Below are 56,911 nucleotides of genomic sequence, written 5' to 3' on the forward strand. Positions count from 1 at the left end.
CAGGAGCGCGAAACCGAGCAGGAGCCGGCGGGCCACCTTATTGCTCACAGCGAATCTTGTTGTCCTGCTCATCCTTGTTCGTCGCCTCTTGGGTGGCGTCCGGATCCGACGGGTCGTCGGCCATGGCCTTCTTGCACCCCATGAAGTGCGGGCCACGCGCCAGGAACAGCTTGATGTAGTTGCTGTCGCCGTAGGTCATCTCGTCACGGAACGGAGCCGTGTCGAAACAGTCCGGGCGGTCGTGGTCGAGCAGGCCCCGCATCGCATGCAGGCCGCTGCTGGCCGGGCCGTCATAGCCTGTCAGACCGTTGCAGTCCCCCTTCTGCTGGGGATCGATACCGTAGTTTCGCGCGACGACATAGGTGCCGAAGAAGTTCGGCAGGATGCTCCCCAGGAAGTCGAGCACGCCGCCGACGGCTCCATCCAGGGCCTTCGTCAGGCCGAGGAACACCATCCGCTCCACCTGGGCATGCATGCCGTGAGGGTCGCTTCCCCCGCGGTGGTTGCCTGCCCGCCGGTCCCGGACGATGGCGTCGCCGCCGTCCGGCATGTGCCAGCCGTTGGCGTACATCGAAAACTTCGAGCGCATGGGGAGGCTCGACAGGTCATGGCCCCCGGTGGTGTCCGACTTGAAGAAGCCTCCAGGACCGGAGTTCTCGTCGAGGTAGCTGCGGGGGATGATGACGTTGTCGAAGTTCATCGTGACTTCGGACTCCACCCACCCCTTGTTGTTGAAGCCCCAGCCGTTCAGCACCGCGCCAGCGCCGCGGTTGAGCATGCTGATGACTCCGCTGCCCAGGCTGCCGCCCTCGCCCGTGCTGCCGGGATTGCCCAGCATCCCGGACTCGAGGAAGGGAATCTCCTTGTTGGTGATGGTTCCCTGCACCGAGCTGTAGCGCGCGATGAACGATCCCGCGGGCCCGTTGGGCTCCACCGAGTCCATGTCCTTGAAGCGCTCGATGAGCTCCTTGTGCGCCTCCTGCCGCGCATCCTCGAATGCGGCATCGTGGTCGGCCTTGGCGAAGTCGGAGAGCGTGTAGCTGGTCATCTCCCAGACGGCGTAGTGGGCCATCTCCTGGAGCTTCAGCTTCGCCCGGACCAACTCCGTCAGGTACATGCTGAACATCAGGATCATGACGAGGAGCGGCACGGAGAGAGCGAACTCCACCGTGGCGGCTCCGCGTCGGAAACTCTTTCGAGACATGAGAGTTTTCATCGCGGTCCTCAGTGCGTCATGACCTTCGGGGCAAAGCCCTGGAGCGCGCCAGGCAGCGCGTCCAGCATGGACCCGACCACCGGGAGCTGATTGCGGCCCTGGTACACGGACGCCAGGCGCGGGCGCCAGTACGGGTTGAAGAAGTTGGGCTGCTCGGTCCAGTTGCCCGGCCGGTGGTAGTAGCTCTGGCCACGGGAGATGACGTTGAGGCCCTCGGTGAGGCTGAGGAACTTCTTGCGGTTGTTCAGCATCTCCAGGCCCTCTGAGTCCGGCGTGAAGGTGAACTTCACCTTGCCCTCGTCGTTCAACAGCGCGGGAGCGTTCGTACCCGTGCCATCCGTGTTGGCCTTGTTCACGACGTCTTCCGGCGACTTGTTCAGCGCCACCCACGCGGAGGGCTGGTTGAAGTCCATCGTGCGCTTGGCCAGCTCACCCTTGTTTGCGTTCGCAGTCGGGTTGCAGGTGTTTCCAGCATACTGACCGGGCTCGAAGTGCATGAACGGCGTGACGCCACCCCAGGGGTGGTTGCCGTCCTGGGCCGGACGCACGTTCGCGGTGTAGACGTCCACCTCGAACCAGCAGACCACCAGTTTGAGCACGCAGACCTTCTCGGTGTGGATGCCCACCTCCCGCTCGACGCCTCTGGGTGCCGAGTGGTTGCGCCACTGCTCGGTGTTCCGCGGGTAGTGCACTCGCCAGTGGACGCCGCCCTTGACGCTGCCGGTGTCCTTGTCGTTCAGCGCCCAGACACTGGGCTTCGTCATCTCCTTGTAGGGGAGCTTGGTGCGCGAGTTGTCGCCCTTCCCCTTCCGGTTGTCGCCAAAGCAGCGCGTATACGGGTCCGAGTTGTTGCACGACAGGGGGTTGTCCGCCTTGCCCACGCCCACGTCGACCTCCGCGGGCCCCAGCTTCAGCCAGTACAGGTCGTCGGCGCCCATGTTGTCGCCCTGCGCCGTCATGCCCCAGGGGTTCAGGTTGTCGTTCCAATCCCGGATGTAGTTGCGCGAGTTGATGGTGTTCCGCGCGGTGGGGAACGTCGCGGACAACATGCGCGTCTGCCCCATCTTCTGGAACTCCATGATGCCCGGAGCATTCACACCGTTGTTCAACATGTCGCGCAGGAAACCGAGCGCATTCGGCAGCGGCAGGACGTCGCCGATCCGGCGCGAAGTGATGAAGCGCTCGGGGCAGGAGCCGCCCTCGCGGTCACACGAGTAACGGGTCGCGTTGGTGATGCCGCCCATGGACCGCTTGGCGCGGGCGATTTCGTCATTGCGCGCGTACTTCGTCACGTCCAGCGCGCCGAAGGGGTTCTTCCACGTGCCCGGGTTCAGCGGCTTGCCGCCGGAGTGCTCGTTGTGCGCCTGACTGAAGAGGCACTCACTGTAGAAGCCCGTCGCCAGTTGGCTGGCCATCGAGTTGAGGTTCTTGTCGTTCGAGTCCAGCACGCCCTGCGCGGTCTGCACCACGTGCGTGGAGGCGGACATCATCACCGCCTGGGACATGAAATACATGGCCCCGTTGAGCACCCGATGCGCCGGAATCATGTACTTCCCCAACCATCTATCGGGGTTGGCCGCCTTCAGGACTTGCTGGAACGGCTTGAGGAAGATGTTCTTGTACGCCGTGATGATCTTGTTGATCGCCTTGATGACCTGCCCCACGTACGGGACCACCTCGAGGATGGGACAGAGGACGATCCAAAGTTTCTTCCGCTTGCCGGCACATGGGTTGAGCGTCTTCATGAACCCGAAGAGGTCCGTGAAGAACGCCTCGGCCGAGTAGATGAGCGAGATGAGCGAGTGCCACATCATCGCCGACACGTATTGTGAGACCTGCGTGCGGTTGGCGTACGCGTAGAAGTTGAACGCGCGCGCCTCCATGGCGGCCATGGAGTAGGCGGCGGCGTCGGCGGTGTTCTGCAGGCGCACGCGCTCATGCACGGTGTGGCCGATGTTCACGGTGGTCAGCACCGCGATGGACATCACCAACACCATCAATGCGGCCAGGACGAGGGCCTGGCCCTCCTGGCGCTGGAAGCTCTTTCGGAGGATTCGAGTGAACATGGTGCGTGAGTCCTCTTACATGCCCCAGTCGGGGTTGAGGTGCATGATCCACTTGCGGTGGAAGTTGGACTGCATGCGCATGGTGTACGTCGCCGACAGGGGCATGAAGTAGCGCTTGCCCACGAGGCTGGAGACGAGCGGGATGCTGCCAGTGGCCAGCCCCCAGAGCACCCACATCTCGGCGGGGTACAGGGAGTTGTAGCCCTGCTCATGGTCAATCCCCTTGGCCATCGCTGCCAGCGGCGTGAGGTTGCCGCCATCCGACATCATGTTGGACTTGGGAACGAGGGTGGCCCGGTCAATGGCTCCTCGCAGCGCCACCTGCGCGTTGGACGCGTACCATGCGGTGAAGATGATCCAGTTCGCGAACGGGACCTTCATCTCGTAGAAGTAGCGCAGGCGGATGGTGAGCCGCGTCGCCTTGCGGTACACGAGCTCGGAGTCATCCGGCTCCGGCAGGTTGAAGAACTTGCGGATGTTGTTCTCCAGCGACGGCACCTCTGGGAAGCTGTCCGAGCCGTCGAAGTCGAGCTCCTGCCAGTTGAAGCCGGTGCGCAGCTTCCAGATGGTGTTGATGGGCGTGAAGTACGCCGGGTTGATGGTGTCCACCCGGATGAGGCCGAACAGGTTCGAGCCGTTCACCGTCCGAGGCACCACGCCGCCGCCGAAGTTCAGCGTGCGCATCGCGGAGTCGTAGATCTGATGGATGGCGAAGGTCTTCGCCAGGTTGCCGATGTCATCGGTCCGGCCCAACGTGGGCAGCAACGCGACGATGGCCGCGTCATGCATGCGCTCGTTGTTGCCGTTCCACACGATGCCGGCACGCGCCGCTTGATACGCGGCGTACTCGGTCATCAGCTTGGCGTGCTGAATCAACGTGAGCTGGATGATTCCCAGCGTCATGAACACAGCGAGCGGCATGATCATCGCCGCTTCGACCATGGCCTGCCCGGATTGCCGGCCAGCCGCCCCCCGCGGCCGCGAGTCCTGTTCCATTCCCATGGTGCCATTATCTCGATCAGCGCCCCTGAGACGCATCGGTCAAATGGCCAGCTTCAACCGTCCCGCTCTCCCATTTATTGAAAAATCGCGGGCGGTTACGGCGCCGGCTGGGAATCACTCGTCGGTGTTTCAACCGATTCAGCCTCATGGCTCAATCGGCGACGCGCCGCCTGGGCCGCGCTGGAACCAGGAGCTTCCGTCAAAACCTGATTACACGCCGCCAGCCCCTCGCGTCGACGCCCCAGGGCCAGCTCCGCGTCACACAGCCGGTTGAGCAGTCCCGCACGCTCGGTCCCAGACGCCCCGGCGGCCAGGGCGAGTCTCAACAGCCTCGCCTCCTGGCTCCTGTCCCCTGCCCGGTTCGCGGACTGGGCCTGACGGGAGAGTTCCGCCACGGAGGAACCCGACGCCGAGTCCTCGGCCTCGGAGCGCTCCACCGCCGCGGGGGTGACCGGAGCGGGGCGCGGCATCGGGGCTTCGGGGACGGCATCCGCCTTCCTCGTCGCCTTCATCGGGGACTTCGCACGGGAGGCTGAAGCGCGATCCAGCGCCTGTTGCTCTCGCGCATCGGACGGCTGCTGGGCCACGCCTCCACGGCTCTCGTTGGCGGAGGATGGCGCGGGGGCGCTGACCACGGTGCCCTGGGCCAGCGGCTCGGTGACGGCCTCCAGGGCGGGAGCCCCCGGGCCTTCGTCCCATGCGCCGTCCTTGGCCAGGTCATCCGCACTGGGCTTGTTCGCCTCCTTCTTCGCGTACGGGCCCCCCAGCCGCAGCCCATCCCTGGGAGGGCTGCTGGATGCAACGGCCTGAGCCGGAGCGGCTTCCGCCAGGGCCTCCTCATCGAGGTTCGACACCTCTCGCTGGGACTTCTCGGCGGGGGCGGCCTTCGAGCGGCTCTGCTTGCCCCCGAACGACTCCGCGCCCTTGACCTTCGCCTTCAGCTCATCGGCACGGCCTCGGCCCCCCACGTCGCCTCCGCTACCCGCCAGCGCCCAGCCTTCCGCGCGCTGAACCTCCGCGCTTCGCGTCTTCGCCGCGTCCTTGGGGGCATACTCGGCATCATCGTCACGCATCTCCGGAGGAGGTGGCGGAGCCTCCGCGGCGGCGGCCGGAGCCGGCGCGGCGGAGGGCTCGGCGCTTCGTGCCGAAGCGGACGGTACGGGTGCGGCCTTCTTGCTCGGCATCACTTCGGCTGCCGCGAGATTGGCCTGGGTCAGCTCCGGGGACTGCGCGGAGAACGTGAGGATTCCCAGCGTGCTCACCGAGGCGAGCCCGACAACGGGAAGCAGCCAGCGGCGCCAGCGCGACGGCTTGGGCGCGGGCCCCGCGCTGGCCCTGCGCGCGGACTGCTGCGCATACGCCAGCAGCGACTCCAGCCCCGCGTCGGGCGCGCTCTCCTCGGAGAGATGGCCCATGGTGACTCGCACGCCACGAATGTCGTCCAGTGCCTGGGTGCAGCGGGCGCATCCCTGAAGGTGCGACTCCACCACCTGGGCATCCGGGGCGGGCAGCTCGCCATAGGCGAAGTCGAGGAGCCGGTCCTCGTGCGCATGGAGGTTCTGCGGCTTCATCCCACCACCGTCCTTCCGTCCTCGGCGAGATCGCCATCCACGCCCAGCTCCGCCAGTCGGCGACGCAAGCCGTCGAGCGCGTAGCGCATCCGGCTCTTCACCGTGTTCTCCGAGACGCCCGTCACGTCGGCGATTTCCTTGAACGGGATGCCGCTGTACTCGCGGAGGATGAACACCTCACGCTGTTCTTCTGGCAGGGAGGCCAGGGCGCGCTCCAGCAGCGGACGCAGCCGGGCGTTGTACGCGCCCCGCTCCGGACTGGCGCCGGAGTCCGGCAGCGCATCCGCCAGCGCGCGGCCTTCCTCGCCGTCCACGCCACTCACCGGAGACTCCAGGGACGCGGCCTGGCGGTAGCTCTCTTTGCGCGCGCTGTCCACACAGAGGTTCCTCGCGATGGTGTAGACCCAGGTCGTGAACCGGGCCTTCGCCTGATATTCGCCGGCGCTGCGTACCACCTTCAGCCATGTCTCCTGCAGCACGTCCTCCGCCCGTGCCCGTTGCCCGACGAAGCGAAGGATGAAGTTGAACACCGGTGTCCGGTGCCTTCGCACCAACGCCTCGAACGCGCGAGCGTCCCCCGCCTGGAAGGCGAGCATCAATCGCTCGTCTGAGGTCTCCGGTCCCAACACTCCCCCATCGCTCGTGGAGCCACGTTCACTCCGGCCCACCCTCAACCCGTGCCCTCTTAACGGGCGACGGGCCACCAGGGTCTAATCCGGACGTGGCTTCCGGTAAGTGGCGAGAATGACAGGGAGCGCGACGGCTGTCACGAGTGCGGCCTGCGCCAGCAGCACCCCCGGCAAGGGGCGCTGGACGTGGACGTACAGCGACCGGCCGAGCGCCATCCCCAGAAGGACGCCCGTCGCCGTCCGCACCGCGTTGGAACCGGAGGCCGGGCGGAAGCGCCCCACCGCCCAGTCCACCAGCGCCGGCAGCGTGAGCAGCAGCACGGCGGGAACATCCCAGGGCCAACCCAGCGGGGCGCGCGCGATGAACAGCCCCACCAGCGTGGCCATCAGCACCGGATAGGTCCCCAGGCACCGCGCGCAGACGCGAAGCCCGCCGAGCCGGTACGTGCGGTTGTACTCATCCGGATGATGGTGACTGAGCCAGAACACCGTCGGCACCTCCGGACCGCAGGGCGGTCGAGGACTGGTGGGACTCCCCTTCCGCCAGGAAGCACGCGGCGGAATGCCCGGAGCCCAGCGGATACAGCGGGGGCGACTCGCGTCGACACCGCTCCATCGCGTGAGGGCACCTCGGGTGGAACGTGCAGCCCGGAGGCGGCGCGAGCGGCGAGGGCGGCTCTCCGGGCACCAGCAGCCGGGTGCGTGCCCGCTCAGGGTCCGGCACCGGCACCGACGCGAGCAGCGCCTGCGTGTACGGATGGCGCGGTCGCCGATACAGCGAGTCCGAGGACGCCAGTTCCACGATGCGCCCCAGGTACATCACCGCCACGCGAGTGGAGACGTGCTCGACGATGTTCAGGTCGTGCGCGATGAACACATAGGTGAGGCCGCGCTCGCGCTGCAGGTCCACCAACAGATTCACGATCTGCGCCTGGATGGAGACGTCCAACGCGCTGATGGGCTCGTCGGCCACCACCAGGTCCGGGCGCAGGGCGATGGCCCGGGCGATGCCGAGCCGCTGACGCTGCCCTCCGGAGAACTCGTGCGGGTAGCGCCCCAATGCCTCGCGCGGCAGGCCCATCGCATCCAGCAACGCGGCGACCTCGCGCTCACGCTCCCCTGGCCCTCGGGCGAGACCATGGATGTCGAACGGCTCGCCCAGGATATCCCGCACCGTCATGCGCGGGTTGAGCGAGGCATACGGGTCCTGGAAGACGAGCTGCATGCGTCGCCGCAGCGGCCGGAGGCGATGCTGGGACAGCCCCGTGAGGTCCTGTCCGTCGAAGTGGATGGAGCCCGCGGTGGGCGTCACCAGGCGAAGCAACGCGCGCCCCAGGGTGCTCTTCCCGCAGCCGCTCTCCCCCACCAACCCCAACGTCTCCCCCCGGAAGACGTCGAACGTCACGCCGTCCACCGCCTTCACCGCGCCGCGCGAGCGACCCAGCCAGCCCCCTCGCACGGGGAAGTGGACCTCGACGTCCTTCGCCTGGAGGAGCGGCTCGGTGCTCATGGCGCGGGCACCGGATGATGGCAGGCCACAAGCTGCCCGCCCCGCTTGAGTTCGAGCACGGGCGTCACGCGAGCGCATGCCTCCTGGGCCCGCTCGCACCGCTCGCGGAACGCACAGCCCGACGGCAACCGCCCCAGGGCGGGCACCATGCCGGGGATGGCGCGCAGGCGGCGCCGAGGCCCGGCTCGTCCCTCCTCCACCTCGCCCCCCAGCGCCGGAAGCGAGCGCAACAGGCCCGCCGTGTAGGGATGGGCGGGCCGGGCGAACAGCTCGCGTACCGGAGCGTGCTCCACCACCTTCCCCGCGTACATCACCACCACCGTGTCGCAGCTCTCCGCGACCACGCCCAGATCATGGGTGATGAGCATCACCGCCATGCCGCGCTCGGCCTGCAGGCGCTTGAGCAGGTCGAGGATCTGCGCCTGGATGGTGACGTCCAACGCGGTGGTGGGCTCGTCCGCGATGAGCAGCGACGGGTCACACGCCAGCGCCATGGCGAGCATCACCCGCTGCCGCATTCCGCCCGACAGCTGATGAGGCCAGGCGTCCACGCGCTCACCCGGCGCGGGGATGCCCACCTGGCGCAGCATCTCCACCGCGCGCTCCCGAGCCTGCGAGCGCGAGGCCCCCAGGTGGAGCCGCACGCCTTCGGAGATCTGCTCCCCCACGGTGAAGACGGGGTTGAGCGAGGTCATCGGCTCCTGGAACACCATGGCCGCATGGCGTCCGCGCACGCGCCGCAGCTCCTCGTCGGAGAGCGTCAGCAAGTCCCTGCCCTGGAAGAACACCTCGCCCGCCGCCACTCGCACGGGAGGTCGGGGCGCCAGCCGCAGCAGGGACAGCGCGGTGAGGCTCTTGCCACAGCCGCTCTCCCCCACCACGCCCAGGGTTCCGCCGGGAGGCACCGCGAAGGACACACCGTCCACCGCGCGCACCGTCCCCTCGTCCCGCGACAGCTCCACGGCGAGCCCTCGGACGTCCAGGAGGGGCCCGTCCCCCGAGGGCGACGCGCCGGGCGTCACTTCTTCGCCAGCTCCTCCAGGAACTCCACCTCCTGGATGATCTCCTTGCGGATGAGCAGGCGGATGAGGCTGGCCACCATGCGCGCGGGCTTCACCTTCTCCGTGTCCAGCACCGCCTCGTCGCCCCGGGACATGCGCTCCAGGTCGTCGAGGATGGCCAGATCATCATCGGAGAAGTCAGGCGTCGGCGTGAGCGCCAGCGCGGGCTGCGAACCCTTCGCGGCCCCACCGAACATCACCACCGGCACCCGGGGCTTCTCCTCTTCGTCCGCCTCGAAGATGGGCGGAGGAGGAGGCGGTGGCCGAGCGGCCGGCTTCACGCCCAGCAGATCATCCAGCGCATCTCCCCCGGCCCCCGGCCGCAGGGCTTCCGCGGGCGGGGGGGGCGGCGTCCCGGGCCGACGGGCCGAGGGAGCCGCGGCGGCGGCGGGGGGTCTCGCTGCGGGGGGCTTCGGTGTCTCCGGCATCTCCCACTCCAGTGGCGTCCCCGCGGTGACGGGAGGAGGGCCGGAGCCATCCTCTTCGTACAGCGGCTCCGCCTCGACGATGTCCAGCGGCTCTCCCCGCGCCCGGGCCAGCGCGGCGTCCAGGTCGTCCGACGCGACGACGAAGACCCGCACCTGCTTGCGGAGCTGGAAGCGCAGCTCGTCCACCAACGTCAAATCCCCCGGGTCCTCCACGGCGACGTGGATGCGCTCGCTGCGCCCCTCCACTTCCATGCGGAAGAGCAGCACGCGATGCTCCGCCTGGAAGTCCAGGGACACCAGCGAGGCCACCGCCGAGGGAATCTCCTCGGGCAGCTCCACGAACGGCAGCCCGTGCTGCACCGCCAGCGCCCGAGCCACATGCAGCGGCGCGCACAGCCCCTGCGCCACCAGCGTCTCGCCCAGCCGCAGGTTCCCCGGAGCGCCTCGACGCCCGAGCGCCACCCGCACCTGCTCCTCCGTCACCACCCCCGCCTCGACGAGCAGCTCACCAATCTTCTTGCGCATAAGGCCGGGCTACCGCTTGACCTTCGCGAGGTACTCGTCGCGGGAGAACACACCCTTCTCGATGAGCAGCTCCACCATGGCCTTGAGGGCCGCGACTTCCTTGCGCTGTACCTCTTCCACGCTGCGCAACAGGTCGGCCGGGCTGCCAGTGCCCGCCGTGCTGCGAGGGGCCTCTGGCACCGGCGGCGCGGGACGCGCGACTGGGGGCGCGGGCTTGGGCGCGGAGATGACCGCGGCGGCGGCCGGATCCAGGTCCTTCAGGTTCTTCACCACCGTGCGGCCCTGGGCGTCCACCACCTTGAAGTTGGTGTCCGCGTCCTCCAGCTCCATGTTCTCTTCGTACATGCGGGCGAAGGCCCGAGCGATGGAGGTACGCCCCGCCACGTTGGGGATGATGCGGCACTTCGTCACGGCCCGAAGCTCGTCCAGCATCCGCATGTTGAGCGGATCCGACATCGCCACCACGAGCGTCTTGCCCTCGTCCCGCAGCTGCAACGGCAGCACGGAGAAGTCGCGGGCGGTCTGCGGCGGAATCTTGGCCTTCACATGCGGGGGAACCATCTGGACCGCGTCCAGGTTCACCGCCGGCATGCCGAGCTGCTTGGACAGCGCCCGCACCAGGATGTCCTCGGAGACGAGGCTCATCCGGACCAGGATTTCGCCGAGCTTGCCGCCCCACTTCGCCTGTTCGGCGAGCGCGGCCTTGAGCTGGCTCTCCTGGAGCACATTCGCCTTGATCAGCAGTTCTCCGAGCTTGATCTGTGCCATGTCGTGGGCGCCACTCTACCCGACTCCAGCCGCTGCGCTTCTTCTTCCGTGCCTGCCCGGTCAGGAACCCGGCACCGGGGGCGCCGGCGACTCGGGGGCACCGGCCGGCAGCTCCCGCCCCGAGTCATCCACCTCCACGACCTTGGCCCCCTCCGGGGGCGTCAGCTCGTAGAGCGTGAGGTCCGGCCGGCCATTGAGTTTGATCTGCTGGTAGCGAAGCTGGAGCTTCGTCCCCGCCTGCTTCGCGATGAGCTCCACCTTGCCCGGGAAGATGAGGTTTCCCCGCTCGAGGAAGTCGTCGAAGGCCAGGTCATAGCCGGGGACGCCATGCACCTGGCTCTTCACCACGCGCAGATACTTTGGGTGAACCTGGAGCACCTGGCGGGCCGTCCCCCGATGGAGGGTGAGCACGTAGACGCCCTCCTTCGTGTCCAGCTCCAGCGTCATGCGCTCCGGAGGGATGAGGGGTACCTGGCCCAGCATGATGGCCACCAGTTCCTCGCCCGGCAGGACCACGGGCAGGAAGCGCGACACATTCTGCGGGCTCGCCGGCCCCTGGTAGTACGTGTGCGTCTCCGTCTGGTACAGGCCGAAGCGCGTCCCGTCCGCGACGAGGGAGGCGAGGGGCCGGTTGAAGAAATCGAACGTCTCCAGGTGCAGGAGGGCCGGGCGGGTGACGGAAAGGAACATCCCAATGGTGCCACTCTGCTGGGGAGACTCGACACGCAGCTTTGCGTCTCCCTCGAGGGAGACGACGTTGTCCTGGTTCTGCCGGACACGCTGATAGACGACCTCGGCGTCGGTGAGTTGCCCCTCCGGCCCGAACTCGATGCGCTTGGGGCAGGCCGAACAGAGCACTGCCAGGAAGATTGCGGCGGCTGCGCGGTTCATATCTCCTAGTCTGGGCCATGGCGCCCTGCCGGGTCACCCACCAATGAGCCTGAACGACATCCTGCATTACCTCCGCCTCGGCGGAGTCACCCTGGCCCTGCTGCTGCTGGCCTCCGTCGGCGCGCTCGTCGTGGCCGTCGAGCGCATCATCGCCCTCTGGGGGGTGAGCGAGCGCTCCCGCCTCCTGGGCGAGGCGGTCAGCAAGCACCTGCTTCGTGGCGACGTGCCAGCGGCCCGCACCGCCGCCGAGCGCTCCGACTCCGTCGCCGCCGACATCTTCCTCGCGGGGTTCGACCGGTGGGAGCGCACCCGCGGCTCAGGCGGCGCGGGCGTGGAGGCCGCCGTGGAGCGCGAGCGCGCCCAGGTGGGCCTCAAGCTGCGCCGCAACCTCTGGATTCTGGCCACCATCGGCTCGATTACGCCCTTCGTGGGCCTGTTCGGCACCGTGGCCGGCATCATGCGCTCGTTCAAGGACCTGGGCCTGGACGTGGAGGCCGGCGGCACCGGCGGCACCGGCGCGGTGATGACGGGCATCTCCGAGGCCCTGGTCGCCACGGCGGTGGGCATCCTCGTCGCCGTGCAGGCCATGGTCTTCTACAACTACTTCCAGGCCCGCCTGTCGCGCGTGCTGGTGGAGCTGCGGCTGATGGGCGACGAGTTCGCGGAGCTGCTCAAGGAGCGCGCCTCGGGCCTTCCTCCCGAGCCCGCGCCCCGCGTCGATTCACAGCAGCCCCCCACCTCTCCGGCGCGCGTCGACACGCAGCCCGCCTAGTCCCAGGGAACCGAGCGCCATGGCCATGGGCAAGACACCGGGGTCCGGTGACGAAGGCGAAGAAGGTGTCTTCGCCGAAATCAACATCACCCCGCTCACCGACATCTTCCTCGTGCTGCTCATCATCTTCATGGTGACCAGCTCCGTCATCGTCCAGCAGGGGCCCGGAGGAGGCGCCAAGTCGGGCCTCAAGGTGAACCTGCCCAAGGGCGGCGCCGCGGACGTCACCGCGCGCACCACGGACATGTCCGTCGCGGTGCTCGCCGACGGCCGCTTCGTGCTCGCCGGAAACGTCGTCAGCCAGGACGAACTCCAGAAGGCCTTCGACGCCGCCAAGGTGAAGGACCCGGACACCGTCGTCATCGTCCAGGCCGATGAGGGCGTCCCGCACGGCACCGTCGTCCAGGTGATGGAGCTGGCGAAGAAGGCGGGCCTGGGTCAGCTCGCCATCGGCGTGCGCGAGGGCGAGTAGCACCCTTCCCGTCACACGGCCGCCGCTGAAACACGAAGGCCACCTCGGGAGCGAATCCCCAGGTGGCCTCGGTGTTTCTGGAGGGCACCCCTCTGTCAGGGCGCCCCGTCAGACGATGTCGCGACTCAGACGGACGCGAACGCGGCGTCGGTGATCTCCATCGGGGAGGTGTCCTCGAGGGCGATGAGGCGCGCGGCCTGCTCCACGTTGGGCAGCACATTGCGCGCGTAGTACAGGGCGCTGTACTTCTTGCCCTCGTAGAACGCGCGGTCCGGGTGGTCCGCCGACAGCGCGCCCTGCGCCTTGTCCGCGATGAGCGCCGCGTCCAGGAGCAGCCAGCCCACGGCGACCTCGGACATCATGTTGAGGAAGCGGTTGGCGGACAGCGGAATCAGCGGGAACTTGCCGCCGTCCTGCGACCAGCTGAACACCGTCATCGCGCTGGACATGAGGGCCTCCTGGGCGCTCGCCAGCAGCTTCACGGCCTCGCCGTAGACGGCGTGCTCGCGGTGCGCTTCCACGAAGGCGCCCACGTCACCCATGAACTGCTGGAAGTGCATGCCACCGGCCTGCCCCAGCTTGCGGCCCACCAGGTCCATGGCCTGGATGTGGTTGGTGCCCTCGTAGATGGAGAAGATCTTCGAGTCGCGCGTGTACTGCTCCACCGGGTAGTCCTGGATGTAGCCGGCGCCGCCGTACACCTGGATGGCCTGCGCGCAGAGACGGAAGGACTGGTCGGAGCCGTAGGACTTCACCAGCGGGGTGAGCAGCTCCACCTGGCCCTTGTGGTAGGTGGCCGCCTCGTCGTCCTTACCCGCCAGTTGCCGCGCCTTGTCCAGGTGCATGGCCAGCTTGATGATGAGCGCGCGGATGCCCTCCACGTGGGACTTGATGTCCAGCAGCATGCGGCGGACGTCCGGGTGCTCGATGATGGCGGCGCGCGGCGCGGTGGGGTCCTTCCACTTGGTGAAGTGGGAGCCCTGCTTGCGGTCCTTCGCGTAGTCCACCGCGTTGTAGTAGGCGGCCGACGCCAGCGCGACGCCCTGGATGCCGACGGCGATGCGCGCGCCGTTCATCATCTTGAACATCTGGCTCATGCCGACGTGCTCGACGGTGCCGACGAGCTCGCCCAGACAGCCGTCGCTCTCACCGAAGTTCAGCACACAGGTCGCCGAGCCGTTGATGCCCATCTTGTGCTCGATGGAGCCCACGGACACGTCGTTGGCCTGGCCGGAGCTGCCGTCCTTGTTGATGCGCAGCTTGGGGACGATGAACAGCGACAGGCCCTTGGTGCCGGGCGACGCGCCGTCGATGCGCGCCAGCACCAGGTGGATGACGTTCTGGGCCATGTCGTGGTCACCGCCGGAGATGAAGATCTTCGTCCCGCGGATGTTGTACGTGCCGTCGGCGTTGCGCCGGGCGGTGGACTTCGCCGCGCCCACGTCGGAGCCGGCGTGCGGCTCGGTGAGGCACATGGTGCCGCCCCACGTGCCGTTGAGCATGCGCTCCACGAAGAGGTGCTGCTGCTCCTTCGTCCCGCACTCGGCGATGACTTCCGCCGCGCCGAACGACAGGCCCGGGTACATGTTGAAGGCCGTGTTGGCGCCCGATAGCAGCTCCTCCACCGTCACCTGCAGCATCATCGGCGCGCCCTGGCCACCGTGCTCCGGGCTCACCGCCACCGTCTTGAAGCCCTGCTCGTAGAGTTTCTTCCACGCGTCCTTGAAGCCCGTGGGCGTGAGCACCGAGCCGTTCTCCACCCGACAGCCCTCACGGTCTCCCACGGAGTTGAGGGGCCCGAGCACCTCGCGCGCGAAGCGGTACGTCTCCGACAACACCGCCTTGGCCTCATCCGGACCCCAGGCGTCGTACGGGGCCTGACCGGCCACCTGGCCGAAGCCGAACTGCTCGAACAAAGCGAAGAAAATCTCTCGAAGGTCGGTCTTGTAGGTGTTGATGCCGGCGGACATGGCCACTCCTGCGTGACGGCTCGCTGCCCGCCTTCGGTGGGAAGGCCTCGGGTCAGCGGCGCGAATGAGACACAGGAAGTGTGGCGGCGACTGATTTTTGAGTCAACCCTGAATGACACCCTGCGTTGAGGGGCAGCCCAGGCCGCCCCTCACCGCAGGCCATGAAACCGCTACTTCTTCGCCTTCTTGGGCGAGGGAAGCGTCGCCGTCTTGGCAGCGGGCTTCTCCCGGGGGACGGTCTTCTTGGACGAGGCGCCAGTGCGGCGCTCGTCCGACTCGTCGGCCTCCTCGTCGACGGCCGAGGCCTCGCTCGAGCCTCCGCCCGTGGACGTGGTGGGGGTGGCGGCCAGGCTCTCCCGGGGCACTTCGATGACGATGGGGGACTGGCCGGAGCGCTGCCGGTTCTCGTCCTCCAGGGAGTAGAAGAGCTGAATCTGCGCGCCGCCCTTCATCACCAGCTCACCGCGCTGGTTCTCCGCCCACAGGTCGATGTCCACGAAGTAACGGCCCGCGGTGCCGTGGCGGTTGCTCACCCGGCCCTTGCAGACGACGGTGTCACCCGGCCACACCATCTTGATGAAGCGCACGTTGTAGCGCCGCATCTGCCCGCCCCGGGCCCAATCGCTGATGAGCTGGCCGAGCATGCCCATCACCAGCATGCCTGGGGCATACACGCTCGGCATGCCCACGCTCTTGGCGTAGAGCTCGTCGACGTGCACGGGGTTGTAGTCGCCAGAGGCGCCGGCGTACCGGGACAGCTGGACACGGTCCACCGGGGCCTTGGCCAGCGCCGGCAGCTCGTCTCCGACGCGGATGGACTCGAAGTAGAGCTTGCGCGCGGGCATCACGGGGTCTCCTTGGAGGCGCGGACCACCAACGTCCGGCGGGCTCGGAACACCAGGTTGCCTTCCTCGTCGCGGCCTTCATCCTCGATGACCGCGATGTCCATCTTGCCGGACATGCCCTGTCGTTCGGAGACGTCCGCGACGCGGGTGGAGACGTAGATGCGGTCCCCGGCGAAGATGGGCCGCTCGTAGTCAAAGCCCTGTTCGGCGTGCAGCAGGCTCTTGATGCCCACGCCGAGTAGCTCCCTCAAGTCCGCGGCCGAATGGAAGGACGCGGGAAACGTGGGAGGCGCGATGATGGTGGGATATCCGGAGGCCCGAGCGTACTCCTCGTCGTAGTAGATCGGGTTGTAGTCTCCGATGGCCTCCGCGAAGCGGCGGATGGCACCCTTCTCCACTTCGTTGAGCGTCGGCGGCGAGGCACGGCCGATCGCATTCTTGTCCAGCATTATCCCTCTCCTGACTCTAACGTCCGGCCGGAAGCTCGAGCACCGTGAGGAGCCCTGCTTCGGCGGCCGTCAAGCGTGGCGCGGCATTCACCAGCGCATTCGCGGTGGCCCGGTCGCCTGCCACTCCCCCCGGGATTTCCAACACCAAACGAGGATCCGCATCGATTTCAATGCGGTCCTTCGGGTCGTCAGCCCCCACGGCGATGGTCAGCTCCAGTCGAACCCGCTCCTGCCCGTCCTCCAACCCGACCACCGACTGGAACATGCCCGCCACCCGTCCCTTCTTCACGGCGAACGCACCGCCCGAGATGTCTTCCTCGGCGAACACGGGGGCTACCTCTTCTTCGTAGTCATCACAATCCAACCCCAGGCCCAGTGCCGCGAGTGCCGCCGACTCCACCAGCCCCACGTGGCCGAGCTGCTCACCATCCACCAACTCGAAGAACTCTTCCTCGGTCAGACCCGCGCCGACCTTGCGCTGCAGGGCCTCCCGGCGGGTGCGAGCGTCCACCACCCGCGTCACCGTCGCGCGCCGCACCGGGCCGCACACCTGCCCCGCCGTGGCCACCAGTCTGTCCAGAACGAAACCCGGGTTGACACCCGCTCCGACGATGGAGACCTCGGCGCGCTGAGCGGCGCGGTCCAGCTTGTCCGCCAGCTCCGGGTACTTCAGGTACGGGAAGGCGAGCTCCTCACAGGTGCTCGCGATGGGCAGGCCCAGCTTCAGCGCCGCCAGCAATTGGTCCATCACCGCCGGCAGTCGGGAGCCCGTGGCATGCAACAGCACCGCGCCCTTCCGGCGGCCCACGGCCTTCTCCAGCGAGTCCATCACCTTGACGCGCGGCGCGGGCCCTCCCAGCACGTCGCCCAACGGACGACCGACCAGGGAGGAGTGGGTATCCACGGCCCCAATCAATTCCACTTCCGGGCAGGACAGGGCAGCTCTGGCAATCCCCTGCCCGATGAATCCCAGCCCCATCACCACCACCGGCACCGGCCCTGCTGGGGCTCTAGCCATCGGAGATTGCTCCAGGATTCCAAGGGGTTAGCGTTGAAACGCAGCCTTGCCGCGCACCATAAATCACACCTTGGCGAGCAGGCAAGCATGACTTGGTTCTACCACTCTTGCACAAAGGAAGAACCTCCAAGGATTTCCGGGGCTTGCAGGCGCAAAACCTGCGGGGGGGCCCTGTTTGGGCGCACGGCAAGGCGTGTATAACGAAAGACAGGCCCGCGACCTCCCGGAGACCTCCAACATGGACCGCATCCTCGTGGTGGATGACGACGTGCTCATCCTCGCCGCGCTCTCCCGGATCCTCCAGACGGAAGGCTATGACGTCGTCACCTACAGCGACCCGGCCCTGGCCGCTCGCGAGGTGGGCTTCAGCGTCGTGCTGACGGACTTCATGATGCCGTACCTCAACGGCATCGAACTGCTGGGCGTGCTCCGGGAGAAGAATCCGAAGGCCGTGCGGTTGATGCTGACGGCGGCGGCGGACTTCCGCACCGCGTCCGAGGCCGTCAATCGGGGCGAGGTGTTCCGGCTGCTCGGCAAGCCCTGGTCGCTCAGCGAGCTGACGAGCAGCGTGCGGCAGGCCGTGGAGCACTACCGGCTGGTGGAGGCCAACGAGCGGCTGACGCGCGAGGTGGCGGACAAGAACGCGGAGCTGGTCGCCATCAACCAGGACCTGGAGCGTCGGGTGGTGGAGCGCACCACGGGCCTCCTGGATGGTCTCATCAGCGCGCTGGACTACCGCGACACGGAGACGCAGTGGCACTCGCGTCGCGTGGCGCTCTACTCGCGCCGGCTGGCGGAGGAGGTGGGGCTGGCGGGGGCCGCGCTGGACGTGGTGGAGCAGGGAGCGCTGCTGCACGACATCGGCAAGATTGGCGTGCGCGACTCCATCCTGCTCAAGCCCGGACCGCTGACGCCGGACGAATGGGTGGAGATGCGCAAGCACCCGGAGTTCGGCTACCGGATGATGGGCAAGATGCCCTACCTGCACGAGGCGGCGCTCATCGTCCTCCAGCACCAGGAGCGCTGGGACGGCAAGGGCTACCCCCAGCAGCTCGCCGGCGAGGACATCTGCATCGGCGCGCGCATCTTCTGCATCGCCGACACCGTGGACGCGATTACGTCGGACCGCCCCTATCGCAAGGGCCGGCCCATGAGCGTGGCCCGGGACGAGATTCGCCGCTGCTCGGGCACGCAGTTCGACCCGAACCTCGCGGACGCCTTCCTGCGCATCCCGGAGACGGAGTGGCAGCGCATCCGCAACCAGGTGGAGGCGCTGGAGGAAGAAGAGAGCCAGCGCTGGCGAAGCCACCCGCTGGGCCCCCAGGCACCGCTGACGCGCGCCAGCGGCGCCTGAAGCCACCTCACGGGGTGAGCGTCACCGCGCTGACCTCGCGGATGACGTCGCCTTCCAGCAGCGCATCCACCACGTCCAGACCCGACACCACCTCACCGAAGGCCGTGTAGCGGCCATCCAGGTGCGGCTGCGGCGCGTGCGTGAAGAAGAACTGGCTGCCTCCGGTGTCCTTGCCTGACAGCGCCATGCCGAGCACCCCGCGCAGATACGGCCGCCGGGTCATCTCGCAGCGGATGGAGTGGCCCGGGCCGCCCTCCCCGTCCCCACGCGGGTCTCCACCCTGCGCGACGAAGTCCGGCACCACGCGGTGGAAGGTGATGCCGTTGAAGTAGCCCTTGCGCGCCAGGGCAAACAGGTTGCCGGAGGTGAGCGGCGCCTCGTCCGCGTCGAGCCGCACGGTGATGTCGCCCTTGTCCGTGCGCAACACGAGCGCGGCGTCCCTGGGCGCGGGCTCCGGGCGGAAGGCGTAGGGAGGAAGCTCCACGCGCTCGGAGCGCACGGGCTGGCCGGTGAGCTGGGTGAGGGCCTCGGCGGCCACGCGGCGCACGTTGGCGTGCGGCAGCGTCAACCACTGCTTCATGCGCGCCTCGGTGCCCGGAATCTGGAGCGCGACGAGCGCACCGCCCACGGGGTCCGCGAGGTCCGGCTCGGAGGGCACGCGGTCGGCCAGCGCCTCCAGGTCCGGATGGGCCCCTGGAGCCTTCAGCTTGCCCAGCGTCGCGGCCGCGGCGCCCGCCACCACCAGGTCCTCGCTCCGCAGAAGCGAGCCCACCGCCGTCGCCGTCCGGAGCACCGGGCGCTCCGCGAGGACCTCCATCGCCGTGAGCCGCACGCGCGCCGACGGGTGGCGCAGGTAGCCCACCGCGAAGTCGGCGGGCGTCTTCTTCGGGGAGAGCGCGGCCTCACGCAGGCCCAGGGCCAGTCGGCGCTCGTCGGACACCCGGCCGAAGCCACAGTTCATCGTGTCCGCCACCATGCCGCGCTGACGGTCCAACGCCGCCGCCAGCCGGCAGTCGAGCCAGCCCAGGTCCGCGCGAGCCACCTCCGACGCCGCGCCTCGCTCCGCGTCCGCCAGCGCCAGCCGGAGCGACACGAGCAACGGCGCGCCGAACTCCGGCAGCCCCTGCTGCGCCAGGGCCAGCAGCGGGTGACCGTCCGCGGAACGCGCCAGCGACTCCACGCGCGGCGCCGCGCCCGTGGGCATCGGCGTCTCCATGCCCCGCGCCACGCGCTTCGCCCGGGGCGTCAGGGCCTCCAGGGCCTCCAGCGGCGCGCACGGCCCACCACACGTGGCCGCGAGCTTCGCGAGCGAACGCGCCGCCTCCGAGGCCACGCGAGGCACCGTGTCGTCCAGCAACCGGCCCAGCACCACCGCGTCCTCCGGGCCGCCCACATCGCCGAAGGCCTTCACACACAGGCCGCGCACGTCCGCGTCCTCGTCCGACAGACACGCGCGCAGCGTCGGCAGGCTCTCCGCGCGCTTCGCCGTGGCCAGGAGATACGCGCCGCCATACCGGGCCGCCACCGGCCGCCCCGCCGCCATCAACGCCTGCGCGGGAGCCAGGGGCACGTCCTTCACCACCGCGGCACCTCCACGTCGCGCCGCCACGCCCAGCGACAGCGCCGCCCGCCCGGCCGTCTCGACGTCGTCGCCCTGGAGCCGCTGGACGAGGCGCGCCAGCGTGTCCGTCGTCGCCAGACGCCCCAGCGAATCGAGCTGGGCGGCACGCACCGCCGCGTCGCGCTCCTCCGCCTCGGCCACCAGCAACGGCGTCGCCAGGCTCGCCCGCTCGGCCTCCGTGAGCGGCTCCCAGGAGAGCGCCAGCTCGCCCACCGCGAAGGCAGCCTCACCTCGCACCAGGGCTTCGGAGTCCTTCAGTCCGGCGACGACGGCGCCCAGCGTGGCCACATCCTGGATGCGGGCCAACGCGCGCAGGGCCCGCGCCCGCACGCGAGGATCCGGAGCGCCCGTGACGAGCGCCACCAGCTGTCCGTCGCCCAGTGAGCGCCGGTCTTCCCAATCCCGGATTCGAGCCATCACCTCCGCGTCGGGCGGGTCCACATCAGGGCCCGGCACGGAGCGGACACACCCGGAGACGAGGACGAGGAGGGCCAGACAGACGCTTGGGAGTCGGACGGGGCTCGGGCGGCTCATGCGCTGGGGCCTAGGCCAATTCCCCGCGAAAATCCAGGGGTTAGGCCGCATGCCGTTTGACACACCCGGTCCCGGGCTCCGAAGATGGGTGTTCGCATCTCTCAGCAGGAGCGCTGGTCCTGAACTGCCCTGGCTGCGGCTCGAAGGTAGCCGCGAACGCATCCATCTGTTCTGTTTGCGATTACATCATCGACACCTCGTTCCTCTCCGCGGAGCCGCCTTCCGACAACGACGAGGAATCCACGGGCGCGAGTGAAGACCCTCGCCCCGCCCCGAAGCCCGCGCCCGCCAGGCCCCGACCGGCCAAGTCCGGTGCCAGGCCCCCGGCGCCGGCCAGCGGGGACGCCACCAACGTCAAGAGCGTGCAGGACATCGCTCGCGGTGCACCTCAGCGTCCCAGCCGTCCCGCGCCCGCGAAGAGCGCCGCGCCGAACACGGCTCCGCGACGCGCCGCCCCTGCCCCCGCACCCGCGCCGGCCTCGTCTGGAGCGGACCCGTGGGCGAGAGGGGGCCGGGACGACGACGAGAACAACGGCAGCGCCATCGTCGACCCCGACGAGCTGATGCAGGACGCCAGGGATTTGATGGGCGCGATGGGCGCCGGCGACAAGATCGCCTTCTATGGCGCCGGGCTGGTCGTCCTCTCGTGCTTCACGCCGTGGAAGGAGACGGCGGCGGACGGTGACGCCCTGGGGCTGATGAGCACGGGCTTCGGCGCGTTCCTGCTCGCGCTGATGGTGATGGTGGCCATCGGCGTCCGGGTGCGCAGCGCGTTCCCCAACCTCAATCCCGTGGTGCCGTGGATGGCGCAGCTGTTCACCACGTTCCTGTGCCTCATCTGGTGCATCGTCTTCATCAAGGTGTCCTCGGACACGACGCTCGTGCCCACGCCCATCGGCAACGCGGAGATGATGAACTCTTCGCCCAGCTTCGGCGTCTTCATTGGCCTCTTGGGCTCGGTGGCCGCGCTCATCGGCGCGTTCCTCGGACTCAAGAGCAAGAACGACTGACGACACGGCGCGCGCGCCACGAAAGTGGTGCCGCGCGACTCGACGGCGGTCTACCGTTCCCCGCCACCATGTCCGACGCCACTCCCCTCGCCCGCCTCACCGCCGCGCTCGCCGGCACCGTCTTCGGCCAGCCTCGCGTGCTCGCCGACCTGGTGACCGCCTTCCTGGCGCGAGGCCACGTCCTGCTGGAGGGCGTGCCCGGCGTGGCGAAGACGCTCACCGCGCGCAGCATGGCCGGAGCGCTGGGGCTGCTCTTCACCCGCATCCAGTTCACGCCGGACCTGATGCCGGCGGACATCCTCGGCACCAACATCTTCCAGCCGCAGGACAACGCCTTCCGCCTGGTGAAGGGCCCCATCTTCACGGAGGTGCTCGTCGCGGACGAAATCAACCGCACCCCGCCCAAGGCCCAGGCCGCGCTGCTGGAGGCCATGGAGGAACGCCAGGTCACCATCGACGGCGTCACCCATCCACTGCCGCCCCACTTCTTCGTCGTCGCCACGCAGAACCCGCTGGAGCTGGAGGGCACCTATCCTCTTCCCGAGGCCCAGCTCGACCGCTTCCTGATGCGCATTCGCGTGGGCTATCCGGACTCCGACTCCGAGACGACCATGCTGCGCGCCTTCCACCAGCGCGAGGGACGGCCGCCCTCCGTGGACCGCGTGCTGGACGCGCCCACGCTCGCGGAACTGCAGGCCCGCGCGGCCCGCGTCACCTGCGACGAGTCCATCCTCCAGTACGTGGTCGCCGTGGTGCGGGACACGCGCGCGAATCCCCGCGTGCGCCTGGGAGCGAGCCCCCGCGCCGCACAGGCGCTCCTCGCCGCGTCCAAGGCCCGCGCGGCGCTGATGGGCAATGACTTCGTCACCCCCGACGACGTGAAGGGCGCGGCGGGCAGCGTGCTCAACCACCGCCTGCTCCTCAAGGCCGAGGCCGAGGTGGAAGGCGTCACCGCGGACGACGTGTTGAAGCAGACACTCGAGCGGGTCCGGGTCCCTCGGTGAGCCTGGGCCGTCCCGTCCCCACCGGCCTCGCTGTCGCACTGCTCGCGGTGGGGCTCGTCCCGGCCGCGCTGACGGTGGCCAGCCCCGTGTTCGGCTGGCTGGCGCTGGCCCTGGACGTGGCAGTGCTCGCGCTGTGCACCGTGGACTTCCTCCGCGCGCCCCGCGGCGACGACGTGAAGGTGTCACGCGAGGTGGAGCCCATCCTCTCCTCGGGCACTCGCAACGCCGTGCACCTCGACTTCGAGCGACTCGACGCGGGCACTACACCGCTGCGCCTGGAGGTCCGCGATGAGCCTCCCGACGTCGTCGCCAGCACCGGCCACCGCCAGTCCCTCCAGGTGCCAGCCCGGAGCGCCACGCCACACGCGCGCTCACGGCTGACGTACTTCGTCACCCCTCCTTCCCGAGGGGATGCGCGCTTCGGAGACCTCCACCTGCGGCTGCTCGGCCCGCTGGGGCTGTGCGCCCGACAGGTGCGGCTGCCCGCGACGCGGACGGTGAAAATCTATCCGGACCTCACCGCGCTCTCGAGCGAGGCCCTCGCCCTGGCCCGCTCCTCGGACGCGCCCTCGGAACGGACCCTGCGCCGCCGCTCGGCCGAGGGGCGCGAGTTCGAATCCCTGCGCGAGTACCGCCCCGGCGACGACTACCGGCACATCGACTGGAAGGCGTCCGCGCGCCACGCCAACACCCTGGTGCGCACGTGGCAGCCGGAGCGGCACCAGCCCATGCTGCTCTTGCTCGACTGCGGGCGGCACATGGCGGGCAAGGTGCACGGCCGGCGCAAGCTGGACCACGCGGTGGACGCGGCGCTCCGACTGGCGCGGGTGGGCCTGGACGCGGGCGACGTGGTGGGCGTCATGGCCTTCGCCAGCGACGTGCTCACCTTCCTCCCACCGCGCAAGGGCCACGAGCACCTGCGCCTCATCACCGAGTCGCTCTACCGCGCCGAGGCCGCGCTGGAAGAGAGCGACTACGGGCGCGCGTACGACTTCGCGTTCGCCCGGCAGACGCGGCGCACCCTCGTCGTCCTCTTCACGGACCTGGTGGACCCGGACGCGTCCGCGGGGCTGCTCACCCGCACGCTGGCCTTGCGCCCCCGACACCTCCCCGTCGTCGCCTCGCTGCTGGACGAGGACGTGCGCGACGCGGCCACCGACGTGCCCGTGGAAGCCCAGGACGCGTACTCGCGACAGGCCGCCACGCGGCTGGAGTCGGAGTTCCGCCGCACCGCCAGCACCCTGCGCGACGCGGGGGCCCTCGTGGTCCGCGCACCGGCCCAGGGTTTCGGCGCGGCCGCGCTCAACGTGTACCTGGACGTCAAGTCTCGCGGCCTGTTGTAGGCCTCGCGAAGATGTCCAGCGGAAAGTTCGCGCGACACTCATTTATCGAGTACGCGCGCGTCGCTCGCGAAGAAGCATGCCAATCGCGCGGAGGCCTAGAATTCGGCCTCGGAGACGACCCCCTTTACAGCGGAGCCTCCGTCAACAAAATGGCCCGTCTCTCTCGCCCGCTGTGTCGGTGGGCGCCCCGAAACAACACGGATGGAGACAGTCTTGGCGGAGGTCGCAAGGGGTTTGAGGTTGGAGGTGGAGGCAGACGCGGCGGCCATCGCCGCCCGCGCGGAGGCCACGGAGCCGCCCGCCCGGACGACGCTGACCCCCTTCCACGAGCGCCTGCTGGCGGAAGAGCTGCTGGCGCGCAGTGGTGATACGCAACAACGGTTGGCGGGAGCCCTGTCCGAGGCGAAGGTCGACCTCAACCCGCATCAGGTCGAAGGCGCCATGTTCGCGCTCGACTCGCTTTCGCGCGGCGGCTGCATGCTGGGCGACGAGGTGGGCCTGGGGAAGACCATTGAAGCGGGGCTCGTCATCGCCCAGCTCATGGCCGAGGGGAAGACGCGCATCCTCATCCTCGCGCCGGCCACGCTGCGCGCGCAGTGGAACAGCGAGCTGCGAGAGAAGTTCGACCTGGACAGCGTGCTCGTGGACGGCCGCACCGTGCGCGCCACCGGTAACTGCTTCGACCAGCCCTTCCCCGTCATCTGCTCGCACCCGTTCGCGGCCAACAAGGCGCACCTGACGTCGGAAATCGCGTGGGACCTCGTCGTCATCGACGAAGCCCACCGCCTGCGCAACGCGCACCGCGCCAACAACAAGATGGGCCAGGCGCTCAAGGCGTCCCTGGGCGGCAAGCCCAAGCTGCTGCTCACCGCCACCCCGCTCCAGAACGACTTGATGGAGCTGTTCGGCCTGATGTCGCTGCTGGACGAGCAGATTCTGGGCCCCGAGCACGCCTTCCGCAGCCGCTACCGCGTGGACGAGGGCGGCGGCATGTCCGAGGCCGCCGCGGGCGAGCTGAAGGAGCGGCTGGCCCCCGTGGTGCAACGCACGCTGCGCCGGCAGGTGCGCGAGTACGTGCGCTACACCAACCGCCGCTCCATCGTGGAGGACTTCACGCCCTCGCCCGAGGAGCATGACCTCTACGAGAAGGTCAGCGAGTACCTCCAGCGCTCGGAGGCCGCGGCGATTGAACCCGGCAAGAAGACGCTGCTGACGCTGTGCTACCGCAAGCTCCTGGCGTCCTCCACGTACGCCATCGCCCCGACGCTGCGGCGGCTTTCGGACAACCTGGAGAAGCGACTCGCGGCGGCGAAGCTGGGCCAGCAGGCGCTCGCGATGTTCGAGCCCGAGGAGGCCAAGCAGTTCGTCGAGGAGGGCGAGGAGTGGTCCGACGACCCGGCCAAGGCGCCCAACGTGCGCGCGCTGGAGCAGGAGGTCTGGGAGCTTCGGCAGTACGCGGACCTGGCGGACTCCATCAAGGTCAACGCCAAGGGCGAGGCCCTCAAGCGGGGCCTGGACCGCACCTTCACGGTGATGCGCGCGCACGGCTGGCCGGAGAAGGCGCTCATCTTCACCGAGTCCAAGCGCACGCAGCAGTACCTCTTCAACCTCCTGTCGGAGCACGGGTACCGGGGGAAGATTTCGCTGCTGTCCGGTGACGCGGGGACGCCGGAAGACCGGCGCGCGCTGGTGGACGACTTCCGCAACAAGACGCAGATCCTCATCTGCACCGAGGCCGGCGCCGAGGGCCTCAACCTCCAGTTCTGCAACCTGGTGGTGAACTACGATTTGCCCTGGAACCCGCAGCGCGTGGAGCAGCGCATTGGCCGCTGCCACCGGTATGGCCAGCAGCGCGACGTGCTGGTCATCAACTTCCTCAACCGGATGAACGCGGCGGACGCGCGACTGTTCGAGCTGCTGGAGAAGAAGCTCAACCTCTTCGACGGCGTCTTCGGCGCGTCGGACGAAATCCTGGGCGCACTGGAGAGCGGCGTGGACTTCGAGCGCCGCGTGCTCGACATCTACCAGGGCTGCCGCAAGGTGGAGGACATCAACGCGGCCTTCGACAAGCTGCGCTCGGAGATGGAAGGGCGCATCAGCCAGCGCATGACGGAGATGCGCTCGGTGGTGCTGGAGCGCTTCGACGGCGATGTCCGCCGCCGCCTGCGCGGCCAGGGTGAGCAGACGAAGGAGGCCCTCGCGAAGCGGCAGCAGGAGGCGCGCGCCCTCACCAGCTCGGTGCTTGGCAGCCGCACCTCGGGACGGCTGGAGATCGCCAAGGCCGCCTACGCCGTCAAGGAGCGCAAGCAGGACGCCGTCAGCTACCTCCAGCTCGACGCCGCGGGCCTGCCCTCTCGGCTGGCGCGACTGGCTGGCAGCGAGGGCTGGTGGTTCGCGTACAAGTTCGAGACGACGGGCCTCAAGCCCGAGGAGAAGCTCGTCCACCTGGTGCTGGTGAAGGACCGCGAGGGCAACTTCCGCGCCCTGCCCCTCCAGGATGGCGCGCACTTCGTGAAGCTGGCGGCGAAGGAAGAAAAGCGCCGGCAGCCCGCGCCCGTGTCCGTGCAGCTCATGCAGGAGCAGTCGCTGGTGACGGCGAAGGACGAAATCGTCCGCGCCGCCGAGCGCCGCAACGCCCTGGAGCTGGACAAGGCCAAGGAGCGCGCGGACCGCTACGTCGAGGACTGCCTGATGGAGTCCCGTGAGGGCGTCGAGGCGGCCCGGCAGCAGTGGATCGACGCACGCAAGCAGGTGGCGTCCGTGGAAGACATCGCGGAGCGCGCGAAGGCGCGGGCGAACTCGGACCGGATGGAGCGCGAGTACCGCCGCAAGCTGTCCTCGCTGCGCAACGAGGAGGAGAAGCGCTACGCCGCCAAGGACCGGCAGCTCGCGGAGCTCGCCAACAAGGCCAAGGTGAACGAGAAGCGCTCGCTCATCGCCTCCGCCTACTTCTGGCTGTCCTGAGGCGGGAGCGGCTTGAGCCGCACCCACGTCGCACCCCAGCCTCCGTCGAACTCGGAGGCGGGGCGGAAGGACTCCACCTCCTCCAGCTTGGGCAGCAGCGCGTGCACCGTGCGCCGCAGCGCGCCCGTGCCCTTGCCGTGGATGACGCGCACATCGAGCAACCCCTTCTGGCGACACGCCCAGAGGTACTCGATGACGAGGGGCTTCACCTCGCGAGGATGGAAGAAGTGCAGGTCGAGGTTGCCGTCGATGGGCAACTCGAAGACCTCATCGTCAGCGGGCGGGGGTTCCGGCCCCTCCGGCGGGAGCGATGGCTCGCCTGCTGGGAGAGGGGGGAGACGTCGCGGGCTCATTCGTCCATTCCCCCGACTCGCGCTTCTTGCGCTCTGACTCCTGACGCCGCCGCTCTCGGGCCTGCCGGTACTGCTCCGACACCGAGTCCAGCTCCTGCTTCAGCGCGGAGAGGTGCTTGCCCACATCGTCCGCCGCCGCCGTGTCGCGCGCGTTCGCACGCTCCTCGCGCGCACCCGCGCCTCCGGCTGTCGTCATTTGAACCACCAGTGCGGCGACCAGGACGGACTTCATGCCCCCTCAAGTAAGCAAGTGTTGTGCACGGTGGCAAGTCTCGTTCATGACGCGACGCTCCGCTGGCTCCCCTCCGTCGTCCTGCTCGTGACGATACGTTCCGCCAGTTTGATGGCGGACAGAGGCGCGCTTCCCTCGGCTTTGTTGTTGATGGTGACGAAGACGGGGCGCTCGCGGCGCTGGGCGGCCAGGCACGCTCGCGCCAGCAAATCCCGGGTGGGCACGTCCTCGTCCACCAGCCGGTTGAACGGCGCATAGCGAGCACGTGCCTCCTCGTAGCCGAGGTTCGGCGGCAGCATCCACCGCACCACGAGGGCTCGCGCCTCCAGCGCCCGGGTGCGCCTGGCCTGGATGCCCATGGAGGGCATGTGGGCCCACACCGCGAGGACGGGACAGGCGCCCACGTCCGCCAGCGCCTGCGCGAAGCCCTCCGTCAGCAGCTCCTCGTTGCGCACCTCCACCGCGTACAGCGGGCCCTTGGGGAGCGCGGAGAGGAACGCGTGCAGTCGCTCCACGAAGCGCGCGGGGCCGCCCAGCACCTGTGGGTCCTGCGGAGGGAACTGGAAGACGAGCGGGCCGCCCTTGTCGCCCAGGCCCTCCACGAAGGGCCGCACCACGGCCTCCTCCGCGTAGGCGGCGTGAAGGAAGCGCTCGTTGAGCTGGCCTCGATGCGCGCCGTAGCGCTCGTGCATGGGAAAGCGCGCCAGCGTGCAGACCTCGTGTGCCTTCACCAAGAAGCGGAAGTCCGCGGGCACCTGCTCCGCGTACTCGGCGAAGGCCTCGGCGTTGATGGGGCCGTAGAACGTCCGGTCGATGCCCACGGTGCGCAGCACGGGGTGGCGCGAGTACGCGGACAGTCCCTCGCGCGCGAGCTGCGACGCGGCGGCCTCGTGGTCATAGACGAGGCCGGACCAACCGGGGAACGTCCACGACGAGGTGCCCAGGTAGATGCCCGTGGGCAGCTCGCGACCGAGGGACGCGAGGGACTCCTCCACGGGCGCGGGAGCTACCGGCTGGGTCCTGCTCCGGCTCCGGGTGGGCGCCTCCACGGGCGCGCCCGTGAAGAGGTCGAGCTGGGAGGGTCCACGCTGCTGGGCCATCGGGCATCTCCTGCGTCCTGCGGACACCGAAGCACGGTGCCGCGCGTCCGGCAGGGATAACGCCGGGCGCCACATGATTCAGGAGGTTGCCTCAGAACCCGGGGCCTACCCAAGAGGGATGTCCGAACTACAGGCAGCCAAGCTCCATGCCCCGGAGCACCGCTCGAGTCCTGTCCCGGACACCGAGCTTCGACAGGATGCTGGAGGTCTGGTTCTTCACCGTGCCCTCCGCCGTCCCGAGCGCGTGGGCAATCTCCCGGTTGCTCAGTCCCCGGGCGATGAGCCGCAGCACCTCGACTTCCCGCCGCGTGAGCCCCTCGGGAAGCTCCGCGTGCGCGAAGTCCCGGGACAGCTCCAGGAGCCCCCGGGTCACGCGCTCGGCGACACCGGGGGGCAGCAGCGTCTCGCCCGCGTGGACGCGACGGATGGCGTCGGCCAGCTCCTCCAGCGACACGTCCTTGAGGAGGAAGCCCTGCACGCCCGCGCGCAACGCCTCGACGATGGCGGCGTCCTCGTCGAAGGTGGTGAGCAGCACCACGCGCCGATGCACGGGCCCGCGCCGCAGCTCCCGCAGCGCTTCCAGGCCCGTCATGCGCGGCATGCGCACGTCCATGAGGACGACATCGGGATTCAGCTCCGCCACCTTGCGCAGCGCCTCCTCGCCATCCACCGCCTCGCCCACCACGCGCAGGTCGGGCGTGAGGTCCAGCAGGCCGCGAAGCCCCTGTCGCACCAACGCATGGTCATCCACCAGGACGATTCGAATCACGCGTCGGCCCTCCTCGCGGCCGGAAGCCACGCATCCAACTCCCAGCCCTTCCCTTCTTCCGCGCGCCAGTCCACGCGGCCTCCCAGGCGGGTGAAGCGCTCTCTCATGCCGGTGAGGCCCGCGCCAGGCATCGGCGACCGCGCGCCCCGGCCGTCGTCTCGGGTCATGACCCGCACGCCGCCTTCCTCCGTCGGGACGATGCGAATCCAGAGCTGCGTCGCGTGGGCGTGGCGCAGCGTGTTCGTGAGGACCTCCTGGACGCAGCGAATGAGCGAGTGCGTCGCCTCGGCCGAATCGAGGGCCAGCGTCTCTGGGACCTCGAGGTGGACCGCGAGCCCGGGCATGTGGTGGGCGAGCTGACGCAGCGTCGCAAGCAACGGCGCGGGGGTGTCACGCAACGCCGACACCGTCTCGCGCACCTCGGACAGCAGCATGCGGGCGGCCTCGCGTGCGCGACGCAGGTGCTCGGCGGAGGGCGTGTCCTTCGCGGTGTGCGCGGCGGCTTCCAGGTTGAGGGACAGGGCGGTGAGGTGATGGCCCAGGGAGTCGTGCAGCTCCCGGGCGATGCGCAGCCGCTCCCCTTCCCGCTCGCTGGCGGCGAGCAGCACCTGGGTGGACTGGAGCTCCGCGTGGAGGCGGGCCAGCTCGCCTCGCGCTTCGGCCTCGCGAACCATGACGACGGCCGAACCCAACGTGAAGCCCTGGAAGCCGATGAAGATGAGCGCCTGGAGCAGCGCGCGCGACAGCGGGTAGATGGAGACGAAGACGAGCAGCAGGGCCACCGACTGCGCGAGGACCCAGAGCATCGCGCGCCGCTGGGGCAGCAGCTCGGGCGCCTGGGCCGCGACGATGGCGAGCAGCGCACCGTCCACACCCGTGCGACTGGTGGCCACGATGACGAGCGCGCTGACGGCCTGCACTCCCATCAGCGGAATCCCGCGCCGGTCCTCGACCTCGGCCCGTGCATTCCACCAATAGGCCAGGCCGAACGCGAGAAAGGCCACCAACCACGCCAGCTCGCGCGGAGTGGAGAGCAGCGAGGGCTCGCGCAGCACGTCCTCCGCATGGGGAGAGCCGACAACAGCCCACGTGAGCAACCCCGCCACGCGCAGCAGTCTTCGGATCGATGCGGGCTTTCGTGCGGCGTGCTTCAAGGCCATGGGCGCGGAGCATAGGACCCGCCTCGGCGGCGGGACATATGCCGGAAGTCATGGTGCCCCCGTGTGACTTCCAGCCGATGTGGGCCCTGGAGCGCTTGCGTACCTTGGCCTCCGTCTCGCAACACGTCGGAGTCCTGCATGTCTTTCTATTATCTCGCTCGCGCGATTCACATCATGGCGGGTGTCGTCGGCTTCACCTCGCTGTGGCTGCCCCTGGTGGCGCGCAAGGGAGGCTCACTCCACCGGCGCGTGGGCTGGGTCTACGTGGTTGCGATGGGCGTCGTGGCCATCACCGGGTTGATCATCTCCAGTTGGAGATTCCTGCAGGGGCCGGAGCATCAGGCCCATGCGTTGTTCTTCATGTTCCTGAGCGTGATGAGCGGAAGCTCCGCGTCCATGGGAGTACGCGTGCTGCGCACGAAGTCTCGCACGACGGCGCATCGTCACCCCTTCGACCTGGGCCTCTCCGCGCTGACGCTGGGGCTGGGCCTGTTCACCGGAGCGTGGGGCCTCGTGAATGACGTTCCACTCCTGTGGGGCTTCGCGCCCGTGGGAATCCTCCAGGGCGCGGCATCGCTGAGGTACTGGCTCCGCCCGCCCCAGGAGCGGATGCACTGGTGGTTCCAGCACATGGGCGCCATGGTGGGCTCGGGCATCGCCACGTTGACGGCCGTGCTGGTCGTCAATGCGAGGCACCTGGGTATCGAGGGCATGCAGCTCGCCGTGTTCCTCGGCCCCACGCTGGTGGGCGTTCCGGGACTCAAGCTGTGGGAGCGCTACTACCAGGGGAAGTTCGCGGCCAAGAGCAAGAGCCCGCGTCCCGACCGCGCCCCGCCTCCTGCCCATGCACAGCACTCGCGCGCGGCTTCCGAGTCCTGACCGTTGCCCCTGAGGCCACTCGTTCGAGACATGCACCGAGACACCAGGGAGGCCGCCTCGGCCACGAGGACCGAGGCGAACCCCAGGGGCGACTACTGTCCCGTGGTGACGGTGACGCCCGTGCCCACGTTCCGCGCCGTGGTGACGCCCGTCACCAGGTTCCCTGTGGACGTGACGGTCAGCGCGGTGCCCCCGCCCTTCTCGTAGTTCAGTCCGGTGCTGCGCGTGCTGCCGATGCCCCGGATGGCGTTGCCCGTCACGGAGACGAAGCCCGTGCCGTAGTTGACCTGGCTGATGGAAAGGTAGTGGTAGCGCGAGGCGGTGTTGGGCTCGCCTCCGAAGTTGAAGATCTTGTTGTCGGAGATGACCGACGCCGCATCACCCTGCACGGTGGCGCCGATGCCCGCCCAGGTGCCAGCGGTGGTGCCCTCTCCGAAGCCCTCGATGTAGTTGTCGGAGATGGTGGTGCCGAACAGCCGCTGCGCGACGATGGCCGTCTGGCCCACGCCGTAGAGGTGATTGCCGCGCACCTTCCAGCCCGCCGAGTTCTCCAGGCGGATGGCGCTGACACCCGAGTCGGCTATCCAGTTGTCGATGAGGTCCCAGTCCGTCACGGAGTTGCCCGAGTCCTGGACGTGAACGCCGTGGACACCCGAGTCGCTGATGAAGTTGTGGACGATGCGCCCGTTCACCTGCGTGTTGACGATGGGCGTCCCCGCGCTGTTGGTGTTCGTGAGGCGGATGCCCGAGCCGCGCATGTTGTTGATGCGGGTGTTCTCCACGGTGGAGTTCCACGACATCAGCACGATGCCGTCCGTGGCACGGCCGGTGTTGTTGGTCGGGTTCCCCTCCAGCGTGAGGTTCTTCACGCTGACCGGGTCGCCCGTGAAGGTCGCCACATCCAGCCATGTGTCGCTGGCCAGCAGCGCCGCGAGGTTGGCGCCGTTCGCCTGACGGATGACGGTGCCCGAGGGCTCGCCTCCCCGATACGCGCGCTGGCCGCGCAGACGCACCGTCGAGTTGATGAGGCAGGGCCCGGAGATGACCAACTCGTCCCCCACCGCGCTGGCGGCGACGGCGGCGTTCAGCGTCTCGTCATCGGTGACGGTGTTGTTGCAGGCGACAGGCACTTGCGCCGCGAGTGCGGGGAGCGGGAGCAGCAGGAGCGCCGCGAGCGAGGGCAACAGCCGCGACGACAGGGAACCACGAGCCAGGGGTGTGGACAGGGTGGGTTTGTGCATGCTCGCCGGATAAACGCAGCCACGCGGCGGCGCACGCTCCAGTCGAGGGATGCGCGCGAGAATCGACACGCATCACCGTCGCGAGACACAGCGCCCGCACAAACTTCCACTTCACCGGCACGGTTTGGGCGCGACTTTCACGGGCCTGAAAAGCAGCAGGACCGCTGGAGCCGCAGACCCGCTACACCTTGATGCGGATGGCGGCGGGCAGGAGCGTGAAGGTCGCGGGCAGTCGACCCGGCGTTTCTCCGTCGACGTCCAGGTAGACCTCCTGGCCATCCACGGACTCCGCGTGAACCGTCTGGCAGCGCAGGCGACGCGTGCCTTTCCAGGTGACGTGCGAGCCGTTGTAGACGCCCTTGGACTTGAGGAGGAAGTCGCTCAGGCCGTAACCGGACCAGATGGTGATGTCGAACAGCCCATCGTGCGTGACGGCCTCGGGGGCGACGAACATGCCGCTGCCGAAGTAGCGGCCGTTGGCCACCGCCACGGCGGTGACATCGAGCGTCTCCGGGGGCCCACCATCGGTCGACAGCTGGACCTTGCGCTCGGTGTACTTCACGAGGCCCTTCAGCGTGCCCCAGACGAAGCTGAAGTTGCCACCGAGCGCCTTGCTGCCACTGTTGACCTCACGAGCCACCACCGCGCTCACGCCGAGCGAGGCGATGTTGGCGAAGTAGCGCGTCGCGGGGTTGCCGTCGTTGTCGATGAAGTCGAGGCGGCCCACGTCGAAGGGCTCGGTCGTGTCCGAGCGGAGCCGCTCCAGGGAGGACTCCAGGTCCAGCCCCCAGCCGAAGGTGCGGCGGAAGTCGCCACCGGTGCCTCGCGGGATGAGGCCGAGGGCGGCGTTGGGATTGATGGCCTTGCCGTCGCGGAAGAAGCCGTTGGTGACTTCGTTCAGCGTGCCGTCGCCGCCGACCGCGACGATGCAATCGTAGCCCTGGTCAATCGCCTCGCGGGCGATGCGCGCGGCATCCATCCCGCCCTGGGTGAAACCGTGCCCGAACTCGCCAAGCACCTTTCCCACCTGCGCGGCAATCTCCACCCAGCGCTTCCCGGTCTGGCCATTGGCGCTGCGCGGATTGACCACGAGGAACGTCTTCATCGGCACCTACCCCTCCCTGTAACGCCCCTGTTTACGCGGTTGTGGCTCGGTACTCCACTCCGCGACGCACCTCCAGGGTCGTCCAGGTCTCCCGCCACCCCGCGCACCGCTGACGCACCGCACGGTGGGGCCCCGTTCCGGGTGGCGGGTCCATGGAAGGCGCCACCCGGGGACCGTAGGCCGGTCTACACGTGCAGCGTGCCGTCGAGGACCGTCACCGCCACTCCGCCGATGCGCGCCCGCTCGGGCTGCCCGGCACGGCCGGTGACCTCCACCTCGATGCGCCCAGGCTTGCCAATGGCATCCCCCTGCTCGATGCGAGCGCGCACCGTGCCACCCTCCGCCGGCAGCGGCAGCACGCCGTGCATCGCCAGGTACATGCCGAGCGGCCCGGCCGCCGAGCCCGTCACGGGGTCTTCCGCCACGCCCATGCCGGGCACGAAGTATCGCGAGTGTGCCACGCTGCCCGCCTCCAGCGTCTCGCGCGTGAAGAAGTACACGCCGCTCACGCCATGGGGCCGCAGCAGTGTGTCCAACGCGACCGAGCGAGGCGCCAGCTCCCACACGTCCTCTCTTCGTCGGAACGGCACCATCACCCGGTGCGCATTGCGCCGCACGGGCAGCGAGCCATCCACCATGTCCACCGTCCCGCCCACGAGCGCGAGCACCTGCGCCAGCGGAACCGGCGTCTCCAGCCACGGATGCCGAGGGGTGACAATCCACGCCCGACTCCCTCGCGTGCTCGTTACCTCCAGCTCCACGTCGAGGACGCCCGCCGCGCACTCCAACTTGAGCGCTCCCGAGCGAGGCACGAGCCCCCGCTCCGCCATCAGGTGGAACGATGCCACCGTGGCGTGGCCGCAGAAATCAATCTCAACCGTGGGAGTGAAGTAGCGCAGCCGCACGCCCTGCGCCGTGGGGCCTGAGACGACGAACGCCGTCTCCGAAGCCCCCACCGCGGCCGCGATGCGCTGCATGGCCTCCACACTCAGCCCCGCGGCGTCCAGCACCACTCCCGCGCGATTGCCAGCCCCAGCGGTCTGCGTGAAGGCATCGACGATGGTCACCTGCATGGCGTGCGTCTCCCATCCACGGAACCGGGCCAGGGCCCGAACCGTCCTTCGAGTGTACCGATACAATCCAGCTCAAGAATCGACACAATCGATGCATTGCGCGGAGGCGCCCGTCAACTGTATGCATTGTCACCATGACAATCTGGACGCCCAACCTCCGGGGCCGAGAGGGGCCGCTGTATCGAATCCTCGCGGATGCGCTCGGAGCGGACATCGAGGAAGGGCGCCTCGCCGCCGGAACCCGCCTGCCCACGCACCGTGAGCTGGCGGAGAAGGTGGGTGTCACGGTGGGCACGGTGACGCGTGCCTACGCGGAGGCCGAGCGTCGGGGCCTCATCGGCGGCGAAGTCGGTCGAGGCACCTTCGTGCGCCACCGGGATGCCCCTCGACAGCTCCCGCCCCCTGTACAGGACTCGGGCGACGACTCGCTCGTGGACCTGGGCCTCAACTGGCCAGCCACGCCCCCCGGAGACCCGGCCGGCTCCGCGCTGAAGAAGTCGCTGGACGCCCTGGAACGCTCGCCTCGCCTCGCGGAGCTGCTCGACTACCAACCCCCCGCGGGAAACCCCGCACACCGCGAGGCCGGCGCCGAGTGGATGTCCCGCTTCGGCCTGGAAGTCGAACCCTCGCGAGTCATGGTGTGCTCCGGCGGTCAGCACGCGATGGAAGTGGCCCTCAGCACCCTCACGCGCCCCGGTGACACGGTGCTCTGCGAGGCCCTCACCTACCCCGGCCTCAAGGTGCTCGCGAACCGCCTCCACCTGCGACTGCACGGCGTGGCCATGGATGAACACGGCCTCATCCCAGACGCGCTGGAGACCGCGTGCCGCACCGGCGCGAAGGTCCTCTTCTGCCTGCCCAATCTCCAGAACCCCACCGGCGCCGTCATGCCCGAGGAGCGCCGTCGCCGCATCGCCACGGTGGCCCGACGACACGGCCTCACGGTGGTGGAAGACGACGCCTACGGCCTGCTGCTCGACAAGCGTCCCCCACCGCTCTGCACGCTCCTGCCGGAGTCCGGCTGGTTCATCGCCGGCGTCTCCAAGCTGCTCGCCCCGGGGCTGCGCATCGGCTACCTCGCGGCGCCAGCGGGACCGACCACCGAGCGACTGGCGGAGGAAGCAGCCCTCGCCGCGCGGATGACTCCCGCGCTCACGGCCGACATCACCGCGCGCTGGGTGCGTGATGGCACCGCCGACGAGCTGGTGGTGCGCCGACGCCGCGAAGCGCACGAGCGACTGGAGCTGGCGAAGGACGTGCTCGGGGACTTGATGCCACGTCCAGGCAAGGCCACCACGTACCACCTGTGGCTGAAGCTTCCCTCGACCTGGCGCGCGGAGGCGTTCACCTCTCAGGCCCGGCGGCGCGGCGTGCTCGTCATGCCCGCCGAGCTGTTCACCGTGGGCCCGGCCACCGCTCCAGCGGCGGTGCGCGTGTGCCTGGGAACCCCACGCACCCGCGCCTCGCTGGAGAAGGGCCTGCATCGACTGCGAGAGACACTGGAGGGGGGGCCGGAGCCCCTCGCCTCCATCGTCTGACTACTTCTGCGGGGGCGGCACCGGACGGACATGCAGCTCGCGCAGCTGCTTGTCGTCCACGTCGCCAGGGGCGCCCGTCATCAGGTCCGTGCCCGTCTTCGTCTTGGGGAACGGAATCACGTCGCGCAGGGACTCGGCGCCCGTCAGCAGGAAGGCGAGCCGGTCCATGCCCAGGGCGATGCCACCGTGCGGAGGCGCGCCGAACTTGAGCGCGTCCAGCAGGAAGCCGAACTTCGTCTGCGCCTCCTCCTCGCCGATGCCCAGCGCCTTGAAGACCTCCGCCTGGACCTTCGGGTCATGCAGACGGATGGAGCCGCCACCAATCTCGAAGCCGTTGAGCACCACGTCGTAGCGGTGGCACTTCACCCGGCCCGGGTCGCTGAGCAGGAACGGCACGTCCTCGTCATGCGGACGCGTGAAGGCGTGGTGCGCCGCCACCCAGGTGTTGGAGTCCTCGTCGTGCTCGAACAGCGGCGGGTTCACCACCCACAGGAACTTCCACTGGCCACCGCTGCCGTACTCAGGAATCAGCCCGAGCTTCTTGGCGACGTGCACGCGCAGGTTCGCCATCACCGTGTGGACCAGCGACTCCTTGCCGAACTGGAACAGGATGAGGTCGCCCGTCTTCGCGCCCACCGCCTGGTTGATGGCCGCGCGCAGCGCCGGGGTAATCGTCTTGGACAGCGGGGACTGCGTCCACTCGCCGCCCTCGGCCACCTTCGCGCGCGCCAGGCCCTTCGCACCGGCCTGCTTGGCGAACTCCTCCAGCTTGTCGCTCTCGGCGCGGCTCATCGCCTTCTCCGCGGGGACGACCATCGCCTTGACGATGCCCTTGTTCTGCACCGCCTCGAACATCATCGGCACGCCGCCCGCGTCACCGTGCTCGCGAATCAGGTCCGTGAGCACCGTGTGCTCCAACCCGAAGCGCAGGTCTGGCTTGTCGTTGCCGTACTTCGCCATGGACTCGTAGAAGTCCATCCGCGCGAAGGGCGTGGGCACGTCGATGCCGAGCACCTCGCCCCACAGCTTCTTGATGAGCCCCTCGATGATGGTGAAGATGTCGTCCTGGCTGACGAAGCTCATCTCCACGTCGATCTGCGTGAACTCAGGCTGCCGGTCCACGCGCAGGTCCTCGTCACGGAAGCACTTCACGATCTGGAAGTACCGGTCGAAGCCCGCGACCATGAAGAGCTGCTTGTAGAGCTGAGGGCTCTCCGCCAGCGCGTAGAACTTGCCCGCGTTCATGCGGCTGGGGACCAGGAAGTTGCGCGCGCCGCCGGGCGTGTACTTGCCCATGAACGGCGTCTCCAGATCCAGGAAGCCGTGGTCCACCATGTACGCGCGCGTCAGCGAGTGCATCTTCGAGCGCGTCATCAGCGACTTCTGGAGCGGCGCCCGGCGCAGGTCCAGATAGCGATGCGCCAGCCGCTTCTCCTCCGAGGTGTCAATCGAGTCCTCGATGGGGAACGGGGTTGGCTCGGAGCGATTGAAGATGGTGAGATCGGTCGCCTTGATTTCGATCTCCCCGGTCTTCATCTTCGGGTTCACGTTCTTGCCACGCGACACGACCTTGCCGCGCACGCCGATGCAGAACTCCAACCGAAGGCTGCCCGCCAACCCATGCGCTTCGGCGTGGTCCGGCTCGAACACCACCTGCGTCAACCCGTCCCTGTCCCGCAAGTCGATGAAGACCGCGCCGCCGTGGTCTCGACGATTGTGCACCCAGCCGAAGAGGACGACCTCCTCGCCAACATTGGTCGCGGTGAGCTGACCGCACGTGTGGGTACGCTTGACCTCGGAGATGAACGGGACCGCCATGGAGACCGCCTGCGTGGTTCGTAGAAGGAAAAGGCGCGGCACCATAGGGACCGTGGAAACGGTGCGTCAAGGAGTCCGCGCCGTGCTGACTGCTCTCAAACGGTCGACTCGTGGAGGGCTTCCTGACGTCCGCCCCACCCGAGTGCAACTTCCCGCCGCCTTCCGTGTTGGCCTTCTCATGAAGGGGGAGCCCAGCACGCGCATGCCCAGGCCCTCGGGCCCTCTTCGCCACGCCTGCGTCCTGCTCGGACTGCTCGCCCCCCTGCTCACCGCCCGCGCGGAGTCCGGTGACACCACCGTCAGCGTGGAGACCACCGTCGGCAAGGACTTCCGCGCCTGGAGCCTCCTGGGCGACGTGGAGCTGCGCGACGGGGCCACGTTCCTCACGCTCGGCTACACGGGCGCCCGCCCCGAAGCGGGCACCGCCCTCACCCACCAGCTCAGCCTGGGCGCCGACCAGGTGCTGGGCGAGCACTGGCTCCTGTCCGCCATCGTCAGCACGGGCCTGCCCAAGTCCACCCGCGTCGAGCTCATCCCCGAGCGACCCGCGCGCCGCCTTCCCGCCGTCGACGCCAGCACCGGCTACGCCAGCCAGGGCGCGCTCCTGTCGGTGGCCTACGACTCGGCGGGCCTCTCCGACGTGGAGTCGGGCGCCGACGCGAGCCTCGCCCTCACCCGCCACCCGCTGAGCCGGGCGCTGCTCGTCACCCACATCCAGGGCAACACCACGCGCTACACCCGCGAGGACACCCTGTGGGCCGCGCGGCCGGGGCTGGGCCTCCGGCTTCTCCTGGGAACGCGCTGGGAGCTGGGCGCGCGCGGCAGCCTCTCCCTCTACAGCGAGGACCCGCTCTCCGCCGGCCAGTTCACCGAGGAGGAACAGGCGGCGATGGCGCGCCGCGTGGAGAACGCCGTCGAGACGCGCCGGGCCCTGCGCCGCTACCAGGCCCGCGTCAACAGGGACCTGGGCACCGTCCTGGCCCGACGCATGGCGGACGTCAACGCCACCGCGGGCATCCCCACCGCGCCCGCGCGCTTCGACGTCAGGCCCTCCGTCACCTGGAAGCCCGGACGGGACGTGCGGGGACAGCTCTCCTACGCCTTCACCCGCTACGTCTCGGGCGAGGGGTGGTCCCACCTGCTGGCCACCCGGTGGACGGTGCGACTGGGGACGCCACTGAGGGTGTGGGCCAGCGTGGCGCTCCAGCAGGACCACCCGGAGGGGGCGGCGGACCCGGAAACCCCCTCCCCGGTCCATTCCGGCCTGGTGACGCTCGGGGGGGAATACACGTTCTGAGCGGACCGGAGTAAAACGGCCCCCATGCTCCGAACAGTCATCGCCACCACCGCCGTGCTGGGCCTGGCCGCCGGCTGTGCGCCCGACACGAGCGCCCCGGTCAAGATTCGCGCCCTGGTGCTCTCCAGCAATGGGCAGTACGTCCCCGAGGAGGTCGAACTCAAGACGGTCGCCGACGTCGTCGGTCTCAGCGGCAGCGTCGCCGACCTGCACGGCGGCGCGCGCATCGTCTACGACTCCAACGACCAGGACCTCGCCACCGCCACCACGCCCGAGGCCTTCGCCAACGCCCTGCTCAAGGGCGAAGGCCGCGACGTCACCGCCAGCTACATCTCCCAGGATGACGTCCTCTGGCCGGCGGACTTCCACACCTGGAACATGGTGACGACGTATTACAACCTCGAGCGCGCCTTCGATTACTTCCACGACGTCACCAACATCCCGACGGCCGACTTCAAGAAGCCCGTCAAGACGTACTACTTCCCAGACTTCACCATCACCGACGTCAGCCGCGACTCGCTGAAGGACAACGCCCTGTATTTCTCGGCGATGGAGTCCTTCCTCGTGCTGCCCTTCGATGAGCTCCAGCGCGCGCCCCTGGCCATCAACGCCGGCGTCATCACCCACGAGTACTCGCACCGCATCTTCAACCTGAAGGTGTACGCCGGGCAGGCCTTCCCCGCGGCCCTCACCGCGTGGGCCAGCACCGGGGGCCCCAGCCCGGGCGCCAACATCCTCAAGGCGTTCGACGAGGGGCTCGCGGACCTGCACGCATACGGCGCCACCTGCCGCTCCAAGAACGGCTGCGACACCCGCTTCCTCTCCTCGTCCTTCGAGGGCCCCGAGTACGGCTCCATCCCAGCCGACCGGGACCTGGCGAAGACGGACCGCTGCATGGACGCGTCCCTGCGCGACAGCATCCGGAACAACAGCCTGAGCGAGTTCAGCGGCAAGGAGTACCGGGTGGGCACGCTGCTCGCCAGCGCGCTGTACCAGGCCGGCGAGGCCACCGGGCAGCGCGACATCCTGCTGCGCTCCATCGTCACCGGCTACAGCGACACCTCGACGGCGACGCCCGGCCTGCTCCAGCTCACCCAGCAGTACACCTCCGACCAGACGAACTTCACGCTGGCCGTGGCGTCGAGCGCCATCATCAGCCACATCACGGACCTGCGGCTGAAGGAAGCCGTCTGCAACGAGCTGATGGACCACCTGCAGATTCCCCGCGATCTGCTCGTGGGCACCACGAATCCCAACCTCTGCCCGGCCAGCGCCGCTGGCGGTACCACCTGCCCCCGACTGAGCGCCGACTGATGAGGACCGCCACCGTGAAGAACTGGCTCACCCGCTGCCTCGTCGGCGGCCTGCTCGTAGCGCCCCCCGCCTTCGCACAGGATGACGACGACCCGTACGCCTATCCCGAGGACGAGCCGGGCCCCAGCCAGGAGCAGATTGAAGAGGAGGAGGCCGCCGAGCGCCGCCGTCGCAACGTGGACCAGGCCGACGAGTTCCGGAACGCGTCAGAGCAGGAGGGCGAGGAAGGCGACTTCAAGGAGCTCGCCGGCCTGGACGACCCCAACCTGGGCGTGGGCGTGGAGCTCCTCGCCGGCGCGCTCCTCCTGGAGAGCCCCCGGGGCCGCTTCGCCGACACCGTGCTGGGCCTGGGCGTGCGCACCACGTGGGAGTTCGGCCGCACGTTCGACCTCGAGCCCTTTCGCGAGAACCTCTGGGCGGACCTGCGCTGGACGTACGGCAACAGCAGCGACGGCACCGACTTCATTCGCGGCAGCACCAGCCAGCACTACTTCACCATCGCCCCGGCCTACGAGTTCAAGTTCGGCAAGTCCGACTTCGGCTTCTTCGGCCAGGTGGGTGGCGGCGTCGCCTACCAGACGACCTCCATCACCGTGGACGCCAACGAGACGAAGGTGAATGGCCTCAAGCCCCTCCTCCAGTACGGCGTGGGCCTCCGGGGCCGTCCCCGACTGTCCAGCAGCAGCAACTTCCGGCTGTCCTTCCGCCTGGAGGCCATGGGCTACCGCCGGGGCTACATGAACGACTTCTTCCTGGGTGGCAGCGTCGGCGCCACCTTCTGAAGAACACTTCCCGACCGCTCCTTCCCCGCAAGGAGCGTGAACGGGTGGAAGTTTTTCCGCTTCCGGCCCTTCGTGCGGCCCTCCGCTCCTCGGCATTCCGGGGAGTTGGGGGTTGGCATATGCCCTGCTTGTAGCCACCGTCGGGAATGGGCGTGGGGCCCCAGGGCGGGGAGGCGAGGCATGAAGGGCGTGCAGGGGCAGGGACAGGGCCAAGGCCAGGGCAAGCATTGGGACCCGGTGTGCGGCAAGCAGTTGGAGACACCGGATGGCCAGCCATCCTCGGAGTACAAGAAGCGCCGTTACTTCTTCTGCTCGGAACGGTGCCGCCATGCCTTCGAGCGACAAGCCGAGCGCTTCCGTCTCAACGAGCTGGCCCGCGTCGGCGCGCTGATGACTCCGGGCCGGGTGCGCTGGGGACTGGCGTAGGACTTCCGGGGCCCGCGGATGAACCACCGCGGGCCCTCACTCACTGACGAACAGATTACGCGGCGACGCGCACGTCCTTGAGGCGCAGCGACAGCTTTCGCTGACCTCGGAAGGTGTCGAAGCCCGCCTGGAAGGCCAGGTCCACCGGGCCATCCACCATCCTCACGCGGTCCGCCATGCCGAAGCCGATGGCGTCCAGCTCCGGTGCGTCCGCCAGCGCCAGCTTGAGGTGACCGCTGCCACCCGCCGCCTTGGCCGGCAGCACGCGCGAGCGGGCCACCTGATGGCGCAGCACCAGCACCGGCTCGGGATTGCCCTGGCCGAAGGGACCGAGGCGCTGGAGGGCCTCCACGGCCGTCGCATCCAGCTCCCGGGCGCTCACCACCGCGTCCACGCGGCAGCGGGGAATGAGGTCCTCGGGGGTGAGGCGCTGCCAGGCGATCTTCTCGAACGCCTCGCGCAGCGCGGGCAGCTTGTCCGCGTCGATGGTGAGGCCGGCGGCGTGCTTGTGGCCGCCGAACTTCGTGAGCAGCTCCGAGCACCCGCTGAGCGCGTCGTAGAGGTGGAAGGCCTCGATGCTGCGCGCCGAGCCCTTCCCCACCCCGTCCTTCACTCCCACCATGACGGTGGGCCGGTGGTAGCGCTCCACCACGCGCGAGGCGACGATGCCGATGACGCCCGGGTGCCAGCCCTCGTCGAAGAGCACGAAGCCGCGCGCGTCCTTGCGCTCCTCGGCCTGGGCCAGCGCCTGCGTGAGGATGCCGCTCTCGATTCCCTGCCGCTCCGCGTTGGCCCGGTCCAGAACCGAGGCCAGTGAGCGCGCCGACTCCAAGGACTCCGAACAGAGCAGCTGGAGTCCCAGGGACGCGTCATGCAGCCGTCCCGCGGCGTTGATGCGAGGCCCCAGGCGGAAGCCCACCTGGCCCGCGGTGATGGTCGTGTCCGGGTCCATGCCCGCGGCTTCCTTCAGCGCGCGCACCCCCGGACGGCGGGCGGCCGTGAGTTCCTGGAGGCCGTGCGTCACCAGGATGCGGTTGGCGCCGGTGAGGGGCACCACATCCGCGACGGTGGCCATCGCCACCAGGTCCATCATGGCGCGAAGGTTGGGCTCCTTGCGGGTGGCGAAGTAGCCATCGTCGCGCAGCCGCTTGCGCAGGCCCATGCAGAGGTTGAAGGCCACGCCCGCGGCGCACAGGGCCTTGGTGGGGTACTCGCAGCCGGGCTGATGCGGGTTGAGCACCGCGACGGCGGGAGGCAGTGTGGGAGGAACCGTGTGGTGGTCCACCACGATGACGTCCAGCCCCAGCTCCTTCGCGCGGGTGATCTCCGCCACGGAGGTGATGCCGCAATCCAGTGTCACCAGCACCCGCGTGCCATCCGCGGCGATGCGCTCCACCGCGGACATGTTGAGGCCGTAGCCCTCGTCCAGCCGGTGGGGGATGTACGTGGCCGGCGGCACGCCCAGTTCCTTCAGGAACAGGAACATCAGCGACGTGGAGCACACCCCATCCACGTCATAGTCGCCGTACAGCGTCACCTTCTCGCGCCGGTGCAGTGCACGCACCAGCCGCTCCACGCCCGCCACCATGCCCTTCATCCGGAAGGGGTCTGGCAGGTCCGCCAGACGGTCCGACAGGAACGCGGAGGCGGACTCAGGCGTCCGGTAACCGCGGTGCAGCAGCACCCTCGCCGCGAGCGGATGGAGCGACAGCTCCCCAGCGAGCGACCCCACCTCCTCCTCGACCACGTCTGGAAGCAACCACCGCACTCGCAGCTCCCCTCCTCGGCCACCGGGACTCCTCCGTGGCCGGGACGAAATCTTGACAGTCCGACAGTACCTCAGACGTCTGACGAGGAAAGTCCAACCTTGGGCACGACATTTCCCTTCCTGCTCAGGCGTTCAGGCGTGCGCTTGCCCTGTCGTCTGCCGGTGGGGAGCGCGTCGGCCACCCGGTGCACAGCTTGATTGCACACCACCTGACAGGGAGGACCGCATGGCTGCAAAGGGTATCCAGGTCGGCGCGCTGGCGCTCGCGCTGCTCGCCGCTGGCACGGCTTCCGCGCAAGAACGCAAGCCGGGCAAGCGAGGCGACGTCAACGTGTTCCTCAAGGGCGGCCTGGGCGATTACACGGGCAACCTGGGAGATCTCACGAACACCGGTCCGGCATGGGGTCTCACACTCAACGTGCAGCCCACCACGTTCATCGGGTTCGAGCTCGGCTACGAGGGTTCGCAGAACGGCATCGACGACATCCGGCTGCTGGATGACGGCCCCTCCATCGTCCGGCAGGGCGGCAGCGCGCTGGTGAAGGTCTCCCCGCCCTTCCTCACGGCGGTGCGGCCCTTCGTGGGCGCGGGCTTCGGCCTCTCGTATGTGGACGTGCGCGGCATCGGCGGCGGCCTCTACGACTCCGACACCATGGAAGAAGTGCCGCTGGCCGCGGGCGTGGAGTTCAACAGCGGAGCGCTGACAGCGGGCGTCCGCGCCACCTGGCGCGTGCTGCTCGACAACGGCTTCGCGAATGACGCGCTGGACGAGGACACCGACGGCGGCCTGCTCGACGCCTCGGTGACGCTGGGCGCGCGCTTCTGACACGCGCACCCGCCTGAAAAACAACAAGGGCCCTGCCTCCACGTGGGAGACCAGGGCCCTCGTCGCGTTCGGCTCCCGCGAGCGGGAGTCAGGCGGGGTACGTCACGCCGCCTTCGGCTCCTGCTTCATGCCGTCGCCGTGACGGCCTTCCTTCGCCGCCGCGCGCTCGTCCAGCCAGATGGTGAGCGGGCTGGCGATGTACACGGAGGAGTAGGTGCCGACGAGGATGCCTACGAGCATCGCCATGGCGAAGTCGAAGATTTCGCCCACGCCGAAGATGAGCAGACCGATGAGCGACAGCGCCGTCGTGCCGGACGTGAGGATGGTGCGGCCGAGCGTGTCGTTGATGGCGATGTTGATGACCTCCGCCAGCGGCTTGCCCTTGTACTTGGCCATGTCCTCGCGGATGCGGTCGTAGATGACGATGGTGTCGTTCACCGAGTAGCCGACGATGGTCAGCAGCGCGGCGATGGCCGTGAGGTTGAACTCGCGGCGGCTCACCAGGTAGTAGCCCGCCACCATGATGACGTCGTGGAGCATGGCGAGCAGCGCGCCCGGGCCGAACTTGAAGTCGAACCGGAACGCCACGTAGATGAGGATGGCCACCATCGAGTACAGCAGCGCCATGACGCCGCGGTTGCGCAGCTGCTTGCCCACCTGCGGGCCCACGTAGTCCACGCGGCGCTGCTCGAAGTCCGGCTTCTCCAGGCCCGCCTTGAGCGCGGAGTTCACCTTGTCCGCCATGCCGCTGGCGACGACCTGGTAGTCGACGCCGGTGCCGCCCTGGGACTCGCCCAGGACACGGACCTCCTGCACGCCAGTGCCAGACCCCTCCACCGCGCTCTTGATGAGCTCCGCAGTCAGCGGGGTGGCCGAGCGGAAGTTGATGATGCCGTTGGCGAGGTCCGAGTAGACATTGCGGACGGTGCCCAGGGCCTCGATGGCCGTCTTGGCCTTCGCGGCGTTCTCTTCGTTGAGCTGGGTGACGCCGCCCATGCGAAGCAGGAAGGCGTTCTCCGAGGCGCCGCCGATGTTCTGCACGCTCACGTCGTGCAGGCCGCCCTTCTGGGCGCGCTCACGCACTTCCGCCGCGCTGATGGAGTGGTCGAACTTCAGCTCCACCACCGTGCCGCCGGCGAAGTCCACGCCGTAGTTGAACCCCACCGTGGCGATGCCCACCAGGATGGCGAGGTTGACGAGGGTGGAGATGAAGATGGCCGGCTTGCGCTTGCCGATGAAGTCGATGTTCGTCTTGTTCTTGAGGATCTGCATGGCAGTTTACCGGGCTCCCGCCGGTCTCAGACCGACACCGACTGCGCGTTACGGCCGTGGACGAAGTAGGTCATGATGACGCGAGTCACCACGATGGACGTGAACAGCGAGGCCAACAGCCCCACGATGAGCGTGGTGGCGAAGCCCCGAATCGGTCCGGTGCCCGTGAAGAACAGGATGAAGCCGGCGATGAGCGCCGTCACGTGCGCATCGAAGATGGTCCAGAAGGCGCGGTCATAGCCCTGGTCCACGGCCGCCTTGGCCGTCTTGCCGTGACTCAACTCCTCACGGATGCGCTCGTTGATGAGCACGTTGGCATCCACCGCGACGCCCAACGTCAGCACGAATCCGGCGATGCCCGGCAAGGTCAGCGTCGCGTTGAAGAACGCCAGGCCCGCCAGGATGAGCAGACCATTCAAGAGCAGCGCGACGTCCGCGATGAGCCCCGCCTTGCGGTAGTACAGACCCATGAAGAGGAGCACGAGCCCCAGGCCGACCAGCACCGCGAGGCCGCCCTTCTTGATGAGCTCGTCACCCAGGCTCGCGCCCACCTGACGAATCTCACCCACCGTCACCGGCGCGGGCAGCGCGCCCGCCTTGAGCACCAGCGCCAGCGTCTGCGCCTCGCCCAGCCACTCGTCGTGGGAGCGAGCCCCCATGCGACCCATGGTGATGCGGGCACGGCCTCCGCCGATCTTCTCGTTGATGTTCGGCGCCGTGTGGACGTTGTCGTCCAGCACGATGGCCATGCGACGGCCCACGCCCGCCTCGGTCAGCTTCTCGAACTCGCGCGCGCCCGCCGGGTCGAAGGCGATGTTCACCTCCGGCTCGTTCATCTGGTTCACCGACGCGTCGGCGCCCGCCAGGCTCTCGCCCGTCAGCGGCACGACCTTGTCCAGCAGGTACGTCCGGTAGGACGAGCACTCATTCTTCTTCAGCGGGTTCGCGATGCACTCGGTGACGACCTGGCGGTTCTCCGGAACCTTGCCCTCGGTGTACTTCAGGAGCGCGTCACGCGAGGCGCTCTGCAGCTGCGGGAAGCCACCCTCTTCCGACACGGTGATGTCGCTGCCGGCCGGAGGCGGGTTGGACTGGAACAGCTGCGCGAAGAACTGCGGGTTGGTGTCGTCCACCATCCGGAACTCGAGCTGCGCGGTGGTGCCGACCAGTTCCTTGGCCTGCTCCGGGTTGCTGCGGCCGGGCAGCGAAATCTGGATGGAGTCGGTGCCGAGCTTGCGCACGTCGACTTCGGCGACGCCCCACTTGTCGATGCGGCGGCGGATGACGAGCATCGCCTGGTCGACCGCTTCCTCACGGAAGCGATTCACCTGGGATTCGTCGGGCGACAGCACCAGCGTCGCGCCATCGCGGTTGACCCGCTTGAAGTCCCCGAAGGTCGCCAGGACGTCCTTCTCGATGGCGTCCATGGTCGCCGGGTCCTTCGCGGTCAAGGTGAGCTGGAGCTTCTCTGGATCCGTCTCCGCCGTGACCTCGCCGAGCTTCTTGTCGGCGACGTACGTGGCGATCTGCTGGCCCCGGCGCTCGGTCCGCTTCTGGAGCGCCGTCTTGGTGTCCACGCGCATGACCATGTGGATGCCGCCCTGAAGGTCCAGGCCCAGATTGAGCCGGTACTTCGCGGGAGGCGCCCAGGCGGGAAGCCGCGCTTGCAGCGCCGCCAGGTCATTGCGCTGGGCACGGTCCATGACCACCAGCGAGTAGTACGACGGAATCAGGAACCAGATGGTCCCCAGCGTCACCGCGACAATCAGTCCAAACTTCCACCACCAGCCGCGGTCCATTTACTTCTCCTCCTTCTTCTTCTCTTCGGCGGGCGCCGCCTGCGCGGGCCCCTCAGCCACCGTGCCCTTGGCACTGATGGACGTCTTCAGGATGCGGATGCGCACGCCACTGGCGACTTCCACCGTCACGGTCCGCTCTTCGACGAGGTGGATCTTCCCGAGCATGCCGCCCGAGGTGACCACTTCATCGCCCTTCTTGAGCGAAGTGAGCAGCGTGCGGTGCTCCTTCATCTGCTTTTGCTGAGGGCGGATCATGACGAAGTACATGATCGCCACCAGTCCCACGAGCAGAGCCAGGGTGTTCAGCGGGTTGGTCCCGCCCCCGGCCTGCGCCAGCATCAAAAAGCTCTCAGCCACAGACTGCCTCGTCGGTTGAGGAAGGCTTGGGATGGGGGACCCCCCACACTACCCGAAGGACCCATCCTGAAAGGGGGCCCTCTTAGCAAGGGGTCCCCATGTGAGCAAGTGAACGCGGGAACTCGGGATTCCATCCGGTCGCTCAGCGACCACGGGTCCGTTCGGCCTCCTGGGCCCGAGCCCTCTCCCGGAACTCCCGCGCGAAAGCGGCATATCGGTCCTCGGCGATGGCCTTGCGCACATCCGCCATCAGCCCGAGGAAGTAGTGGAGGTTGTGCAGGGTGTTGAGGCGCATCGCGAGGATTTCGCCCGCGGCGAAGAGGTGCCGGAGGTACGCCCTGCTGAAGTTGCGGCAGGTGTAGCAGGAGCACGCCGGGTCGACCGGCCTGGGGTCCCTGGCGAATGCCGCATTGCGGATGGTGAGCTTGCCCTCCGAGGTGAAGAGCAGGCCGTTGCGCGCACAACGGGTCGGCAGCACGCAATCGAACATGTCCACCCCGTGCTCCACGCAGGTGACCAGGTCCACGGGGGTGCCCACACCCATGAGGTAACGCGGCTTGTCGCGAGGCAGGAGCGGCGCCGCGTAGGCCACGCCCGCGTGCATCGCCTCGGGAGCCTCGCCCACGGAGTACCCCCCCAGCGCGTACCCTGGCAGGTCCACCGCGCACACCTCCTCCGCGTGGCGCTTGCGCAGGTCCTCGTGGAGGCCGCCCTGGACGATGCCGAAGAGGGACGAGCGGCCTTCCCGGTTCCACGCCTTCACGCAGCGGTGCAGCCACCGCGTGGTGCGTGCGAGGGAATTTTCCAGGTACGGGCGGTCCTCGGTGGAGGGAGGGCACTCGTCGAAGGCCATGATGACGTCGGCGCCGAGCGTCTCCTGGATTTCGATGGAGCGCTCGGGGGTGAGGAAGTGACGCGCGCCGTCGAGGTGGGACTGGAAGGCGGCGCCCTCCTCGGTGATTTTGCGCTTCTCCGACAGGCTGAAGACCTGGAAGCCGCCGCTGTCGGTGAGCATGGGCCGGTTCCAGGAGACGAACTGGTGCAGGCCGCCCATCTCCCGCATCAGCGCTTCGCCGGGGCGCAGCATGAGGTGGTAGGTGTTGCCGAGGATGATTTGCGCGTCGAGCGCGAGCAGGTCATCCGGCCCCACGCCCTTGACGCTGCCCACGGTGCCCACGGGCATGAAGATGGGCGTCTCGATGGGGCCGTGCGGGGTGTTCAGCCGCCCGCGGCGGGCCTTCGTTCCAGAGGCGTCCTCGTGGAGCAAATCGAAGCGCACCAGGCCCGGTGCCACCCGCGTGTCGCCCTTCTCGCGCGCCGTCTCCCGTACTCCCGCGTCCTGCTCACTCATGGCACTCACTCCGACACCAGCATGGCGTCGCCGTAGCTGAAGAATCGATAACCCGCACGCACCGCCTCCGCGTATGCGGCCAGCGTGCGCTCGCGCCCCAGGAGCGCGCTGACGAGCACCACCAGCGTGGAGCGCGGCAGGTGGAAGTTCGTGAGGAGCGCGTCCACCTGGCGGAAGGTGAAGCCCGGGCGGATGAAGAGCGTCGTCTCGCCAGGTCCCTCGCGCAGCAGGCCCGTGGCCGGGTCCGTCGCGGACTCCAGCGTGCGCACCACGGTGGTGCCCACGGCGACGACGCGCCGGCCCTCCGCTCGCGCCGCGTTCACTTCGCGCGCGGTGGCCTCGGGGACGGTGAAGCGCTCCGGGTGCATGTGGTGCTTGTCGAGCTCCTCCTCGCGCACCGGCAAGAAGGTCCCCGGCCCCACGTCCAGTGTCACCAGTGCGCGGCGCACGCCCTTGGCCGCCAGCGCGTCCAGGGTGTCCTGCGTGAAGTGCAGGCCGGCGGTGGGCGCGGCCACGGCGCCGGAGGCGCGCGCGTACACCGTCTGGTACCGCTCGGCGTCCGCGGCATCGGGCTCGCGGGTGATGTAGGGCGGCAGCGGCAGGCGACCGGCGGCGTCGAGCAACGAGGCCAGCGAGGCCCCCGGGGGCGCGTGGAAGCGCACGCGGTACTCCCCTCCTCCGAGCACCTCCAGCACCTCCGCCTCCAGGCCGCCGGCGAACGTGAGGCGCTGGGGGGGCTTGAGGCCCTTGGAGGCCTGACCGAGACAGAGCCAGTCGAGCGACTCGGGAGCGCCATCGAGCGCGGCCGACGTCAGCGTGGAGGCGGCGGGCCGCACCACGAGCAGCTCCACGCGTCCGCCGGTGCCCGCCTTCTGACCCAGCAGGCGCGCGGGGATGACGCGGGCGTCGTTGAGGACGAGCAGGTCACCGGGGCGCAGGAGCTCCAGCACATCGGAGAACTGGCGGTGGCTCACTTCGCCGGTGGAGCGGCGGACGAGCATCAGTCGCGAGGCGTCGCGCTGGGCGAGCGGCGCCTGGGCGATCTGGGACTCGGGGAGTTCGAAGTCGTAGTCTGAGAGGCGGGACGACACGGGGTTGGCGCTTGTAGCAGCCCCCGCGCCGCCGCGGAAAGCGCGCCGACGAAGGGGACGTCAGTAGAGCTGTTGGAGCTCGGCCCCGGGGTAGTAGTGGGTGAGGATTTCCAGGTACCCCCTGCCCTTGTCGGCGAGCGCCTTGGCGCCCCACTGGCAGAGCCCGGCCCCGTGGCCATAGCCGCGACCGGAGAACACATAGCCGTGGTCGGTTCGCTCCACCTCGAAGTCGAGACTCTTGAGGCGCGTGTAGCCGAGCCTGCGGCGGAGCTCCACGCCGTCCACCGTGCTGCCATCGCCCATGGTGATGCGGGTGACACGGCGGGTGGGCGTGCGCGCGGACACCTTCATGCCCTGGGCGGGGCGCTTGAGGGCGGCCTTGATTTCGGTGTCCGACATGGAGGCGGACCAGCGGCTCGCGGGCAGCCGTCCGCACGGACAGTCGACGGGCTGGAGGTAGGGCAAGTCGCGGTGGAGGGCGTCCTGTCCGGACTCGGTGCGACCGCCACAGGAGGCGTGGAAGTAGGCCTCGATGGGGGCGAGCTCGTAGGTGAGCACCTGCCCTCGGGTGGCGTCGACGGCGGCGCGGGTGCGGGGGTCCTCGCGGTTGACGCCGCCATACACCTGATGGAGCACGCTGCTGCCAAGGTGAAACGCGTTGCTATAGCTCTCCAGTTTCTTCTGGAGGGCATAGGTGCGCGCGGCGATGGCCTGGGCCTTGAGGGCCTCGGGTGGGAAGGAGACCGGCATCTCGCTGCCGAGCACTGCGGCGAGGTAGTCCTCGAGGGAGATGACGTTGATGAGCTGGAGCCCCTCGCGGAATGGCCGCACGACGACATCACCACGCACCTGGGCGCTGCCGGCCTTGAGCGGCTGTTCACCCGGAGCGCTCCCCGCGTCGGCGGAGGGGCTCAGACCCGCGCGGAAGCGCACGGAGTCTCCGATGACGGGTGCCCCGTTGACCTCGAGCCGGCCTGCCTTCCGACGAATGGTGGCGACATCGGAGGGGATGGGCACGAAGGTGGCTTCCTCGCTGTCCACGCCGAATCCGAGTCCGCGCCCGCTGATGCGCACCTCCACTCCCGTGTCCTCGATGGCGATGCGCAGGGTCTCCACCGCGAGTGAACGCAGGGGAGCGAGCAGGAGCAGGAGCAGTGCAACAGGTCGCAACATGGCCTGGGAGTGTAGGAGCGTGGCCACGTGCCTCAAGAAAACGGCCAGAGGATGGGAGAGGATGGCGCGGCCGTGACACCTTCCGAGCCGCCCATTTCCCGTCTGCCCCCCTCCTCCTTCGTCCAGGCCCTCAGGGGGCTGGAGCCCCGTCCCGCCGCCCTGCTGAGGCGCCGGCTCGTCTCGGGGGCCTCCCTGGAGGACTGCGCGAGCTTCTACGGGGTGTCGGATCAGGCCCTTTCGGTGCGCTTGCTGCGAGCCTCGGTGTTGCTGGCGATGAGGACGGGCACGGCAGCGAGGGAGCCGACGGAGGGCGAGGAGGAAGCGGCCTGGGCGCGGATGCTCGCGGTGGCGTTGGAGCGGGAGGACGCGCCGGTGCCCGCGGGACTGGTGCCGGTGGTAGAGGTCTGCCGTCGGGTGCGCGCCGTGAGCGCCGAGGTGGCCGCGGGCCTGGAAGCCGCGACGCGGGAAGACCAGGCCTCGCCAGTTCGGCAGCGCGAGGACTGGATGCGGAGGCTGGCTGTCGCGGCCCTCCTGGCCCTGACTGCATACCTGTACCTGTCGCGTCCGGAAGAGCCGCCCCGCCGCCCGCGCCCTCCGCCCCAACAACAGTTGGCGCCTGACGCCGGGTGACGGGCGCGGCCGCGTCCAGCAAGTGTCGCGCGTCACCCACAACAGTGAGTCCACTGTGTCCCGACAAACGTCCGACACTCGCGGATGCCCTTGCTGGACGAAGTGCTGTCCGCGCGAATAAGGGAGGCCCATGCGAGCCCCCTCCGTCGGCCTCCCGCTGCTCGTGGTCACCTGCCTCCTCGTGGGTTGCTCGAAGAACGTGGACACACGCGTCGCCGGTGACGACGACGCGGCCATCGACGGTGCATCCGCGAGGCTCGAAGAACTAAGGGCACGCGCGGCCCAGGATGACCTGTCGTGCCAGGACCGCTGCGAGGTGGCCAACCAGACCTGCGGCGTGGCCGAGGAGCAGTGCTCCCTGGTGGACCGGAACCCGGACCGGGATGATCTCCCTCCTCGCTGCGCACAGGGCCGCGAGCAGTGCTCCAGCGCGAGGGACAGCTGCACGAGTTGCCAGAACGGCTGACCGGGCCGACGACGGGCTCGCGGGGGGAATCACCGGATTCAGCGACAGTCCTCGCCGGGGGAAGTGGACGGAACGCGACCGATGCGCACCGACGGCGGACCGTGCTTAGATACGCGCGTTTCCACCGTCGAGGAGCCGCGTCATGTCCCGTCCCATTTCCATGCTCATGGCAGCCCTGTTGGTCCTTCCGGGCATCGCCGGAGCGGACGAAGGGGGCGAGCTGACCCCCGAGAAGGTGGCTCACATCCGCCGAGACGAAGCGGCGGCGATGAAGAAGGTCGACGACGAGTTCGGCAATCGCAAGTCCTCGGAGATGAGCAACGAGGAGCGCGGACAAGCCATCCAGAAGCAGTCCGCGGCCACCTCGTCGGTGTTGGAGAAGCACGGCGTCACCGCGAAGGAGTACGACCGCTTCACCGCGAAGATGGGCCCCGAGGGCAACGAGCGGGCGAAGGCCGAGGGGCAGCGGCTGGAAGAGCAAGCCAAGTCGGCGAAGCAGGCCGCGGCGAAGCCCGCCGAGGAGAAGGAAGTCACCATTCAGCAAGGCTTCAGCAACGACAACCCCGTCGAGCTGGAGTCCACCGAGGGCGACAATCCCGTCGTCGAGATTGGCATTCCCGTCGAGGACGAAGAGGGAGCCGAAGGTGGCGCGGGGGCCGAGGGTGGCGAGGGCGCGAACGCGGAGGGCGCGGTGGCAGCCCAGGCCGCTGCCGCGAATGAGGATCAGGTGCCCGTGGAGATCATGGGCGGTGGGGACGACAAGCCTTCGAAGAAGGCCGCGCGCCGCGCCAGCTCACAGTCGCCCAAGGTGAAGAAGAAGGCGGCGAAGAAGAGAAGGAGCTCGAACGACGACTGACGAAGTCGTCCGCTCCCGGAAGCACGCTTGCCGGGAGCCGCTGACGCTCAGCCCTTCCGCAGGTAGCCGTACTCCTGGGCACGAGCACGCCAGGTCTCGTCATACGGGCACGAGCAGTCGGTCTCTTCCGGCTCCGGGTAGGCGTAGCGCTCGCCCTTGTAGTTGCGGAACACGGTCTCTCGTTCGCCCCGCTCGACGACGTAATCCGGCTGGAGCGTCACCTTGCCGCCGCCGCCGGGCAAATCCACCGCGAGGTGCGGCACGGCGAGTCCAGTGGTGTGACCACGAAGCTGCTGGATGATCTCCAGCCCCTTGGCGATGGGCGTGCGCAGGTGCTCACAGCCTTCGGCCACGTCCATCTGGTGCAGGTAGTACGGCCGCACGCGGCTGCGCAGCAGCAGGTGGGACAGCTCCTTGATGATGCGAGCGTCCGAGTTGAGCTGCCGCATCAGCACAGCCTGGTTCTCCACGGGCACGCCGTGGTCCACCAGTCGCTCGCACGCCTCGCGCGCCTCGGGAGTCACTTCCTTCGGGTGATTGAAGTGCGTGACGACGAAGACGGGCGCATGGCGTCGCAGCGTGCTCGCCAGCGCATCGGTGACGCGCATGGGCAGAACCACTGGCACACGCGTGCCAATGCGAATCATCTCCACGTGGGGAATCTCGCTCAACGGCGCGAGCAGCTCTTCCAGGCGCTGCTCGCTGAGCAGGAATGGATCCCCGCCGGAGATGAGGACGTCACGCACCTCGGGGTGGCGCCGGATGTAGTCGATGCCACGGCGCATCTGGTCCTTGGACAGCTCCGCCACGCCGCCCTGGGTGATGCGCCTTCGCGTGCAGTGCCGGCAGTAGACCGAGCACGTATCCAGCGCCAGGAACAGCACCCGGTCTGGATACTTGTGGACAATGCACTCCTCTGGCCGCGTCTTGTCCTCACCGAGCGGATCCTCCAGCTCGCCGGGGCGTACGCGAGCCTCGGCCCGCACGGGAATGGACTGCATGCGGACCGGGCAGAACGGATGCTCCGGGTCGATGAGCGACAGGTAGTACGGGCTGATGCCAATGCGGAACAGCGAGGACGTCTCCTGGACGCCCGCGCGTTCATCGGCGGTCAATGGGATGAAGCGCTCGAGCTGCTCCAGCCCGCGCACCGCGTGGCGCTGATGCCAGCGCCAGTCGCCCCACTCCGCATCCGTGGCCTGGGGAAACAGGCGACGGCGCCCCGCGTCACTGAGCGAGGAGCGCTCGGTGAGGGAGTCCGCCGCCCCATTCATCGCAACCGCGGAGGTGTCCATCACGCCGCCCGGGTCTGCTCCCGCCACCACGCCTGGCCCTCTTCGGGCAGGGAGTCGATGGGGTCGAAGTACTCGTACTTCCGGTCGAGCGCCTCGGGGTCATTCGCCTCGATGCCCGTCCGGTAGTTCTTGGTCCAGAAGGAGATGCCGCGCGTGCGGTCATACTCGGCGATTTGATGGACCCAGCGTTTGCCCACGAAGGGCACGTCACAGACGATGCGCGGCGTCGCGAAGCCGGGCATGTAGCCCATGATGTCGTGCTGGAGCCGCTGCGCCTGATCCACGGAGAGCCGCCAGTGCTCGCTGTTGGGGATCATGTCGCACATGTAGAAGTAGTACGGCAGGATCTTCGCGTGGTCGAGCAGCGTGAAGCACAGCTCGAGCAGCGATTGCGCGCTGTCGTTGATGCCTCGCAGCAGCACGCCCTGGTTGCGGACATCACGGAAGCCCATGTCCAGCAGCTTGCGCACGGCCTTGCCCACCAGCGGCGTGAGCTGCGCGGCGTTGTTGACGTGCGTGTGCATCGCCAGGTCCACGCCCCGCTCCACGGCCTTCTTCGCCAGCCGGTCCAATCCCTGGAGGACCGAGTCCTGGAGGAAGTGCTGGGGAATGGCCATCAGCCCCTTGCTGGCCAGCCGGATGTCTCGGATGTTCGGAATGTCCATCAGCGAGCTGACGAACGGCTCCAACTGCTGGATGGGCAGGTTCGCGATGTCGCCGCCGGAGACCACCACGTCGCGCACGGTGGGCGTGCGGCGCAGGTACTCGAGCATCTGCTCGTAGCGGTCCTTCGGTCCGATGGAGAACTTGTGCTTGCTGACCTGGGGGACGTCGTTGCCCACCAGGTCCATGCGCGTACAGTGCCCGCAGTACTGGGGACACGTTGGCAGCATCTCCGCGAGCACCTTCGTCGGATAGCGGTGCGTCAGACCTTCGACGACCCACATGTCCTGCTCGTGAAGGCTGTCACGGCTGGCCTTCGGGTGATTGGGCCAGTCCGTGAGGCGGTCCGCGAAGGCGGGCAGCATGTAGCGCCGCACCGGATCCTTCCACAGGTCCTGGTAGTCCATCGTGTTGAGCATCTGCGGCGGGACGAGGATGGACATCGTCGCGCGCTCGCGCTGATCCCGCTCGAGGCTCTCCGCCAGGTCGTCCGGAAGGAGCGCACCCAGGGTAGCCCTGAGCTCCTTCAGGTTCTTGACGGTGTGCTTGCGCTGCCAGACGGAGCTTTCCCACTCCGCTTGGGTGACGTCCTTGTAGCCGGGGATGCGCCGCCAGTCGGGTTCCACGAACTCACGGCGGAGCGGATAAGAAAACGGCTGTTGCGCGGGACCGGCCTCGGCCTTGCCCCGGATGGGCGTCGATTGCATGGCGCATCACCTCAGCATGTAGCGTCGCGGGCCGGGCGTCATACCGCGCCCAGCACCACTTCATTCAACAAATCGTCGACGACGCCCGATGCCCGCTCCCTACTCGATGGCGAAGTTGACCAGCTTTTCGATCTTGTTCTCGGAGATCGAGACAACGACGGGCTTGGTCGTCTTGCCATTGAGCTTGAAGGAGATCTTCCTCTTGCCCACTGGGAGCACGAGGGGGCTTCCGAGCGTCACCGGCGTCTGACGGCCGGTCTTCTTGCCGTCGACGAGGATTTCGGCGCCTGCGGGCTTCGTGCTGCAAGCCAGCATTCCCGTGGCCTTCGGCTTCGGCGGGGTCGGAGGCGCGGGAGGAGGCTTCACCGTCTCGACGCGCTTCTCCTCCTTGGTGAGGTCGAAGGAAATGGTCAGCTCACCGCCATCACCCTCGGCCAGGAACTCTCCGGAGTAGGTCTTGTAGCCCGCCAGCTTCGCGGTGAACTGGTAGGTCTTCCCCACTTCCAGGTTGGCGAGCCGCGCGGCCGGGGTGCGTCCGACCTTCTTT

The 56,911-nt window shown here is 68.6% G+C and carries 53 protein-coding genes (2 of these 53 running past the window's edge); 17 read left to right on the forward strand and 36 right to left on the reverse strand.

What is annotated here, in order from left to right; genetic code table 11:
• The 12 genes from HUA74_RS20480 to HUA74_RS20535 all read right to left on the reverse strand — a co-directional run.
• Positions 1-48 carry the 5' end (the start) of a hypothetical protein gene (locus tag HUA74_RS20480; protein ID WP_246137630.1) on the reverse strand. Its footprint begins 741 nt before the window's first position, so the window shows 48 of its 789 coding nt (coding positions 1-48); the start codon lies at positions 46-48; the stop codon falls past the left edge of the window.
• Positions 38-1,204 (reverse strand): TadE/TadG family type IV pilus assembly protein, encoded by a 1,167-nt coding sequence (locus tag HUA74_RS20485; protein ID WP_254614710.1) that lies wholly within the window; start codon positions 1,202-1,204, stop codon positions 38-40. The genes HUA74_RS20480 and HUA74_RS20485 overlap by 11 nt, the downstream gene beginning before the upstream one ends.
• A 20-nt stretch (positions 1,205-1,224) precedes the next feature.
• Complete coding sequence (locus HUA74_RS20490; RefSeq protein ID WP_174455848.1) at positions 1,225-3,282, reverse strand: TadE/TadG family type IV pilus assembly protein; 2,058 nt, start codon at positions 3,280-3,282, stop codon at positions 1,225-1,227.
• A gap of 15 nt (positions 3,283-3,297) precedes the next feature.
• Entirely contained in the window at positions 3,298-4,284 is a 987-nt protein-coding gene (locus HUA74_RS20495) for a TadE/TadG family type IV pilus assembly protein (protein WP_174455849.1), read from the reverse strand.
• Between the two features lie 95 nt (positions 4,285-4,379).
• Positions 4,380-5,855, reverse strand: coding sequence for a zf-HC2 domain-containing protein (locus HUA74_RS20500; protein ID WP_174455850.1), 1,476 nt, complete (start codon positions 5,853-5,855; stop codon positions 4,380-4,382).
• A complete protein-coding gene (locus tag HUA74_RS20505; RefSeq protein WP_141647175.1) occupies positions 5,852-6,484 on the reverse strand; it encodes an RNA polymerase sigma factor in 633 nt (210 codons plus the stop codon). The genes HUA74_RS20500 and HUA74_RS20505 overlap by 4 nt, the downstream gene beginning before the upstream one ends.
• A gap of 81 nt (positions 6,485-6,565) precedes the next feature.
• Positions 6,566-6,973 (reverse strand): DUF2085 domain-containing protein, encoded by a 408-nt coding sequence (locus HUA74_RS20510; RefSeq protein ID WP_174455851.1) that lies wholly within the window; start codon positions 6,971-6,973, stop codon positions 6,566-6,568.
• The gene (locus tag HUA74_RS20515) at positions 6,942-7,994 is read right to left on the reverse strand and encodes an ABC transporter ATP-binding protein (RefSeq protein WP_174455852.1); all 1,053 of its coding nucleotides are present in this window, start codon (positions 7,992-7,994) and stop codon (positions 6,942-6,944) included. The genes HUA74_RS20510 and HUA74_RS20515 overlap by 32 nt, the downstream gene beginning before the upstream one ends.
• Positions 7,991-9,016 carry an ABC transporter ATP-binding protein gene (locus HUA74_RS20520; RefSeq protein WP_174455853.1) on the reverse strand — a complete coding sequence of 342 codons (1,026 nt, stop codon included), beginning with the start codon at positions 9,014-9,016 and terminating at the stop codon, positions 7,991-7,993. Before HUA74_RS20520 ends, HUA74_RS20515 begins: the two co-directional genes overlap by 4 nt.
• Positions 9,013-10,008, reverse strand: a complete 996-nt coding sequence (locus tag HUA74_RS20525) for a general secretion pathway protein GspE (protein ID WP_174455854.1) — start codon at positions 10,006-10,008, stop codon at positions 9,013-9,015. The genes HUA74_RS20520 and HUA74_RS20525 overlap by 4 nt, the downstream gene beginning before the upstream one ends.
• Positions 10,009-10,017: 9 nt before the next feature.
• Positions 10,018-10,776, reverse strand: a complete 759-nt coding sequence (locus tag HUA74_RS20530; RefSeq protein ID WP_141643264.1) for a general secretion pathway protein GspE — start codon at positions 10,774-10,776, stop codon at positions 10,018-10,020.
• 60 nt (positions 10,777-10,836) lie between these two features.
• The gene (locus tag HUA74_RS20535; RefSeq protein ID WP_174455855.1) at positions 10,837-11,667 is read right to left on the reverse strand and encodes a DUF4292 domain-containing protein; all 831 of its coding nucleotides are present in this window, start codon (positions 11,665-11,667) and stop codon (positions 10,837-10,839) included.
• A gap of 43 nt (positions 11,668-11,710) precedes the next feature.
• Between HUA74_RS20535 and HUA74_RS20540 the strand changes: the two genes are divergently transcribed.
• Positions 11,711-12,439: a MotA/TolQ/ExbB proton channel family protein gene (locus tag HUA74_RS20540; RefSeq protein ID WP_141643262.1), complete on the forward strand. Its 729-nt coding sequence runs from the start codon at positions 11,711-11,713 to the stop codon at positions 12,437-12,439.
• Positions 12,440-12,458: 19 nt separating this feature from the next.
• Positions 12,459-12,911 (forward strand): biopolymer transporter ExbD, encoded by a 453-nt coding sequence (locus HUA74_RS20545; RefSeq protein ID WP_141643261.1) that lies wholly within the window; start codon positions 12,459-12,461, stop codon positions 12,909-12,911.
• 125 nt (positions 12,912-13,036) lie between these two features.
• Here the strand turns inward: HUA74_RS20545 and HUA74_RS20550 are convergent, their stop codons facing one another.
• From HUA74_RS20550 to HUA74_RS20565, 4 genes are all read right to left on the reverse strand, one after another.
• Positions 13,037-14,881, reverse strand: a complete 1,845-nt coding sequence (locus HUA74_RS20550; protein WP_141643260.1) for an acyl-CoA dehydrogenase — start codon at positions 14,879-14,881, stop codon at positions 13,037-13,039.
• 170 nt (positions 14,882-15,051) lie between these two features.
• The gene (locus tag HUA74_RS20555) at positions 15,052-15,726 is read right to left on the reverse strand and encodes a MaoC family dehydratase (protein ID WP_141643259.1); all 675 of its coding nucleotides are present in this window, start codon (positions 15,724-15,726) and stop codon (positions 15,052-15,054) included.
• Positions 15,726-16,175 (reverse strand): MaoC family dehydratase N-terminal domain-containing protein, encoded by a 450-nt coding sequence (locus HUA74_RS20560; RefSeq protein WP_141643258.1) that lies wholly within the window; start codon positions 16,173-16,175, stop codon positions 15,726-15,728. Before HUA74_RS20560 ends, HUA74_RS20555 begins: the two co-directional genes overlap by 1 nt.
• Positions 16,176-16,191: 16 nt before the next feature.
• Positions 16,192-17,193 carry a dihydrodipicolinate reductase gene (locus HUA74_RS20565; RefSeq protein WP_174455856.1) on the reverse strand — a complete coding sequence of 334 codons (1,002 nt, stop codon included), beginning with the start codon at positions 17,191-17,193 and terminating at the stop codon, positions 16,192-16,194.
• A gap of 238 nt (positions 17,194-17,431) precedes the next feature.
• Between HUA74_RS20565 and HUA74_RS20570 the strand changes: the two genes are divergently transcribed.
• The gene (locus HUA74_RS20570; RefSeq protein WP_141643256.1) at positions 17,432-18,547 is read left to right on the forward strand and encodes an HD domain-containing phosphohydrolase; all 1,116 of its coding nucleotides are present in this window, start codon (positions 17,432-17,434) and stop codon (positions 18,545-18,547) included.
• A gap of 7 nt (positions 18,548-18,554) precedes the next feature.
• Here HUA74_RS20570 and HUA74_RS20575 read toward each other — a convergent pair whose 3' ends face one another.
• Entirely contained in the window at positions 18,555-20,624 is a 2,070-nt protein-coding gene (locus tag HUA74_RS20575) for a peptidylprolyl isomerase (protein ID WP_371817275.1), read from the reverse strand.
• 440 nt (positions 20,625-21,064) lie between these two features.
• Between HUA74_RS20575 and HUA74_RS20580 the strand changes: the two genes are divergently transcribed.
• The 4 genes from HUA74_RS20580 to HUA74_RS20595 all read left to right on the forward strand — a co-directional run bounded on the left by HUA74_RS20580 (position 21,065) and on the right by HUA74_RS20595 (position 27,023).
• The gene (locus tag HUA74_RS20580) at positions 21,065-21,712 is read left to right on the forward strand and encodes a hypothetical protein (protein ID WP_254625144.1); all 648 of its coding nucleotides are present in this window, start codon (positions 21,065-21,067) and stop codon (positions 21,710-21,712) included.
• A gap of 68 nt (positions 21,713-21,780) precedes the next feature.
• A complete protein-coding gene (locus HUA74_RS20585) occupies positions 21,781-22,716 on the forward strand; it encodes a MoxR family ATPase (RefSeq protein ID WP_174455859.1) in 936 nt (311 codons plus the stop codon).
• Positions 22,713-24,059, forward strand: coding sequence for a DUF58 domain-containing protein (locus HUA74_RS20590; protein WP_141643252.1), 1,347 nt, complete (start codon positions 22,713-22,715; stop codon positions 24,057-24,059). Before HUA74_RS20585 ends, HUA74_RS20590 begins: the two co-directional genes overlap by 4 nt.
• 201 nt (positions 24,060-24,260) lie before the next feature.
• Positions 24,261-27,023, forward strand: coding sequence for an SNF2-related protein (locus HUA74_RS20595; protein WP_141643251.1), 2,763 nt, complete (start codon positions 24,261-24,263; stop codon positions 27,021-27,023).
• Here HUA74_RS20595 and HUA74_RS20600 read toward each other — a convergent pair.
• From HUA74_RS20600 to HUA74_RS20620, 5 genes are all read right to left on the reverse strand, one after another.
• Positions 27,005-27,376, reverse strand: coding sequence for a Smr/MutS family protein (locus tag HUA74_RS20600; RefSeq protein WP_174455860.1), 372 nt, complete (start codon positions 27,374-27,376; stop codon positions 27,005-27,007). The genes HUA74_RS20595 and HUA74_RS20600 overlap by 19 nt on opposite strands.
• Positions 27,297-27,608 (reverse strand): hypothetical protein, encoded by a 312-nt coding sequence (locus tag HUA74_RS20605; protein ID WP_141643249.1) that lies wholly within the window; start codon positions 27,606-27,608, stop codon positions 27,297-27,299. The genes HUA74_RS20600 and HUA74_RS20605 overlap by 80 nt, the downstream gene beginning before the upstream one ends.
• 44 nt (positions 27,609-27,652) lie before the next feature.
• On the reverse strand, positions 27,653-28,708 hold the full coding sequence (locus HUA74_RS20610) for a DUF72 domain-containing protein (RefSeq protein ID WP_141643248.1): 1,056 nt from the start codon (positions 28,706-28,708) through the stop codon (positions 27,653-27,655).
• 127 nt (positions 28,709-28,835) lie between these two features.
• A complete protein-coding gene (locus tag HUA74_RS20615; protein ID WP_174455861.1) occupies positions 28,836-29,477 on the reverse strand; it encodes a response regulator transcription factor in 642 nt (213 codons plus the stop codon).
• Positions 29,474-30,583, reverse strand: coding sequence for a sensor histidine kinase (locus tag HUA74_RS20620; RefSeq protein WP_371817276.1), 1,110 nt, complete (start codon positions 30,581-30,583; stop codon positions 29,474-29,476). Before HUA74_RS20620 ends, HUA74_RS20615 begins: the two co-directional genes overlap by 4 nt.
• A 192-nt stretch (positions 30,584-30,775) precedes the next feature.
• On the opposite strand from HUA74_RS20620, the gene HUA74_RS20625 reads away from it, so the two are divergent.
• Positions 30,776-31,516, forward strand: coding sequence for a DUF2306 domain-containing protein (locus HUA74_RS20625; protein ID WP_174455863.1), 741 nt, complete (start codon positions 30,776-30,778; stop codon positions 31,514-31,516).
• 92 nt (positions 31,517-31,608) lie between these two features.
• Here HUA74_RS20625 and HUA74_RS20630 read toward each other — a convergent pair whose 3' ends face one another.
• From HUA74_RS20630 to HUA74_RS20640, 3 genes are all read right to left on the reverse strand, one after another.
• The gene (locus tag HUA74_RS20630) at positions 31,609-32,757 is read right to left on the reverse strand and encodes a right-handed parallel beta-helix repeat-containing protein (protein ID WP_254624107.1); all 1,149 of its coding nucleotides are present in this window, start codon (positions 32,755-32,757) and stop codon (positions 31,609-31,611) included.
• Positions 32,758-32,938: 181 nt separating this feature from the next.
• On the reverse strand, positions 32,939-33,862 hold the full coding sequence (locus HUA74_RS20635) for a diacylglycerol kinase family protein (protein ID WP_174455864.1): 924 nt from the start codon (positions 33,860-33,862) through the stop codon (positions 32,939-32,941).
• A gap of 185 nt (positions 33,863-34,047) precedes the next feature.
• Positions 34,048-34,935: a PhzF family phenazine biosynthesis protein gene (locus tag HUA74_RS20640; RefSeq protein ID WP_174455865.1), complete on the reverse strand. Its 888-nt coding sequence runs from the start codon at positions 34,933-34,935 to the stop codon at positions 34,048-34,050.
• 134 nt (positions 34,936-35,069) lie between these two features.
• Here HUA74_RS20640 and HUA74_RS20645 point away from each other — a divergent pair, with 134 nt between their 5' ends.
• Positions 35,070-36,473, forward strand: a complete 1,404-nt coding sequence (locus HUA74_RS20645; protein WP_174455866.1) for a PLP-dependent aminotransferase family protein — start codon at positions 35,070-35,072, stop codon at positions 36,471-36,473.
• On the opposite strand, the gene aspS is transcribed toward HUA74_RS20645, so the two are convergent.
• The gene (aspS, locus tag HUA74_RS20650; RefSeq protein WP_141643241.1) at positions 36,474-38,291 is read right to left on the reverse strand and encodes an aspartate--tRNA ligase; all 1,818 of its coding nucleotides are present in this window, start codon (positions 38,289-38,291) and stop codon (positions 36,474-36,476) included.
• 202 nt (positions 38,292-38,493) lie between these two features.
• Between aspS and HUA74_RS20655 the strand changes: the two genes are divergently transcribed.
• The 4 genes from HUA74_RS20655 (at position 38,494) to HUA74_RS20670 (ending at position 42,110) form a co-directional block, all read left to right on the forward strand.
• Positions 38,494-39,588 carry a hypothetical protein gene (locus tag HUA74_RS20655; RefSeq protein WP_174455867.1) on the forward strand — a complete coding sequence of 365 codons (1,095 nt, stop codon included), beginning with the start codon at positions 38,494-38,496 and terminating at the stop codon, positions 39,586-39,588.
• A 24-nt stretch (positions 39,589-39,612) separates the two neighbouring features.
• Complete coding sequence (locus tag HUA74_RS20660) at positions 39,613-40,902, forward strand: hypothetical protein (protein ID WP_141643239.1); 1,290 nt, start codon at positions 39,613-39,615, stop codon at positions 40,900-40,902.
• A complete protein-coding gene (locus tag HUA74_RS20665) occupies positions 40,902-41,684 on the forward strand; it encodes a hypothetical protein (RefSeq protein WP_141643238.1) in 783 nt (260 codons plus the stop codon). Before HUA74_RS20660 ends, HUA74_RS20665 begins: the two co-directional genes overlap by 1 nt.
• A gap of 180 nt (positions 41,685-41,864) precedes the next feature.
• On the forward strand, positions 41,865-42,110 hold the full coding sequence (locus HUA74_RS20670) for a YHS domain-containing protein (protein ID WP_141643237.1): 246 nt from the start codon (positions 41,865-41,867) through the stop codon (positions 42,108-42,110).
• 55 nt (positions 42,111-42,165) lie between these two features.
• Here HUA74_RS20670 and recJ read toward each other — a convergent pair whose 3' ends face one another.
• A complete protein-coding gene (recJ, locus tag HUA74_RS20675) occupies positions 42,166-43,878 on the reverse strand; it encodes a single-stranded-DNA-specific exonuclease RecJ (protein WP_174455868.1) in 1,713 nt (570 codons plus the stop codon).
• A 226-nt stretch (positions 43,879-44,104) separates the two neighbouring features.
• On the opposite strand from recJ, the gene HUA74_RS20680 reads away from it, so the two are divergent.
• Positions 44,105-44,704: an outer membrane beta-barrel protein gene (locus tag HUA74_RS20680; RefSeq protein ID WP_174455869.1), complete on the forward strand. Its 600-nt coding sequence runs from the start codon at positions 44,105-44,107 to the stop codon at positions 44,702-44,704.
• 102 nt (positions 44,705-44,806) lie between these two features.
• Here HUA74_RS20680 and secF read toward each other — a convergent pair whose 3' ends face one another.
• From secF to HUA74_RS20710, 6 genes are all read right to left on the reverse strand, one after another.
• On the reverse strand, positions 44,807-45,976 hold the full coding sequence (gene secF / locus HUA74_RS20685; RefSeq protein ID WP_141643234.1) for a protein translocase subunit SecF: 1,170 nt from the start codon (positions 45,974-45,976) through the stop codon (positions 44,807-44,809).
• Positions 45,977-46,002: 26 nt separating this feature from the next.
• Positions 46,003-47,775, reverse strand: coding sequence for a protein translocase subunit SecD (gene secD / locus HUA74_RS20690; protein WP_174455870.1), 1,773 nt, complete (start codon positions 47,773-47,775; stop codon positions 46,003-46,005).
• Positions 47,776-48,132, reverse strand: coding sequence for a preprotein translocase subunit YajC (yajC, locus tag HUA74_RS20695; protein WP_141643232.1), 357 nt, complete (start codon positions 48,130-48,132; stop codon positions 47,776-47,778).
• A gap of 142 nt (positions 48,133-48,274) precedes the next feature.
• Entirely contained in the window at positions 48,275-49,483 is a 1,209-nt protein-coding gene (tgt, locus tag HUA74_RS20700) for a tRNA guanosine(34) transglycosylase Tgt (RefSeq protein ID WP_141643231.1), read from the reverse strand.
• Positions 49,484-49,488: 5 nt separating this feature from the next.
• Positions 49,489-50,574, reverse strand: coding sequence for a tRNA preQ1(34) S-adenosylmethionine ribosyltransferase-isomerase QueA (gene queA / locus HUA74_RS20705; protein WP_174455871.1), 1,086 nt, complete (start codon positions 50,572-50,574; stop codon positions 49,489-49,491).
• A 60-nt stretch (positions 50,575-50,634) separates the two neighbouring features.
• Positions 50,635-51,747 (reverse strand): SpoIID/LytB domain-containing protein, encoded by a 1,113-nt coding sequence (locus HUA74_RS20710; protein ID WP_174455872.1) that lies wholly within the window; start codon positions 51,745-51,747, stop codon positions 50,635-50,637.
• A gap of 27 nt (positions 51,748-51,774) precedes the next feature.
• On the opposite strand from HUA74_RS20710, the gene HUA74_RS20715 reads away from it, so the two are divergent.
• From HUA74_RS20715 to HUA74_RS20725, 3 genes are all read left to right on the forward strand, one after another.
• A complete protein-coding gene (locus HUA74_RS20715) occupies positions 51,775-52,377 on the forward strand; it encodes a hypothetical protein (protein WP_371817277.1) in 603 nt (200 codons plus the stop codon).
• A gap of 130 nt (positions 52,378-52,507) precedes the next feature.
• On the forward strand, positions 52,508-52,843 hold the full coding sequence (locus HUA74_RS20720) for a hypothetical protein (protein WP_174455873.1): 336 nt from the start codon (positions 52,508-52,510) through the stop codon (positions 52,841-52,843).
• Between the two features lie 142 nt (positions 52,844-52,985).
• Entirely contained in the window at positions 52,986-53,699 is a 714-nt protein-coding gene (locus HUA74_RS20725; RefSeq protein WP_174455874.1) for a hypothetical protein, read from the forward strand.
• A 47-nt stretch (positions 53,700-53,746) separates the two neighbouring features.
• On the opposite strand, the gene HUA74_RS20730 is transcribed toward HUA74_RS20725, so the two are convergent.
• The 3 genes from HUA74_RS20730 to HUA74_RS20740 all read right to left on the reverse strand — a co-directional run.
• On the reverse strand, positions 53,747-54,973 hold the full coding sequence (locus tag HUA74_RS20730; protein WP_246137223.1) for a KamA family radical SAM protein: 1,227 nt from the start codon (positions 54,971-54,973) through the stop codon (positions 53,747-53,749).
• 20 nt (positions 54,974-54,993) lie between these two features.
• Positions 54,994-56,364, reverse strand: a complete 1,371-nt coding sequence (locus tag HUA74_RS20735) for a KamA family radical SAM protein (protein ID WP_174455875.1) — start codon at positions 56,362-56,364, stop codon at positions 54,994-54,996.
• A 99-nt stretch (positions 56,365-56,463) separates the two neighbouring features.
• On the reverse strand, positions 56,464-56,911 hold the 3' portion of the coding sequence (locus tag HUA74_RS20740; protein WP_174455876.1) for a serine/threonine-protein kinase. The gene runs 2,444 nt beyond the window's last position; 448 of the gene's 2,892 nt are visible here — the last part of the coding sequence; its start codon lies off the right edge, out of view; the stop codon is at positions 56,464-56,466.

The sequence above is a fragment of the Myxococcus sp. CA051A genome (assembly GCF_013336705.1).
Classification (GTDB): Bacteria; Myxococcota; Myxococcia; order Myxococcales; family Myxococcaceae; genus Myxococcus; species Myxococcus llanfairpwllgwyngyllgogerychwyrndrobwllllantysiliogogogochensis.

Coding starts and splice junctions, on each gene's coding strand:
- HUA74_RS20570 (WP_141643256.1), top strand. CDS start 17,432: ATGGACCGCATCCTCGTGGTGGATGACGACGTGCTCATCCTCGCCGCG.
- HUA74_RS20545 (WP_141643261.1), top strand. CDS start 12,459: ATGGCCATGGGCAAGACACCGGGGTCCGGTGACGAAGGCGAAGAAGGT.
- HUA74_RS20525 (WP_174455854.1), bottom strand. CDS start 10,008: ATGCGCAAGAAGATTGGTGAGCTGCTCGTCGAGGCGGGGGTGGTGACG.
- HUA74_RS20530 (WP_141643264.1), bottom strand. CDS start 10,776: ATGGCACAGATCAAGCTCGGAGAACTGCTGATCAAGGCGAATGTGCTC.
- HUA74_RS20665 (WP_141643238.1), top strand. CDS start 40,902: ATGAGGACCGCCACCGTGAAGAACTGGCTCACCCGCTGCCTCGTCGGC.
- HUA74_RS20720 (WP_174455873.1), top strand. CDS start 52,508: ATGCGAGCCCCCTCCGTCGGCCTCCCGCTGCTCGTGGTCACCTGCCTC.
- HUA74_RS20495 (WP_174455849.1), bottom strand. CDS start 4,284: ATGGGAATGGAACAGGACTCGCGGCCGCGGGGGGCGGCTGGCCGGCAA.
- HUA74_RS20625 (WP_174455863.1), top strand. CDS start 30,776: ATGTCTTTCTATTATCTCGCTCGCGCGATTCACATCATGGCGGGTGTC.
- secF (WP_141643234.1), bottom strand. CDS start 45,976: ATGCAGATCCTCAAGAACAAGACGAACATCGACTTCATCGGCAAGCGC.
- HUA74_RS20660 (WP_141643239.1), top strand. CDS start 39,613: ATGCTCCGAACAGTCATCGCCACCACCGCCGTGCTGGGCCTGGCCGCC.
- HUA74_RS20630 (WP_254624107.1), bottom strand. CDS start 32,757: ATGCACAAACCCACCCTGTCCACACCCCTGGCTCGTGGTTCCCTGTCG.
- HUA74_RS20655 (WP_174455867.1), top strand. CDS start 38,494: ATGCCCAGGCCCTCGGGCCCTCTTCGCCACGCCTGCGTCCTGCTCGGA.
- secD (WP_174455870.1), bottom strand. CDS start 47,775: ATGGACCGCGGCTGGTGGTGGAAGTTTGGACTGATTGTCGCGGTGACG.
- HUA74_RS20555 (WP_141643259.1), bottom strand. CDS start 15,726: ATGCCCGCGCGCAAGCTCTACTTCGAGTCCATCCGCGTCGGAGACGAG.
- HUA74_RS20605 (WP_141643249.1), bottom strand. CDS start 27,608: ATGAAGTCCGTCCTGGTCGCCGCACTGGTGGTTCAAATGACGACAGCC.
- HUA74_RS20550 (WP_141643260.1), bottom strand. CDS start 14,881: ATGTCCGCCGGCATCAACACCTACAAGACCGACCTTCGAGAGATTTTC.
- aspS (WP_141643241.1), bottom strand. CDS start 38,291: ATGGCGGTCCCGTTCATCTCCGAGGTCAAGCGTACCCACACGTGCGGT.
- HUA74_RS20640 (WP_174455865.1), bottom strand. CDS start 34,935: ATGCAGGTGACCATCGTCGATGCCTTCACGCAGACCGCTGGGGCTGGC.
- HUA74_RS20725 (WP_174455874.1), top strand. CDS start 52,986: ATGTCCCGTCCCATTTCCATGCTCATGGCAGCCCTGTTGGTCCTTCCG.
- HUA74_RS20595 (WP_141643251.1), top strand. CDS start 24,261: ATGGAGACAGTCTTGGCGGAGGTCGCAAGGGGTTTGAGGTTGGAGGTG.
- HUA74_RS20540 (WP_141643262.1), top strand. CDS start 11,711: ATGAGCCTGAACGACATCCTGCATTACCTCCGCCTCGGCGGAGTCACC.
- HUA74_RS20600 (WP_174455860.1), bottom strand. CDS start 27,376: ATGAGCCCGCGACGTCTCCCCCCTCTCCCAGCAGGCGAGCCATCGCTC.
- HUA74_RS20680 (WP_174455869.1), top strand. CDS start 44,105: ATGGCTGCAAAGGGTATCCAGGTCGGCGCGCTGGCGCTCGCGCTGCTC.
- HUA74_RS20735 (WP_174455875.1), bottom strand. CDS start 56,364: ATGCAATCGACGCCCATCCGGGGCAAGGCCGAGGCCGGTCCCGCGCAA.
- tgt (WP_141643231.1), bottom strand. CDS start 49,483: ATGAGTGAGCAGGACGCGGGAGTACGGGAGACGGCGCGCGAGAAGGGC.
- HUA74_RS20645 (WP_174455866.1), top strand. CDS start 35,070: ATGACAATCTGGACGCCCAACCTCCGGGGCCGAGAGGGGCCGCTGTAT.
- HUA74_RS20560 (WP_141643258.1), bottom strand. CDS start 16,175: ATGCTGGACAAGAATGCGATCGGCCGTGCCTCGCCGCCGACGCTCAAC.
- HUA74_RS20490 (WP_174455848.1), bottom strand. CDS start 3,282: ATGTTCACTCGAATCCTCCGAAAGAGCTTCCAGCGCCAGGAGGGCCAG.
- HUA74_RS20585 (WP_174455859.1), top strand. CDS start 21,781: ATGTCCGACGCCACTCCCCTCGCCCGCCTCACCGCCGCGCTCGCCGGC.
- HUA74_RS20610 (WP_141643248.1), bottom strand. CDS start 28,708: ATGGCCCAGCAGCGTGGACCCTCCCAGCTCGACCTCTTCACGGGCGCG.
- HUA74_RS20515 (WP_174455852.1), bottom strand. CDS start 7,994: ATGAGCACCGAGCCGCTCCTCCAGGCGAAGGACGTCGAGGTCCACTTC.
- HUA74_RS20730 (WP_246137223.1), bottom strand. CDS start 54,973: ATGAATGGGGCGGCGGACTCCCTCACCGAGCGCTCCTCGCTCAGTGAC.
- HUA74_RS20710 (WP_174455872.1), bottom strand. CDS start 51,747: ATGTTGCGACCTGTTGCACTGCTCCTGCTCCTGCTCGCTCCCCTGCGT.
- HUA74_RS20485 (WP_254614710.1), bottom strand. CDS start 1,204: ATGTCTCGAAAGAGTTTCCGACGCGGAGCCGCCACGGTGGAGTTCGCT.
- HUA74_RS20500 (WP_174455850.1), bottom strand. CDS start 5,855: ATGAAGCCGCAGAACCTCCATGCGCACGAGGACCGGCTCCTCGACTTC.
- HUA74_RS20535 (WP_174455855.1), bottom strand. CDS start 11,667: ATGAACCGCGCAGCCGCCGCAATCTTCCTGGCAGTGCTCTGTTCGGCC.
- HUA74_RS20635 (WP_174455864.1), bottom strand. CDS start 33,862: ATGAAGACGTTCCTCGTGGTCAATCCGCGCAGCGCCAATGGCCAGACC.
- HUA74_RS20565 (WP_174455856.1), bottom strand. CDS start 17,193: ATGGCTAGAGCCCCAGCAGGGCCGGTGCCGGTGGTGGTGATGGGGCTG.
- HUA74_RS20670 (WP_141643237.1), top strand. CDS start 41,865: ATGAAGGGCGTGCAGGGGCAGGGACAGGGCCAAGGCCAGGGCAAGCAT.